Origin of the sequence: Rhodanobacter sp. FW104-R8, assembly GCF_001617365.1 — a bacterium.
In the GTDB taxonomy this organism is placed as follows: Bacteria; Pseudomonadota; Gammaproteobacteria; order Xanthomonadales; family Rhodanobacteraceae; genus Rhodanobacter.
In genome coordinates this window covers 1-54,692 of the sequence record NZ_LVJR01000007.1, presented here as the reverse complement: position 1 = coordinate 54,692, position 54,692 = coordinate 1, and the positions used below count along the sequence as shown (strand labels likewise).

Below are 54,692 nucleotides of genomic sequence, written 5' to 3'. Positions count from 1 at the left end.
GGCCACCCAGCACGAAGCTGGCGCGCAGCGCGCCGAGGCGCAGGCGGGTGGAAACGGAAGCGGCATGCAGGGACATGGGATGCTCCTCGGATCTCAAGTGGGGTCAGGGTTGCCAGCTGCGCCACAGGCGCTCGAACGCGGCGGCGGCATGGCGCTGGGCTTCGGGGTAGCCGAACAGCCCGCCATCGTGGTGCAGGCCGAGCAGCAAGGCGTAGATCTCGAAGGCGAGCTGGCCGGCATCGGTGTCGGCACGCAGGTGGCCCTCGCCCACCGCCTGCGTGACCGCCTTTTGCAATTCACGGCGCCAGCCGGCCTGCTGCGCCACCACGGCGTCGTGCAGCGCGCCGTCGCGGCCGTCGTACTCGCTGGTGGCGGAGAGCAGCACGCAGCCGCTCTGGAAGCGCTGCGCCCAGTCGAACCAGTTCGCCACGATCGCGCGCAGGCGCGGCAGGCCGCGCGGCTGCTTCAGCGCGGGCAACAGCACGCCGGCCATGAAACGGGCCGCACCCGCCTCGAGCACGGCCAGCTGCAGTTCCTCGCGCGAGCCGAAGTGGGCGAACACGCCGCTCTTGGACATGCCCACGTCGGCTGCCAGGGTGCCGATCGACAGGCCTTCCAGCCCGTCGTTGCAGGCCAGCGCGTAGGCGTGGTCGAGGATGGTGTCGCGGGTGGCCGCGCGCTTGCCGGGATGGGTGGCGATCGTCATGGTGGCGAAAATAGCACGATCGTTCGTTCTATATCAAGCGGAAGATCACGCGGCCTAGGCAAACCCTGCGGGTATGCTTTGCCGCTGCCAGCCAAGGAGGATCCCCCGCATGAAAATCCGCAACCTGACCATCCCGCTCGCCACCGCCCTGCTGGCCGCCTGCGTCACCTCGCCGACCGGCCGCTCGCAGTTGATGATGGTGTCGGACAGCCAGATGAGCCAGATGGGCCTGAGCGCGTTCAACGACATGCGCAAGCAGGGCAAGTTCGTCGACGCGCCGCGCGAGCGCGCCTATGCCACCTGCGTGTCCAACGCGCTGATCGCGGTGCTGCCGCCGCCGTGGAACACCCAGCAGTGGGAGGTGCAGATCATCGGCGACGACACGGCCAACGCGTTCGCCCTGCCCGGCGGCCGGATCGGCGTGAACCGGGGCATGTTCAAGGTCGCCACCGACCAGGACCAGCTGGCCGTGGTGCTGGGCCACGAGCTGTCGCACGTGGTGTCGCGCCATGGCGCCGAGCGCGTATCCGACAACATGGCGGCGCAGGCGGCGGTGGCTGCCGGCACGATCTACGCCGGTTCGCGCGGCACCGACGCCGGCAACGCCGCGGCCCTGCTCGGCGTGGGCGCGGAGGTGGGCATCCTGCTGCCGTTCTCGCGCACCCAGGAGAGCGAGGCCGACACGCTGGGCCAGCGCTACATGGCGCAGGCCGGTTTCAACCCGCGCGCAGCGGTGACGCTGTGGGACAAGATGGGCGCGCAGGGCGGCAGCAAGCCGCCGGCGTTCCTGTCCACCCACCCGTCTTCCGGCAACCGTGCGCAGGCGCTGGACAAGCAGGCGCAGCAGCTGATGCCGGTGTACCAGCAGGCGCGCGCCAGCGGCCACGCGCCGAACTGCCGCCTGTGAGCGTCCGCCCGGCCCGCGGCCCGTCGTTTCCGGTCCTGCCTGCCGCATGCCGCGGCGCAGACGGAGACCTCCATGAGAAATACCCTGCTCCCCAAGCTGGCCCTGTTCGCCGGGATCGGCCTGACCTTGGTCGGCATGGCCTATGCGCCACCTGCCGCGGCGCAGGTTTCCGTGGGCGTGGCCGTGCGCGTCGGGCCGCCGCCGCCGCGCTTCGAGCGCATGCCGCCGCCGCGACGCGGCTACGTCTGGGCACCCGGCTACTGGCGCTGGGACGGGCATCGCCACCTCTGGGCCGGCGGGCATTGGGTACGCGTCCATCGTGGTTATCGCTACGTGCCGGCGCGTTGGGTCCACGGCCGCGACGGCTGGCGCTTCCGTGACGGCTACTGGCGCCGCTGAGCGGATCGCGCCGCCGCCGGCCGTGCGCCATGCGCCTGCGGCTTGCTGCGCCGCGTCACGACCGCCCGGGGCGACGTACTAAACTTGACGCTTTGATTCATCGCCCCGGCTCCCGTCGGGGCGATGAGTTTCAGGCGTTTTCATCACCCTCCGGCGGATTCCCGCGGCCTTTTCCGCCACCCTCTGTAGATGCCCACCGGCACCGTAAATCATGGAGTCACCGTTCCAATGATCTTTGAAACCATCGCCAACACGGGTCACGAAGAAGTCGTCTTCTGCCACAACAAGGACGCCGGCCTGAAGGCCATCATCGCGATCCACAACACGGTGCTGGGCCCTGCGCTCGGCGGTCTGCGCATGTGGCCGTACAAGACCGAGCAGGAGGCGGTGAACGACGTGCTGCGCCTGTCGCGCGGCATGACGTTCAAGAACGCCGTGGCCGGCCTGAACCTGGGCGGCGGCAAGGCAGTGATCATCGGCGATCCGAGCAAGGACAAGTCCGAGGCGCTGTTCCGCGCGTTCGGCCGCTTCGTCAACTCGTTGAACGGCCGCTACATCACAGCCGAGGACGTCGGCATCGACGTCAACGACATGGAATACGTGTTCCGCGAGACCGAGTACGTCACCGGCGTGCACCAGGTGCACGGCGGCTCGGGCGACCCGTCGCCGTTCACCGCCTACGGCTCGCTGCAGGGCCTGATGGCCGCGCTGCAGTTCAAGCACGGCAACGAGGACGTGGGCAAGTACAGCTACGCCGTGCAGGGCTGCGGCCACGTCGGCGGCGAGTTCATCAAGCTGCTGCGCGAACAGGGCGCCAAGGTGTTCGTCACCGACATCAACAAGGAAGCGGTGCAGCGCTGCGTGGACGAGCTGGGCTGCGAGGCGGTGGGCCTGGACGAGATCTACGACGTCGACGCCGACGTGTACTCGCCGTGCGCACTGGGCGGCACGCTGAACGAGCAGACCATCGACCGCATCAAGGCGAAGATCATCTGCGGCCCGGCCAACAACCAGCTGGCCACCGACGCGATCGGCGACGAGCTGAACCGCCGCGGCGTGCTGTACGCGCCGGACTACGCGGTGAACGCCGGCGGCGTGATGAACGTGTCGCTGGAGATCGACGGCTACAACCGCGAGCGCGCGATGCGCATGATGCGCACGATCTACTACAACCTGGGCCGCATCTTCGAGATCTCCAAGACCGAGAACATCCCGACCTACAAGGCGGCCGACCGCCTGGCCGAGGAGCGCATCAGCGCGATCGGCAAGCTGAAGCTGTCGCACATGGGCAACGGCGGCACCCGCTTCCAGGGCCGCATGCGCGGCCAGTAAGCGACGCGCCAGCCCACGGAAAGCCGCCAGTCCATCGGCGGCTTTTCTTTTGCCAGGCGTTCGCCGCAGGCCGGCAGCCGTAGGCTAAAATCGTCACCCTGCACACCCAAGGAGTCCGCGATGCGCCCGTTCCCGCTCGGAGAAGACATCGACCTGCTGCGCGAGTCCGTGCATGCGTTCGCGGAAAAGGAGATCGCCCCGCGCGCCGACCGCATCGACCGCGACAACCTGTTCCCCGCCGACCTGTGGCGCAAGTTCGGCGAGATGGGCCTGCTCGGCGTGACCATTCCGGCCGAATACGGCGGCTCCGGGATGGGCTTCCTGGCGCACATGGTGGCGATGGAGGAGATCTCGCGCGCGTCCGGCTCGGTCGGCCTGTCCTACGGCGCGCACTCCAACCTGTGCCTCAACAACATCCACCACAACGGCAACGAGGCGCAGCGCCGGAAATACCTGCCGAAGCTGTGCAGCGGCGAGCACGTCGGCGCGCTAGCGATGAGCGAGCCGGGCGCCGGTTCCGACGTGGTCGGCTCGATGAGGTGCAAAGCCGAGCTGCGCGGCGACGTGTGGGTCGCCAACGGCAATAAGATGTGGATCACCAACGGCCCCGACGCCGACGTGCTGCTGGTCTACATGCGCACCGCGCCGCGCACCGCCGGCAGCCGCTGCATGACCGCGTTCATCGTCGAGAAGGGCATGAAGGGTTTCAGCACGGCGCAGAAGCTGGACAAGCTCGGCATGCGCGGCTCGAACACCTGCGAGCTGGTGTTCGACAACTGCGAAATCCCGGCCGAGAACATTGTCGGCGAGGTGAACGAGGGCGTGCGCGTGCTGATGAACGGGCTGGACACCGAACGGCTGGTGCTGTCCGGCGGGCCGATCGGCCTGATGCAGGCGGCGCTCGACATCACGCTGCCCTACGTGCGCGAGCGCAAGCAGTTCAACGCGCCGATCGGCACGTTCGAGATCATGCAGGCCAAGGTCGCCGACATGTACACCGCGCTGCAGAGTTCGCGCGGCTTCGCCTACATGGTGGCGCAGCAGTTCGATGCCGGGGTGAAGTCGCGCATCGACCCGGCCGCCTGCCTGCTCAACGCCTCGGTCAACGCGGTGCAGGTGGCGCTGGAGGCGATCCAGTCGCTGGGCGGCAACGGCTACATCAACGAATTCCCCGCCGGTCGGCTGCTGCGCGACGCCAAGCTGTACGAGATCGGCGCCGGCACCAACGAGATCCGCCGCATGCTGATCGGCCGCGAGCTGTTCCACGGCAAGGCCTGACTCCAAGCTACGCATGCAGCGTCGTCGCGCCATGAATCGGCGCGGCGACGGTCTGATGCAGATCGAAGATCGGCAACTCGTTGTCGCCGTGCCGGAACCATGAAGCAGGACAGTACAAGCGTTGCTGCGGACCAAGGTTCCAGTAGCGACCGAGCAGTTGACCATTGACCCACAGATAGCCCTTGGTCCACCCAGTCATGTCGATATAACTGTCGCCGAGCCGGTTGAGGCGGACAATGGCCTTGAAGAATATTCCCGCGCGCGACGGCGTGTTCACCACCGGCTTCAGCTGACGGATGAAGGCGCCATCCAGCGGCAAGCTGCAGACATCCCAGTTTTCCAGCACCTCTCCGTCGAGGCGAATACTGCCGACGATCCCCTTGCGGTCGGCCATCGCCTGGCCGTAGCCGACGTAGCCAAAACTGTCGACAAGGATGTCGATCAAGGCAGGATTGGCAGCAACACCCGATGGAAGAGCGACCCGATTGCCTTTACGCAGCCGCGGGTGCTCCACGCGCGACACCGCATCGATGTAGATGCCATCGCTGAACACCGTGGCGTAATCGCGCACGCCGTCGATCGTCAGGGCGCCACTGCCGCCATGGATCTCCCGGCGGTACAGCACCAGGCCGTGATCCTGTGCAAACAGCAACTCGTTGGCTTGCGGCGTCCGCACCGCCGTGGCTGGCGGCAGGTTGTCCCATAGTGAGGCGTGCGCCAGCGGCATCACCGGCGCAAAACGGATCGCCGGCTGTGATGCCGGCACGTCCGGCAATGGTCGCTGCGCGTGCGTGGCAAACAGCTTGCGGAAGACGTGATAGTCGGGTGTGGCCTCGCCGCGCTCGTTGATCGGCGCGCCGTAGTCGTAGCTGGTGATCACTGGCTCGAATTGCGAGTAGTCGCCCTTCGCATTGGCGCCAGCGGTGAACCCGAAGTTGGTACCGCCGTGCACGACATACAGATTGAACGAATGCCCCTGCTGCATCAGCCCGCGCAGCGTCGCGGCGTAATCGCCGCGCTGGAAATCCTTGTCACCCCAGTGCGTGAGCCAGCCCGGATAACCCTCGCCCACCCACACCGGCGCATCGCCGGCGATCGACTGCGCCGCGGCGAAATCCGTATCGCCATCCAGGCCCAGCGCCGCACCGGGCAGATAGGTTTGCTGTTGTTTGATCTGCGCGAGGCCATCCGAAATCGTGAACGGACCATGGATGCCATGCGCCTCCCACAGCGCCCGCAACTGCTTCAGATAACCCAGGTCGTGGCCAAACGAGGCGTATTCGTTCTCCACTTGCAGCATCAGCACCGGGCCGCCGTTGCATGCCATCAACGGGGCGATCTGCGACGCAATCGTGCCGATGTAGCGGCGCACGGCCGCCATGTAGTCGATGTCATCCTTGTCCCGCACGCGGATATCCGGCTTGCGCAGCAGGTACGGCGGTAGACCGCCGTAATCCCATTCGCCGCAGATATACGGGCCGGGCCGCAGATAGGCCCACATGCCCTCGCTCTGGCATAGGCGAATGAAGCGAACGAAATCCCGGTTGCCGGTGCGCAAGTCGAATTCACCCGGCTCGCGTTCCAGATGGTTCCACATCAGGTAGATGGAGATCGTGTTGAGGCCCATCGCCTTCGCCATGCGGATGCGATGCAGCCAGTACTCAGCCGGGATCCGCGCCGGATGCATCTCGCCGCTGCGGATCTGCAGTGGCTGGCCGTCGAGCATGAACATCGCGATGGAATTGTCGGGATTGCCGCAGATCCGCGTGATGATGCTGGGCGGCCTGCTGTGGCAGACGTCGTACTCGCTGGTCGGCCCAGATGCCGAACAGGCGCTGGCGAAGCTCTCCGCCGACCGGTTGTTCCTCGGCGTGGACGGACTCGATCCCGAGGTGGGCGTGACCACGCCCGACCCGCTGGAGGCGGCGCTGAATGCACTGATGATCCGCGTCTCGCGCCAGACCATTGCCGTGCTCGACGCCAGCAAGCTGGGCCAGCGCAGCCTGTCGGTGATCACGCCGGTGCAGAACCTCGACATCGTGATCAGCGACAGCAGCGCCCCGGCCGAGACCGTCGAGGCGCTGCGCGCTGCCGGCGTGCAGGTCGTGCTGGTCTGACGTTCTTCCCGCCCGGGCGAGGGTTCAGAACGCCCAGCTGAAGTTTGCCGTGGCCGTCTGCGCCTGGCCGCGTTGGCCGAGGTAGCGGTCGTAGCCGAACTGCATGCCGGCGCGCGGCGTGAGCTGCCAGTCCAGCGTGCCGCCGAGCACGCCACCGTAGCGCGACAGGCCGATGCCGCCCACCGGCGCATACTGGTCGAGACCGCTGAAGCTGGCATCCACCACCTCGCCACGCAGGCCGAACGAGCGCTGCCACAGCGCGTGCGCCTGCAGCGCAAGATGGCTGCCGCCGGCCAGCGTCCAGTCACGGCTGGCGCGCAGGCCCGCGCCGGCCTGCCAGCGGGCAGTGATCTGCGCGGCGGACTTCAGGCCGAAACCGTAGCCGCCCCGCTCGACGAAGCCGTCGCGGCGGATCTGCGCGTACTGCACGTTCACGTACGGCGTGAGTCGGGTGCTGCCGAGGTCGAGGCGATAGCCGCTCTCGCCGTAGGCCACGCCATAGCGGCCGTCGTCGCTGCTCCCCACGTTGCTGGCCTCGCTGCCCAGCAACAGCTGGCGGCGCATCAACTCGCGGTAGCGGCCGAGGCCGAAGCGGCCCATGCCGTACCACGCGCCGCGCACCACACCGCCGTACAGCATGCCTTCCAGCGCGTGGCTGCGGCCCTGGTCCGCGCTCTCGGCCAGCCGTCCCAGGCTTTGGCTCTGGCTCAGCGCGTAGCCGACGAAACCGCTGCCGCCGACGCGCCGGTCCGCGCCGACCAGGGTGCCGCCGAGGTCGTAGCCGATGTCGCCGTAGCCCTGGCGCGACATGTCGCCGTGGTAGCCGAGGTTCTGCGCCCAGCTGCCGGCCTGCGGCGCGTCGATCAGCTGGTCGAAGCGTCCGGACAGCGCGCGCGTGCCGGCGTCGATCGCCTCGAACGTCATCGCCGCGCTGGCCGCATGCAGCTGGCCGGACAGGCTTTCCAGCGAACGGCTCAAGGCAGCGACGCTGGCCGACTGCTGCAGGCTGGCCGCACTTTGGATGAAACCGGCACTGACCGGAGCGGTCGTGCCCGACGGCCCGCTTGGCGCGAGCTGGGTGTCGATCAGCCCGAACGCGCCCTGCACACGCTGCGCGGCGCCGAACGAGGCGGCGTTGTACGCCATCCCCTGCACCGCGGTGACCTGCACCTGCTGCACATTGAGCCAGGCGTTGTTCGCGTCATAGCCGAGCGATGCGGCGAGCAGGACATTGGGGGCCGTGTTCAAGGCGCTGAAGGTGCCGCTCAGGCCGCCGCCGGCGCTGAGCACGTTCGTGTGCGAACTGACCACGTAGCCCGGGTTCGTGCCCGTCACGAACAGGTCGCCGCCGCCCAGGTGGGCCGTGCCGGCGACATTCAGCGCCGAACCCAGCGACACCGCCAGCCGGCCGTTGCCCTGCTGCGTGTAGTTGCCGCCCACCGTGACATTGCTGCCGCCGACGCCGAGCACGCCGGCATTGGTCACGCTGCCGCCGATGGCCTGGGTGCCGCTCACCGTGGCGCCGGCGCTGATGCTGATGCTGGACGCCAGCGATTTCGCGGTCAGCGTGCCGCCCTGCACCTGGGTCAGGCCGGTGTAGCTCGACGGCTGCGTCAGGTTGAGCGTGCCGGCGCCCTGCTTGATCAGGCCGCCGGCACCGGAAATCGGGTTGTTCCAGCTGGAGCTGCCGCTGAAGCTGACCGTGACGTCGCCCCAGTTGAATTGCATGGGCCCGTTGACCGCCCTGCCGACATCCAGCTCGCCGTAACCGAAGGTCGGGTTCGGTTGCGGGCCGCCGAGCGGGTCGGCGGTGCCCAGCAGCGTCTGACGCACCAGGTCGTTGCTGAAATACGGATAGGCCTGCCACACCAGCGCCGCCGCACCCGATACCTGCGGCGCGGCAAACGAGGTGCCCTCCACGATGTAATAGCTTGGGCTGGTGGTGCTGGCGGTGGCGCTCTTGTCCAGCACGATCACGTCGCCCGGCGCGGCCAGGCAGTAGTTCATCGCGACACCGCACTGGTTGGAATAGCCTTCCAGCTGGGTCGGGCTGTTGCTGTTGACCGCAACCGCGACCAGCCAGCCTTTCTCCAGTTCCGGCGCCAGACTGGGCAGCGCCGCGATGTTGCTGGGAGCGGTCTTCGAATCGTTGCCGGCCGCGAACACGACCAGGCCGCCACGCTGCAGCACGAACGGATCGTAGGCGGCGGCGAACGCCTGGTTGATCGAGGCGTTGGTGGTATCCCAGTAGATGCCGCCCCAGGAATTGTTCATCACCTGCACGCCGGCGTTGATCAGGGCGGGATTGAGGGTCTGGGCGAAGAACGTCGCGTCGGCAGCCGTGACCGGATTGCCTTTGCCCGAGCCGTCGTCCTTCGGCGCGACGTCGCTGATGATGCGCGCCGACACCAGGCTGGCACTGGGCGCGATGCCGCCGGGGAACTTCGCGAACGGCTGGCCGGCGGCAATCCCCGCAACCCAGGTGCCGTGGCCGACCACGTCGTCGATCGCCGTGTTGTTGATCGTGGGATCGACGTAGATCAGTTCGTGGGTGACCCGCCCGGCCACCGTGGGATTGCTGCGCATGATGCCGCTGTCGACCACGCCGATGGTCACGCCGGCGCCGGTATAGCCCTGGGCATGCGCGGCGTAGGTGCTGGTGAGCGCGAGCTGGGCGTCCAGCGGCGGCTGGGGGGTCGTGGGCGGGGGCGGGGGCGCCGCGGGCGTGGCCGGGGGCGGCGTGGGCTTGCTGCCGCCGCCACCTCCGCAGGCACTCAGGCCCAGCGCCACGGCCACCAGCCACGCCAGCTCGCGGCGCCGCCAACCCCGATCGAACGTTTTCATCATGCTCCCCACCCCCTCTCCACACTTGTCTCGCCGGCGCGGCCAATGCGCGGCGACCGGTCCCCCTTGTCATCTTGGCACAACGAAATCCCAATGAAACAGCACGCAAGTTGCTACGTGGAAAGGATATTGCCGCGGTTTGCCGAGCCTCGCGGCGGGCTGCGATAATCCGAAGGTTTCCTGCCAGGCGTTCGCGCCCCTCAAGTCTTGCAAGCGGAGTTATCCATGTCGGATGTCAGTGTCGTCATCGTCGGTGCCAAGCGCACCGCCATCGGCTCCTTTCTCGGCCAGTTCACCGGCGTGCCCACCCCGAAGCTCGGTGCCGCCGCGATCCGCGCGGTGCTGGAACAGTCGGGCGTGGCTCCCGCCGACGTCGGCGAGGTGATCATGGGCTGCGTGTTGCCCGCCAACCTGGGCCAGGCGCCGGCGCGTCAGGCCTCGCTCGGCGCCGGGCTGCCGGCCAGCACCGGCTGCACCACGATCAACAAGGTGTGCGGCTCGGGCATGAAGGCGATCATGCTGGGCCATGACCTGATCAAGGCCGGCTCGGCGGCCGTGGTGGTCGCCGGCGGGATGGAGTCGATGACCAATGCGCCGCACATGGTGCAGGCGCGTACCGGTATCCGCTACGGCGACGGCCAGCTGGTCGACCACATGGCCTGGGACGGCCTGACCAACCCGTACGACGGCAAGGCGATGGGCGTGTTCGGCGAACTGTGCGCCGACAAGTACCACTTCACCCGCGAACAGCAGGACGCGTTCGCGATCGAGTCGGTCAAGCGCGCCCAGGCGGCGCAGCAGAACGGCGCCTTCGCCGGCGAGATCGTTCCGGTCACGGTGAGCGGCCGCAAGGGCGACGTGGTGGTCGACACCGACGAGCAGCCCGGCCGCTCCGACATCGCCAAGGTGCCCTCGTTGAAGCCGGCCTTCCGCAAGGAGAACGGCACGATCACCGCGGCCAGTTCGTCCAGCATCTCCGACGGTGCCGCTGCCGTGGTGCTGCTGTCGGCCGACGACGCGGCCAAGCGCGGCCTGAAGCCGCTGGCGCGCATCGTGGCGCACGCCACCCACTCGCAGGAGCCGGAGTGGTTCACCACCGCGCCGGTCAGCGCCATCCAGAAGGTGCTGGACAAGGCCGGCTGGAAGGTCGCCGACGTCGACCTGTTCGAGGTCAACGAGGCGTTCGCGGTAGTGGCGATGGCGCCGATGAAGGAACTCGGCATCCCGCACGACAAGCTCAACGTCAACGGCGGCGCCTGCGCGCTCGGCCACCCGATCGGCGCCAGCGGCGCGCGCCTGGTGGTGACCCTGCTCAACGCCCTGAAGACGCGCGGCCTCAAGCGCGGCGTGGCCTCCCTGTGCATCGGCGGCGGCGAGGCGACGGCGATCGCGGTGGAGCGCATCGACTGATGCGCACGGCGCCGGCATGACCGGCGCATGATATTCAGATGACGGCCGGATAAATCAGTTTTTAATGTGTCCTGAAACGTCGTCATAAAGATGTGGCGCAATTTCCGCGAAAGCGCTATTAATACACGGCCAAACGGCATTCCACGGCAAAGGAGATCCACCATGAAGTTTACGCGTACCCTACTCGCCGCCGCGCTCGTCGCGCTGTTGGCGGCATGCAGCAACGGCGCGCAGGATTCCGCGCAAGACGCACAGAAGTCGGCCGATACCGCCCAGCAGGCTGCCGATACGGCGCAGAAGGCTGCGGCGGCTCCGGCTCCGGCGGCAGCTCCGGCTTCCACCGCTGCCGCTCCGGCTGCGGCTCCGGCCTCCACCGCTCCGGCGGCGGCTCCGGCCTCCACCGCTGCCGCTCCGGCAGCCGCAGTCGACGCAGCCGCCAAGGCCGCCGACGCTGCCAAGGACGCTGCCGGTGCTGCCAAGGACGCCGCCGGTGCTGCCAAGGACGCGGCTGACAAAGCCAAGGACGCCATGAAGGGGCATTGATTCCCTGCTGGCTTCCAGAAAAAACGGCCGCCTCGCGCGGCCGTTTTTTTTCGCCCACATATCGCCGTTTCGTCCGCTGATTTTGGCCGCCGGCCGACGCCCGCTATCATCCGTGGCTCGGCCTTGATGGCAGCCTATCCGTGAGCCCGCATCCATGAGCGTCATTGCATCGCAGATCGATCCGCGTTCCGCCGAATTCCAGGCCGGCAGCCACCAGCTGCGCGCCGTGGTGGACGATCTGCAGCGCGAACTGGCGCGCAGCGCGGAGGGCGGCGGCGCGAAGGCCCGCGAGAAACATGTTGCCCGCGGCAAACTTCTGCCGCGCGAGCGCATCCGTGCCCTGCTCGATCCCGGCTCGCCGTTCCTGGAGCTGTCGCCGCTCGCCGCCCATGGCATGTACGACGGCGCCGCGCCCGCCGCCGGCCTGATCACCGGCATCGGCCGGGTCAACGGCGCCGAGGTGGTGGTGGTTGCCAACGACGCCACGGTCAAGGGCGGCACCTATTTCCCGATCACGGTGAAGAAGCACCTGCGCGCCCAGGAAGTGGCGCTGGAAAACCGCCTGCCCTGCATCTACCTGGTCGACTCCGGGGGTGCTTTCCTGCCGTTGCAGGACGAGGTGTTTCCGGACAAGGAGCATTTCGGCCGCATCTTCTACAACCAGGCACGGATGTCATCGCTCAACATCCCGCAGATCGCGGTGGTGATGGGCTCGTGCACCGCCGGCGGCGCCTACGTGCCCGCAATGAGCGACGAGACCATCATCGTGCGCGAACAGGGCACGATTTTCCTCGGCGGCCCGCCGCTGGTGAAGGCCGCCACCGGCGAGGTGGTGGACGCCGAGACGCTGGGCGGCGCGGACGTGCACACGTCGATCTCCGGCGTGGCCGACCACTACGCCGAGAACGACGCGCACGCGCTGTCGATCGCCCGCGACATCGTGGCCAGCCTCAATCGCCGCAAGGACATGCCGCTGGCGCTGCGCGCGCCGGTCGAGCCGAAGTACCCTGCCGAGGAGCTCTACGGCGTGATCCCGCCGGATACCCGCCGCCCGTTCGACATCCGCGAGGTGATCGCGCGCATCGTCGACGGCTCGGAATTTCACGAATTCAAGGCGCGCTACGGCAAGACCCTGGTCTGCGGCTTCGCGCACATCCACGGCTACCCGGTGGGCATCGTCGCCAACAACGGCATCCTGTTCGCCGAAAGCGCGCTCAAGGGCGCGCACTTCATCGAGCTGTGCAACCAGCGCAACGTGCCGCTGGTGTTCCTGCAGAACATCACCGGCTTCATGGTCGGCAAGAAGTACGAGCAGGCCGGCATCGCCAAAGACGGTGCCAAGATGGTCACCGCGGTGGCCTGCTCGCACGTGCCGAAGTTCACCGTGGTGATCGGCGGCAGTTTCGGCGCCGGCAACTACGCGATGTGCGGCCGTGCCTATGGCGCGCGCTTCCTGTGGATGTGGCCGAACGCGCGCATCAGCGTGATGGGCGGCGAGCAGGCCGCGTCAGTGCTGGCCACGGTGAAGCGCGACGGCATCGAGGCCGCCGGCAAATCATGGAGCGCGGAGGACGAGGAAGCCTTCAAGGCGCCGATCCGCGAGCAGTACGAGCGCCAGGGCCATCCGTACTACGCCAGCGCGCGGCTGTGGGACGACGGCATCATCGACCCGGTGGATACCCGCCGCGTGCTCGGCCTGGCGATCTCCGCCTCGCTCAACGCCCCGATCGAGCCGCAGCGCTACGGCGTGTTCCGCATGTAGTTCAGCGCGCCCTGCCGGTGCCCAGCCGCGCGCCGGCCCACAGCGCCAGCAGGGTCAGCGCGTAGAACACCATCTGCATGCCCGCCGGCTGCGCGTCGTAGCCGACCAGCACGTGCGCGGTCTGCCCCAGCAGCGAGCGGTTGCCGAGCAGCCACGAGCTGTCCCACAGCTGGTTGCCCCACGCCGGCAGCAGGTCGGCCTGGATCAGGTAGCGCGCGGCCGTCGAGGCCAGCCCCGCGGCAAGCAGCACCAGCATGGCGTTGGTGACGCCGAAGAAATGCCGCATCGGGATGCGCAGCAGGCCCGCGTACAGCGCGAAGCCCAACGCCGCGCCGGCCACCACGCCGATCGCCAGGCCCGCCACCAGGTGTTCCGCACCGCCGGCGCGCATGCCGTACAGGAACAGCACCACCTCCGAGCCCTCGCGCAGCACCGCCAGCGCCACCACCGCCAGCAGCAACCCCAGCGAGCTGGCGCCGCTGTGCACCGCACTGCCCAGCTCGCGCATCTGCCGGCTCAGTTCGCGGCCGTGGCTCGACATCCACAGCACGTGCCAGCCGATCATCAGCACCGCGGCCAGCAGCACGGCGGCATTGAACAGTTCCTGCCCGGCGCCGCTGAAGGCCGCAGCCAGCAGGTCGGCCGACAGCGCCACCAGCAGCGCGCCGCAAACCCCCAGCGTGATCCCGCCGCCCACGAACCAGCCGCGCCGCGACACGCCGCGGGTGGCCGCCGCCACCACGCTGACGATCAGCGCCGCCTCCAGCACTTCCCTGAACACCAGCAAGGCCACTGCCCACATACGCCTACTCCACGATCAACACGCCCTGCGCCGTGGGCTGATGGAAATCACCGTAGAAGCGGTAGCGCCCCGGCTTGAACGGACCGATGAACAGGCTGGTCGAACTGTTCGGCATCACGATCTTCTCGGCCGGGAAGTCGTCGCTCTCGAACTCCTCCGGCGAGGAATCCCGGTTGACCAGCTCCAGCTTGACCCGGGTTCCCGCAGGCACGCGCAGCTCGCTGGGCTGGTAGCGATGATCCTTCAGGGTCAAGGTGTAGCTGGGCGCGTCGGTCGCGCTCGCCAGCAACGGCAGCAGCATGGCGAGGGCAAGCAGCAGGTGTTTCATGGGCCGATCCGGTGACTCGTTACTGAATAATAGTCATTCTCATATATGGAAGGCAAGCCGCCCCACTGGCGGCGCATGCCGCCGATCGCCCGGCAACATGCCGCGGGGCCATTCTGGCAGCCGCCGGCCACCCGCCCCATGACCGGGATCAGCGCCGGCGGCCATTGCCGGCCGGCGCCGGGACAGCAGGCTAGTCCTGCGGTTCCTCGCCGCGCAGGCGCACATCGTTCGGCGGCATGCCGGTGCGCTCCGCGCTGGCCTGGCGCTGCGACTCGAAGAAGCGCTGCACCTGCTGGCACACGGCCATGGTGCCCTCGCGCGCGATCGCCGAAACCAGGAACCACGGCCGGGTCCAGCCCAGCTCGGCGACGATCTTTTCCGCCACGGCCTGGCGCTCGTCCCCGGCCAGCATGTCGGCCTTGTTCAGCACCAGCCAGCGCGGGCGCTCCAGCAGTTCCGGGTTGAACTTCTCCAGTTCCTGCTCGATCGCGCGCACCTGGCCGGCCACGTCGGAGCCGTCGATCGGCGCGATGTCGACGATATGCAGCAGCAGGCTGGTGCGCGCCACATGGCGCAGGAACTGGATGCCCAGCCCGGCGCCTTCGGAAGCGCCTTCGATCAAGCCGGGGATGTCGGCGATCACGAAGCTCTGGTCGGTGCCCAGGCTGACCACGCCCAGGTTCGGATGCAGCGTGGTGAACGGGTAGTCGGCCACCCGCGGCGTCGCCGCCGACACCGCGCGGATGAAAGTGGACTTGCCGGCATTGGGGAAACCGAGCAGGCCGACGTCGGCCAGCAGGCGCAGTTCGAGCTTCAGCTCGCGCACCTCGCCCGGCGTGCCCGGCGTGGCCTTGCGCGGCGCGCGGTTCACCGAACTCTTGAAGTGGATGTTGCCCAGTCCGCCCTTGCCGCCCTGCGCCACCAGCATGCGCTGGCCGTGGGCGGTGAGGTCGCCGATCACCTCGTCGGTGTCGACGTTGGTGACCATGGTCCCCACCGGCACCCGGATCGTGGTGTCCTCGCCGCCCTTGCCGTACATCTGGCTGCCCATGCCGTTCTCGCCGCGCTGCGCCTTGAAGCTGCGCTGGTGGCGGAAGTCGATCAAGGTGTTGAGGCCCTCGTCGGCCACCAGCCAGACCGAGCCGCCGAAGCCGCCGTCGCCGCCGTCGGGACCGCCGAACGGGATGAACTTCTCGCGGCGGAAGCTGATGCAGCCATTGCCGCCGTCACCGGCCTGGACACGGATTTGGGCTTCGTCGACGAATTTCATGAGAGGACCGGGAGTGGGGAATGGGGGATCGGGAACAGGAAGAGCGGGCAATCAGGATAGGGTACGGGACTTGCGGAAACCCCGCTTTTTACCATTCCCGGCTCCCCCATTCCCGATTCCCTGCCGCAAACGAAAAGCCCCGCCGAAGCGGGGCCTTCGCTGCCGCACCGCGGAAGGCTTATGCCTGCACGACGCTGACGAAACGGCGGTTCTTGGCACCGCCGACCTTGAACTCGACCTTGCCGTCGACCAGCGCGAACAGCGTGTGGTCACGGCCGAGGCCCACGCCGGTACCCGGATGGAACTGGGTGCCGCGCTGGCGCACGATGATGTTGCCGGCCTCGATGGCCTGGCCACCGTAGACCTTGACGCCGAGGTACTTCGGGTTCGAATCGCGACCGTTGCGGCTGGAACCTACGCCTTTTTTATGTGCCATGACTCAATGCTCCAGTTGCTCAGGCGTTGATGCCCGTGATCTCGATTTCGGTGAAATGCTGCCGATGGCCCTGCTGGCGCTTGTAGTGCTTGCGGCGGCGGAACTTGATGATGCGGATCTTGTCGGCGCGTCCGTGCTTGCGGACGGTGGCGCTGACGGTGGCGCCCGCGACGACCGGCGCACCGACGGTGACCGACTCGCCGGAACCGACCAGCAGCACCTGGTCGAAGCTCACGGTGGCGCCTTCATCGGCGGTCAACAGCTCCACGCGCAGCACGTCGCCCTGCTGCACACGGTACTGCTTGCCACCGGTCTTGATGACTGCATAACTCATGGAAATGCCCTTCTGTCGTTATTCTCTTGGGTGTTTCGCCCCGAACCGGCCGGAACGAACGCAGAAGTATAGCGAGGCCATGGACCGCTGGTCAATTCCTGACCAGCCGGTCAGGACTGGGCTGCAGCCGGCGCCGCGGACTTTGCCGGAACCGGTGCCGCCGACTTGGGCTCGGGCTTGGCTGCCGGCTTGTGATGGTGCACCGGCTTGTGCCGGACGTGCTTCTTCGCCGGCCGGGTCGCGGGTCTGGCCTCGCCCTCGTCAGCCGCCTCCGGCACCGCCGGGCAGCGGCCCTGCGCATCGAGGCTGCCCTTCTTCTGCAGCTCCTGCAACATCGTGCGGGCGCGCTCCTGCCCCCACTGCTGGCCGGCCTGGGTCGCCTCGGCCATGGCCGCCGGCATTTCGGTCAGCACCTTCTGGCCCAGCGGCGAGCGGTAGAACTTGAGCAGCCCGTCGATCTCCTCGCCGCTGAAATGGCGCTGGAACACCGGGACCATGCGCTGCACCACGGCGTTGGTGCCGTCGCCGTCGATGAACCCCTGCCAGTATTCCGCCGGCACGCAGGGAAGCTTCTGCCGCATCTGCGCGGCCATCTGCGTGTTCATCTGGCCGAGGGTCTGTTCCACCCGCATCACCTTGAACAGGTCGCGTACCTGCTGCTCGCTGGGCGCCACGACGGCCGCGGCCGACCCGCAGAAAGCGAGCAACCACAGCAGGGCGCCGATCCGGATCCGGCTACGCATGGGGGGTGATCTCCGACGAAGCGGCCTCGCGGCCGGGGAACCGTGCATTAGGCCATACGTTGCCGCCGATCGGAACTTTCCGGCTGAAGCGGCAATAACTGACCTGCCCAGGTTGGTATAGTGCACGTTCCCCCCCATATCCGGCGTCCATGGACACCATTCGCATCCGCGGCGCGCGCACGCACAACCTCAAGAACATCGACATCGACCTTCCCCGCGACCGGCTGATCGTGATCACCGGCCTGTCCGGCTCGGGCAAATCCTCGCTGGCGTTCGACACCATCTACGCCGAAGGCCAGCGGCGCTACGTGGAATCGCTGTCGTCCTACGCGCGACAGTTCCTGTCGATGATGGAGAAGCCCGACGTCGACCACATCGAGGGCCTGTCGCCGGCGATCTCGATCGAGCAGAAATCCACCTCGCACAACCCGCGCTCCACCGTCGGCACGATCACCGAGGTGTACGACTACCTGCGCCTGCTGTACGCCCGCGTCGGCACGCCGCGCTGCCCCGACCACGGCATTCCGCTGGAGGCGCAGACGGTGAGCCAGATGGTGGACGCCACCCTCGCGCTGGACCCGGAGCGGCGCTACATGCTGCTGGCGCCGGTGGTCCGCGAACGCAAGGGTGAGCACGTGCAGGTGTTCGAGCAGTTGCGTGCGCAGGGCTTCGTGCGCGCACGCGTCGACGGCACCGTGTTCGACCTGGACGCGGTGCCGCCGCTGTCCCTGCGCCAGAAGCACACCATCGAGGTGGTGATCGACCGCTTCCGCCCGCGCGAGGACATCAAGCAGCGCCTGGCCGAGTCGTTCGAGACCGCGCTGCGGCTCGGCGACGGGCTGGTGATCCTGGCCGACATGGATGCCGCGCACGGAAACGCGGGAGCGGCCGCGCCGGAGGCGCCCGAGCAGCTGCTGTCCTCGCGCTACTCCTGCCCGGTGTGCGACTACTCGCTGCCGGAACTGGAACCGCGGCTGTTCTCGTTCAACTCGCCGGTGGGCGCCTGCCCCACCTGCGACGGCCTGGGCGTGACCCAGGTGTTCGACCCGGCGCGCGTGGTCAGCCATCCGGAGCTGTCGCTGGCCAGCGGCGCGGTGCGCGGCTGGGACCGGCGCAACGCGCACTACTTCCAGCTGATCCTGTCGCTGGCGGCGCACTACGGCTTCGACGTGGACGCCCCGTGGAACAAGCTGCCCGCAGCCGTGCAGAAGGCCATCCTGTACGGCAGCGGCAAGGAGCAGATCGCGTTCCGCTACATCACCGAACGCGGCGGCAAGGTCACCCGCGAGCACCCGTTCGAGGGCATCCTGCCGAACCTGGAACGGCGCTACAAGGAAACCGAATCGGTCGCCGTGCGCGAGGAGCTGGCCAAGTACATCAGCGACCAGCCCTGCCCCGCCTGCGAAGGCCAGCGGCTGAACCGCTCGGCGCGCAACGTGTTCGTCGCCGACCACGCGCTGCCCGCGCTCACCCACCGCTCGATCGACGACGCGCTGGCGTTCTTCGACGGGCTGAAACTCACCGGCTGGCGCGGCGAGATCGCGGTGAAGATCGTCAAGGAGATCCGCGAGCGGCTGAGCTTCCTCAACGACGTGGGCCTGAACTATCTCACCCTGGACCGCCAGGCCGACTCGCTCTCCGGCGGCGAGGCGCAGCGCATCCGGCTCGCCTCGCAGATCGGCGCCGGCCTGGTCGGCGTGATGTACGTGCTGGACGAGCCATCGATCGGCCTGCACCAGCGCGACAACGAGCGCCTGCTCGGCACGCTGACCCGCCTGCGCGACCTCGGCAACACGGTGATCGTGGTCGAGCACGACGAGGACGCGATCCGCATGGCCGACCACGTGCTCGACATCGGCCCCGGCGCCGGCGTGCACGGCGGCGAGGTGGTGGCGCAGGGCACCGTGCAGGACATGCTCGACTCGCCGCGCTCGGTCACCGGCCAGTTCCTGTCCGGCGTGCGCGCGATCGAGGTGCCGAAGGAACGCCGCCAGCCGATCGACGACGATTCGTGGCTGCACCTGAAAGGCGCCAGCGGCAACAACCTCAAGCACGTCGACCTGGCGATCCCGGCCGGCCTGTTCACCTGCGTCACCGGCGTCTCCGGCTCGGGCAAGTCGACCCTGGTCAACGACACGCTGTTCCGCCTCGCCGCCGTCGAACTCAACGGCGCCAGCGCGCAGCCGGCGCCGTACGCCGCGGCGGAAGGCCTGCAGCTGTTCGACAAGGTGGTCGACATCGACCAGTCGCCGATCGGCCGCACGCCGCGCTCCAACCCCGCCACCTACACCGGCCTGTTCACCCCGCTGCGCGAGATGTTCGCGCAGGTGCCGGAAGCGCGTTCGCGCGGCTATACCGCGGGCCGCTTCAGCTTCAACGTGCGCGGCGGCCGCTGCGAGGCCTGCGAGGGCGACGGCATGCTGAAGGTGGAGATGCATTTCCTGCCCGACGTCTACGTGCCCTGCGACGTCTGCCACGGCAAGCGCTACAACCGCGAGACGCTGGAGATCCTGTACAAGGGCCACACCATCGCCGACGTGCTCGACATGACGGTGGAGGATGCGCTGAAGCTGTTCGAGAACGTGCCGACCATCGCGCGCAAGCTCGACACCTTGCGTGCAGTGGGTCTCGACTACATCAAGCTCGGCCAGAGCGCGACCACGCTGTCCGGCGGCGAGGCGCAGCGCGTGAAGCTGTCCAAGGAATTGTCCAAGCGCGACACCGGCAACACCCTGTACATCCTCGACGAGCCCACCACCGGCCTGCACTTCCACGACATCGAGCAGCTGCTCGACGTGCTGCACCAGCTGGTCGACCAGGGCAACACCGTGGTGGTGATCGAGCACAACCTCGACGTGATCAAGACCGCCGACTGGATCGTCGACCTCGGCCCCGAGGGCGGCGCCGGCGGCGGCCGCATCCTGGTTTCCGGCACGCCGGAGACGGTGGCGGCCACGCCCGGCTCGCATACCGGCCACTTCCTCGCGCCGCACCTGAAACCGGCCAGGCCCGCCCGGCCGGACGCCGCCAAGCGCGTCAAGGCCGCCACCAAGCACATCGCCTCGGCCGACAAGTACAAGCCGATGCGCGGGAAGAAGAAGAAAACTTCATGAGTCCACGCAAGTCCACCAGGGCGGCCGATGCCGCCAACGCGACCGCGCCGGAAACCGAAAACGGCAAGCCGCTGTACGTCGCCTCGATCGGCGTGCGCTGGCGCGACCTCGACGCGTTCAACCACGTCAACAACTCCAACTACCTCACCTACCTCGAAGAGGCACGGCTGCAGTGGCTGAGCCACGTGCCCGGGCCGTGGTTCGACGACCACGCGATGCCGGTGATGGCCGCCAGCCAGGTCAACTACCGCCGCCCCATCGCCTGGCCCGCGCAGTTGCAGGTGCAGCTGTACTGCGAGCGCGTGGGCAATAGCTCGATGACGATCGCGCACCGCGTGATCGATGCCGAACACCCCGACCGGCCGTACTGCGACGGCCACGTGGTGATGGTGTGGATGGACCCGGCCAGCGGCAAGCCGGTGCCGCTGCCCGAAGCGATCCGCAACGCCGTCGGGTAGCGGTCCATGCGCGCCGCGGCCGCACGCACGTCCTTCACGGTCAGCGCAACCGGCGCCGACCGGATCGAGACGATCGCCGGTGCGCGCCATGCCTGGCGCTTCCGGCCGCATTTCCATGCCGGCGACGAGATCGTGCGGGTGCTGGCTGGGCGGGCGCGGCTGCGCTTTCCCGATGCCTGCCGCGCGGTCGTCGCCGGCGATACCGTCGTGGTGCCGGCAGGCGTGCTCCATCGTTTCGAACCGGTGGACGGCAGCAGCTTGGCCTTCAGCTCGCGCTTCGTGCCGCCCGCCATGAACAACATCGCAACTCCCGGCCCACACGATACGCCGAGGCCGTCGATGTACTCCGCGAACAAGCCACGCACGGTCTCGATGTCGTCCGTCAGGCGGGCAGGTGCGATATCGATGGTCGAGGATGCAGACATGTCCGGTCACCGCGGGAAACGGCCGCATCACGATAGCGAACCCATGCCGCCGGCGCTTGGACAATCCTGACCGGCGGCGCGCGGAACCGGCACGGATGGCGGCATCGCCTGGCACGCGGTGATGCGGTCGGCGCACGGGGTGCACGTGCCGTCGCTATGATGGCGGTCCGGTCCCCACGATGGAATGCGCCTCATGACGACAGCACATCGCCCCGCCCTGGCCCTGGCCCTCGCCTGCATCGCCGCCCTGGCCGGCGCGTCGACGGCCCAGGCCGCCGACACCACGGCACTTAGCCTGTATCGCAGCGACAGCCCCGCGCTGTACGCCGGCAGCGGCGGCAGCGTGGGCGACGGCTACGCGGTGGTGCGCGAACAGCGCCTGCTGGATCTTGCGGCCGGCACGCACGACGTGGTGGTTGGCGACCTGCCGGATTCGCTCGACGCCGAGGCGCTGGCGCTGGGCTTCCCCGACGGCGGAGCGAAGGTGCTCTCGCAACGCCTGCTGCTGGCGCAAGGCGCGAACGCCGCGCTGACCGGCCTGGTCGGGCGCGACGTGGCCGTGCTCGGCGGCAATGGCGAGCCGCTGGCCAGCGGCAGCCTGCTGCGCGCGGGCGACGGCCTGCTGGTGCGCGACGCATCCGGCCGCAGCACCCTGGTCACGCACTATGCCGCGGTCCGCGCCACCGGCGCGGACTTTCCCAGCGGTTCCAGCCTGCGCCTGCGGGTGGACGCCGCCCGCGCCGGCCCGACCCGCGCCGTGCTCAGCTATCCCACCTCCGGCCTCGGCTGGCGCGCCGCCTACGTGGCCACGCTGCAGCCCGGCGCGGGTTGCCGCGTGCAGTTCGAATCGCGCGCCAGCATCGCCAACCGCAGCGGCCGCGACTGGCACGACGCGCAGGTCACCCTGGTCGCCGGCCAGCCGAACATGGCCAGGGCCACGGCGCCGCGGCCGATGGCGTCGATGGCACGCGGCTTCAGCGCCAAGGCCGAAAGCGCCGACCTGCCGCAGCAGGACAGCCTCGGCGACTACCGCAGCTACACCCTGCCCGGCGCGGTCGAACTGTCCGACGGCAGCGTCAGCCAGGTACCGCTGTACGCCAGCCGCACGCTGGACTGCGAACGCACCGCGCTGTACGAGAACGGCAGCATCTTCCAGCCGCCGCGACCGATCCTGGAGCGCGATTACAACCCGGGCGGCGGCAGCGCCATCATCAGCACGTTGAAGTTGAAGGCGTTCGACAGCCTGCCGGCCGGCTACCTGCGCGTGCTCGCCGCCGACCGCCACGGCACGCCGCAGTTCGTCGGCGAGGGCCGCATCGACGACACGCCGAAGGGTGGCGACGCCAGCATCACCCTGGGCACCGTTTTCGACCTGCGCGCAACGCGTGAGCGCACTGCCTTCCACGTCGACAAGGGCGGCCGCACGCTGGACGAGGCGTTCCGCATCAGCCTCGACAACGCCGGCGACAGCGCGCGCACCGTGACCGTGCGCGAGCACCCCGGCCGCTGGCGCCAGTGGACGCTGGTGTCGTCCGGCAGCAAGCCCAGCCGGCAGACGACGGATACGCTGGAGTTCCGCGTCGAGGTGCCGGCCAACGGCAAGGCCGTGCTGGACTATGCGGTGCGCTACAGCTGGACCGCCGACGAACAACCACAGTAATTCCGACCGGAGTTCCCCATGCTCGACCTCACCAACCACGACGACGGCATCCGCGAGATCCAGCTTGCCCGGCCGCCGGTCAACGCGCTGAACCTGGAGCTGCTGCGCGCGCTGCACGCCGCCATCGACGACGCCGTGCACGACGGCATGCGCGGCATCGTGCTGTCCGGCGCGCAGGGGCTGTTCTCGGCCGGCGTCGACGTGCCGGCCCTGATCGGCCGCGACCGCGCCGGCGTGCGCGAATACTGGCGCGAGTTCTTCGCGCTGTGCGCCACCCTGGCGCGGGCGCCGATCCCGCTGGCGGCGGCGATCACCGGCCACAGCCCGGCCGGCGGCGCGGTGCTGGCGCTGTTCTGCGACTACCGGGTGATGGCCGAAGGCCCGTACCGGATCGGCCTCAACGAAGTGCAGGTCGGGCTGATCGTGCCCGAGGCGATCCAGCTGGCGCTGCGCCGCGTGGTCGGCACCTATCGCGCCGAGCGGCTGCTGGTCGCCGGCGCGATGATCGAGTCGTCCGAGGCGCTGGCCTGCGGCTTCGTCGACGAGCTCACCGGCGTCGACCAGGTCGCCACGCGCGCCCTGCACTGGCTGGGCGGGTTGCTGGCCCTGCCGTCGCACGCGATGCTGGCCACCCGCACGCTGGCCCGCGCCGACCTCGCCGCCGCCTACGCCGACCCGGACGCGCTGCCGCTGGACGAGTTCGTCGACGCATTCTTCCATCCCGAGACGCAGGCGGTGCTGCAGCAGTTGGTCGCGCGGCTGAAAGGTAAGAAATGAGCGGACTGTAGGAGCGCACCCTGTACGCGATGGCTCTGATGTCGACTTGAACCAAGAGCATCGCGCACAGGGTGCGCTCCTACACAATCAATCTTTCGCCACGGGCCGCGCCGGGTCGCTGACCCAGCCGCTCCACGACGGCGCGTACAGCCGTGAACCGTGCAGACCGGCGTGTTCCATCGCCAGCAGGTTGTAGCAGGCGGTGACGCCGGAGCCGCACATGTGCACGACCTGGTCGGGCGTCGCGCCGCCCAGCACCGCGGCGAATTCCTCGCGCAGCTGCGCCGGCGGCTTGAAGCGACCATCGACGAGCAGGTTGTCGAGGTACGGCCGGTTGCGCGCACCGGGCACGTGGCCCGCGGCACGGTCCAGCGGCTCGACTTCGCCGCGGTAGCGCACGGCGGCGCGGGCGTCGACCAGCAGCGGCGCCGGCGTGGCGTGCAGCGCCGTGTGGTCGACGATCACCTGCCGCGCGTCGTAGGCCAGCGCCACCTCGGTGGGCACGCGCGGGCGGACCGCGTTTTCCACCGGCTGCCCGGCGGCCTGCCAGGCGGCGAAGCCGCCATCGAGCACGGCCGCTTCGCGTATGCCAGCCAGCCGCAGCAGCCACCACAGCCGCGCCGCCGCCAACGCGCCCGGCCCGGCGTCATAGCTCACCACCTGCCGGCCCGGCACCCAGCCCCAGCGGCCGAGCAAGGCGCCGAACGCCACCGCCGAGGGCAGCGGGTGCCGGCCCAGCCCTTCGGCTACGCGCGACATGTCGGAAAGGTCACGCTCGAGATCGGCGAACACGGCGCCGGGAACATGCCCGGCCAGATAGCTGCGCTCGCCCTGCGTGCGATCGGCCAGGTCGACGCGGCAGTCGACGATGAGCGCCTCGCCCGCCGGCAACGCGGCCAGCGCGGCGACATCGATCAGGGTGGTCTTCAGCGTCATGTCCGTCCCATCCTCTCAAGCAGGTTGTACAGCATGGCGGCGGTGGCGCCCCAGATGCGATGGCCGCCGTGGACGAATTCCACCATCGGCCGGCGATGGCCGCGGAACTCCATCACGTAACGGCGCAGGTTCGCCGGTTCGAGCAGGAACGCCAACGGCACCTCGAACACTTCGGCCACCTCGTCCGGCGCCGGATACAGCCGGGCCTCGGCGGCGATCTGCGCCACCACCGGCGTGATGCAGTAGCCGCTGATCGTCTCGAAGCGGTCGAGGTAGCCCAGCGGCGTCACCAGCTTGCGGTCAAGGCCGATCTCCTCCTCGCTCTCGCGCAGCGCGGTGGCAAGCGCGTCGTCGTCACCCGGTTCGCTGCGCCCGCCGGGAAACGCCACCTGGCCGGCATGCGCCTGCAGGTGGTCGGTGCGCACGGTCAGTACCAGCCGCGGCTGCACGCCTTCGCGAAAACCGACCAGTACCGCGGCGGGCTGGCGCCCGCTGCTGCCGAGCAATTCGGTCATGTCGGCATGGTTCCAGCCCGGGCCGGTCGGCGGCGTCGACAACGGCCGCAGCGCATTGACCACGTCGTCGATCATGGAACCCTGCGCAGCGGCAGGACCTCGCGCATCACCCGCAGCCGCTCGGCGTCGCTCATCGCGCGCCAGCGGCCGATCTCCTCGCCGGTGCGCAGGCAGCCGATGCAGCAGCCGCGCGCGTCCAGCCGGCAGATGCCGATGCAGGGAGTCAGGGGCGGGGTTTCGGTGGGGTTCGGAACGCTCGACATGCCACGCCATGCTACCACCGCGACGCTCAGGGCTTGCCTGCCTCCGGCTTGATCGCGAGCAGCTCGATCTCGAACACCAGCGCCTCGTTCGGACCGATCCGCGGCAGGGCGCCGGTCTCGCCGTAGGCCAGCTGCGGCGGGATCACCACTTTCCAGCGATCGCCCACGTGCATGCGCGGGATCACGTCCTGCCAGCCGCGGATCACCTTGTCGACGCTGAAGCTGACCGGCGCGCCATGCGCCCAGGTGCTGTCGAACTCGGTACCGTCGACCAGCATGCCGCGGTAGTTCACGGTGACGAGGCTGCTGACCGTGGGATTGACCTTGCCGTCGCCCTGGCTCAACACCGCGTACTGGATGCCCGACGGCAGCTGCACCACGCCGGGCTGCTTGCGGTTGCGCGCCATGTACTCGGCGCTCTTGCGCGCGTTGGTGACGGCGATCCGCTTGAACTCGGCCAGCGCCTCGGCGTGCATCTGCTGGTCGAGGCGCTGCAGCTGCAGGTGCATTTCCTGCATCGGGACGCTGGGATGGCGCTTGGCGTACGCATCCTGGATCGCCCGCACCAGCACGGGAATCTCCACGTCCGGCCGGCCATCGGCGAACTGGCTGCCGATCTGGTAGCCGATCGCGTACGACAGCTTGGCCTTGTCGGGCTTCAGCGGCGCAGCTGCCGCCCTGGCGCCGCTCTGCGCATGCGCCGCACCGCCCAGCACCAGCAGCATGCCGAACAGCCCGCCACGCAGATGTGTCATGCCTTTCTCCACCAATGCCTTCCCTATCGCGACCGTCTCGATCCCGCCGGGCCATCCTAAGCGGTTCGCCGGCTTCGTGCAGCGACGGCGTCTCGGCTTGAGAAACCCGGCGGCAACAAAGGTTCCCGCTGCTACCATCGCGGCTTCGCATCCATCGGGAGCCGCTCATGGCCTATCGCAACCTGGAAATCGGCAATCGCGGCGCGGTGCGCACGATCGTCGTCAACCGCCCCGACAAGCTCAACGCGCTCAACCGCGACACCCTCAACGAGCTGACCATCGCCTTCGCCCAGGCCGCGCAGGATGATGCCGTGCGCGTGGTGGTGCTGGCCGGCGCCGGCGAGAAGGCCTTCGTGGCCGGCGCCGACATCGCCGAGATGAACGGCTACACGCCGGCGCAGGCGCAGGGCTTCTCGCGCGCCGGCCAGCGCCTGATGACGTCGATCGAGCGGCTGGGCAAGCCGGTGATCGCGCGCATCCAGGGCTTCGCGCTGGGCGGCGGCATGGAGCTGGCGATGGCCTGCCACCTGCGCGTGGCCAGCGAGAAGGCGAGGTTCGGCCAGCCGGAAATCAACCTCGGCCTGATCCCCGGCTTCGGCGGCACCCAGCGCTTGCTGCGCCTGGCCGGCCGCGGCGCCGCGCTGGAGCTGTGCCTGACCGGCACGCCGATCGGCGCGGCGCGTGCGTACGAGCTGGGCATCGTCAACCGCGTGGTGGCGCCCGAAGCGCTCGACGAGGCGGTGAACGCGCTGGCCGACCAGCTCGCCGCCGCCGCGCCGCTGGCCGCCGCCGGCATCCTCGACGCGGTGCTGCAAGGCGGCGAGACCGGCCTCGACCAAGGCCTGGAATTCGAGACGCAGGGTTTCGCGCTGGCGTTCTCCACCGAGGACATGCGCGAAGGCACCACGGCATTCCTGGAGAAGCGCAAGGCGGTGTTCAAGGGCGCCTGACCGCGTAGGAGCCCGCTGGCGGGCGATGCTCTTCGGCATGTCGGAAGGCATCGCCCGCCAGCGGGCTCCTACGTGCTACTCGTTGTCGGGCCCGCGGAACTTCATTTCGCCCGCGGTCACCGGCAGTTTCAGGCGGTTTTCCGGCGGCGCCAGCGGACAGACCACGTGCGGGGTGATCGCGCACGGCGGGTTCTCGGCCAGGTTGAAGTCAAGCAGCACCTTGCCGTCCTTCGGCGCCGCGGCGTACAGGAAGCGCGCGCCGCCGTAGGTCAGCTTGCCGGCCGTGCGGTCGCTGAACACGAAGAACAGCCGGCCGTCCTCGTCGATCGGCAACAGTTCGTAGGTATGGCCGCCCCGCCGGAACACCGCCTTGCCGACGACCGGCGTATCGCTCTCGGTGCCGGTGACGTAGGCGATCTTCAGCGCGTGCGGTTGCGCGAACGGCACCCAGTCCGCCTCGATCCGCCACGAGGGATCGATCGGGAAATAGTCGAAGCCGGGGAAATGCGTGCGCAGCGGCGCAGCGTTGTCCTTCACCCGCAGGCCGCGTTGCGCGCCGTTCTCGATCACGTACAGGTAGCTGCTGCCGAAACCCACCCGGGTCGGCGGCCGACTGCCTTCGTGGCCCTGGGCGTGCAGCACGTTGACAGAGGCCGCCGGCCGGCCGTCGACGGTGATGCCGCGGGTGTCGGGCAGCCGCAGGCTGACCTGCCCGTCCGTCGCCAGCTCCAGGGTGCCCAGGTACGCGGGCGCATCGGGGACGGTGAAGCGGTTGTCGGCGGCGCTGCCCACGCTGTTCGCGCCGGGCAGCAGCCAGCCCGATGCGGTGAGCGCGAGATAGCCATCCGCCTGCCTCAGCTGCTCGACGCGCTCGATGCGCGCCTGTTCCACCGAGGTGGCGTAGTCCTCCGGCGCGGCGGCCGCGACAGAAAACGCGGCCAGCAGGCCCAGCGCGGCGAGCGCGCCCCACTCAGCGATGCGAGCCACGATAGTTCTTCTCGCCGGCGGTGACGCGCAAGTCCAGCCGGTTCTCCGGCGGCGCCAGCGGGCAGGTGGCGAACGGGGTGAATGCGCACGGCGGGTTGTAGGCCTTGTTGAAGTCCAGCACCACCTTGCCGTCCTGCGGCGGGTCGACGTACAGGAAGCGCGCGGCACCGTAGGTTTCCTTGCCGCTGGTGCGGTCGGCGAACACGACGAAGTACTGCGCATCGCCCGGCACCTCGATCACCGGCAGGACCTCGAAGCGCTTGCCGTCGCGGGTGAATTCCAGCTTGCCCGGCACCGGGTACTTGTCGATGGTGCCGATCACCGTGCCCATCTCCAGCGTCTCGCCCGGCTGCGCCGGCACCCAGCTCGCCTCGATCCGCCACGACGGGTCGACCGGGAACGCGTCGATGCCGAGGAAATGCTTGCGCGTCGGCGCTTCCGCATCCTTTACCCGCAGCCCCTTGCGGCCGTCGCGGTCGATCACGTAGAAGCTCGCGCTGCCGAAGGCCACCCTGGTCGGCGCGGCACCGGCGGCGGCGTGCGCGTCGTCCACCAGCGCCGCTTCGGCGATGGCCTTGCCGTCGATGGTGGCGCCGCTGTCCTTGTCCAACGTGATGTGCAGGCCGCCGTCGGCGGCAAGCGTCACCGTGCCCAGGTGCGCAGGACCGGCGCCCAGCACGATGTCGTTGTCGGCCGCGCTGCCGATGCGGTTCGCACCCGGCTGCAGCCACTCCAGGCCGATCAGGCTGAGCCAGCCGTCCGCCGCGGTGAGCCGCTCGAGCCGGCCGGCACGCCACTGCTCCACACTTTGCCTGTAGTTGTCGAGGTTGGCGGCTTGCACGGTAGCGACTCCCAAAATGGCGGCGACGACAAACAGGCTGGTACGTATCATCGATATCTCCAGCAGAACTTTCCGAAGGCGCGTCAACGGCCGCGCATGAACAACCTGTCCAGCTCGGCAAGGCCGAGCTGGACCCAGGTCGGACGCCCATGATTGCATTGCCCGGAGCGTTCGGTCGCCTCCATCTCGCGCAGCAGTGCATTCATCTCGGGAAGGGTCAGGCGGCGCCCCGCGCGCACGGAACCGTGGCAGGCCATGGTGGAGAGCAATTCGTTCTCCAGCTCCTGCAGGCGGCGCGAGCTGCCGTGCTGGGCCAGTTCGGACAACACGTCGCGGCTGAGCTGGCCCACGTCGGCGCCTTCCAGCAGCGCCGGGATGCGCCGCACCACGATCGTCGCCGGACCGCTGCGCGACAGTTCCAGGCCCCATTCGGCCAGCGCCTCGGCATGTTCCTCGGCGGCCGCCGCCTCCTTCGCGCTGACCGCGATGGAGAGCGGCACCAGCAGCATCTGCGAGCGCAGGTTGCTGCAGGCGCGGCCGGACTTCAGCTTCTCGTAGGTGATCCGCTCGTGCGCCGCGTGCATGTCCACCAGCACCAGGCCGTGCGCATTCTCGGCCAGCACGTAGATGCTCTTGAGCTGCGCGATCGCGTAGCCCAGCGGCGGCGCCTCGCCCTCCTCCGCGGCCGGCATCGGCGCGACAGCGACGGGCGGCGACGGCGCGCCGAGCAGCGCGGCGTATTCGGCCATCGGGCTCTCGCGCGTGCCCAGGCTGAGCCTGCTCTGGCTGAACTGGCCGGGCCAGCTCGCCGGAGCGGACGACGCGTACGCATGACCGGCAGCCGGCGAGGTTTCCGGCGCCGGCGGCGTGCCCAGCCCCGCGCGCGTCTGCGCCAGCGCCTCGTGCAGGGTGCGGAACAGGAAGTCGTGCACTAGCCGCTGCTCGCGAAAGCGCACCTCGTGCTTGGCCGGATGCACGTTCACGTCGACGCCGGCCGGGTCGAGCTCCAGGTACAGCACGAAGGCCGGATGGCGGCCATGGAACAGCACGTCGGCGTACGCCTGGCGCACGGCGTGCGCGACGATGCGATCGCGCACCAGCCGGCCGTTGACGTAGAAGTACTGCGCGTCGGCCTGTGCCCGCGACGCCGTCGGCAGGCCGACCCAGCCGGACAGGTGCAGCCCGGCCGCCGCGTGGTCGATGCGCAGGCTCTGCGCCGGGAAATCCTCGCCGAGCACCTCGGCCACCCGCTGCAACTGCGCCTGCTCGTCCCGCGCGGCCTTCCAGACGCGCACCGGCTTGCCGTTGTGGCCGAGCCGGAACTCCACCGAGCTGCGCGCCAGCGCCAGCGACTTCAGCAAGTCGTCGATGTGCGCGAACTCGGTGCGCTCGGCGCGCATGAACTTCTTGCGCGCCGGCACGTTGTAGAACAGGTCGCGCACCTCGACGCTGCTGCCCGGCGGATGCTGCGCCGGGCGCGCCGCGTGCAGCCGGCCGCCATCGACCTCGATGCGGAACGCGCCATCCTCGCCGCGCACGCGCGAGACGAGCGCGAAGCGCGACACCGACGACATCGAGGCCAGCGCCTCGCCGCGGAAACCCATGCTGGCGACATGCTCCAGGTCGTCGAAGCTGCCGATCTTGCTGGTGGCGTGCGCGGCCACCGCCAGCGGCAACTCGTCGGCATGGATGCCGCCGCCGTCGTCGCGCACGCGGATCAGCCGCGCCCCGCCGGCCTCGATGTCCACCTCGATGCGCGTGGCGCCGGCATCGAGGCTGTTCTCGACCAGTTCCTTGACCACCGAGGACGGCCGGTCGATGACTTCGCCGGCGGCGATCTGGTTGATGAGCTCGGGGGAAAGCGGACGGATGACTGCCATCCGCCAACTTTAGCAGCGAACGCGGGCCATGCCGCGGGCGGCGGTCAGCCGGCGGGGATGGTCAGCGTGGTGCCGGCGCGGACCGTGTTGCTGTTGATCTGGTTCGCGCTCTTCAGCGCGCTGACGCTGACGCCATACTGCCGCGCGATGCTGCCCAGGCTTTCGCCGCGGCCGACCTTGTGCACGTCGCGCGCGGGCGGCCCGACGCGCTGCGCGACATCCTCCGCAGCGCCCGCATCGTCGCGGGACGCCAGCCGGACGCCGCTGCGGCGGGCAGCCTCGGCGGCAAACCAGGTACCCGGCGGCGGGGTGGATTCGAAGTAGTTCTTCACGCCGTCCATCACCGCCTCGGCCAGCTTCTTCTGGTGCGTCGGATCGCGTAGCTTGCGCTCCTCGGCCGGATTACTGATGAACGCGGTCTCGACCAGGATCGACGGCACGTCGGGCGAGCGCAGCACCACGAAGTTCGCGCGCTCGACATAGCCGCGGTGGGTCGGCCCCAGCTGGCCCAGCGCCTTGAGCACGTTGCCGGCGACCACGTCGCTGGCCTGCATCGCCCAGCCCTGCTGCAGGTCCAGCAGCACCTTGGCCAAGCTGTCGTCCTTGTCGTCCAGCGTGGTGCCGCCGATCAGGTCGGCGCGGTTCTCGCGGTCGGCCAGCCAGCGCGCGGCCTCGCTGGTCTTGCCGCGCGGCGACAGCACCCAGACCGACGAGCCGCGGGCGTCGTCGTTGACGAAGGAGTCGGCGTGGATCGACACGAACAGGTCGGCGTTGTGCTCGCGGGCGATCTGGTAGCGCCGTTTCAGCGGAATGAAGTAGTCGCTGTCGCGGGTCAGCACCGCCTTCATGCCGGGCTGGCGATTGATCTCCGCCGCCAGGTTGCGGGCCACCGACAGCGTGACGTTCTTCTCGAGGGTGCCGCCGGGGCCGTGCGCGCCCTGGTCCTTGCCGCCGTGGCCGGCATCGATCGCCACCACCACCTGGCGCTGGCCGTTGAGCATCGCCGCCGCCTGCTCGGCCGCCACGCGACGGCTGTGCGTCGGGTTGCTGTACTGCGGAACCGGTGCCGTGGCGGCCGCGGGAACGGCCGCCACCGGCGGGGGCGCAGCCTTGTCGGCAGCCTTGGGCGCGACCTCCGCAACAGAAGCCATGGCGCCGTCGTTGCCGGGGTACAGATCCAGCACCAGCCGGTAGTCCGAACCGCTGGCCGGCTTCAGCACGAAACTTTTCAGCTTGCTGGCGGGGGCGACCTGCGCGGTCAGCTGCAGGCTGTCGCCGATGCGGGCATGGCTCATGCCGCGGAACAGGCCCCGCGCGGCCGGACTGGAGAAATCACGGGCAGCACGGCTGCCGGGCAGGTCGACCACCACCTGGCCATCCTTCCGGTCGACCGTGTAGCGGAGCGGGCCGGTGGCATCGAGTACCACGCGGGTGTATTCGGGGCCGGCCCAGACCCGGGCACCTTTCACGTCGGCGGCGCGCAACGCGCACAGTGGCAGCGCCGCCATGATCGCGACAGCGACAACCCCACCCCAGTTGTTCAGGCAGCCCCTCATGGGCCGCATTGAAACGCAGCCCTGCATGGAATGCAAGAGGGTTTTCCCTTGAATATCCATGACCTGCAAGCTATTTGTCAGGTCGTATCAAGTTACGGGTGGCCAGCCGCATCTTTCCGGCAGTTCCTCGCCGGCACCGCCGGATCGACAATTTCCAAAGAAAATCAGCACTTAGCCAGGCGCGCCAGCAAGCGCTCGCCACGGCCGGTGAACGCCTGCCAGGCGGCCTGCCGGCCCGCACCGACATAGTCGAGCCGCAGTTCGAGATCCGCCGCCGGCAGCGCGCCCGCACCGCGCTCGGGCCACTCCACCAGCACCAGCGCGGCCGGGTCGGCCAACGCATCCAGGCCCAGCCACTCCAGTTCGCCGGGATCGGCGATCCGGTACAGGTCCAGGTGCCAGGCCGGCCGGTCGCGCGTCGCATAGCCCTCGATCAGGCTGTAGGTCGGGCTCTTGACCCGCTCGCCCACCCCCATGGCCGTCAGCAGGGCGCGGGCGAAGCTGGTCTTGCCGGCACCCAGCGGGCCGTGCAGGTAGAGCACCAGGCCAGCGTCCAGCGCCTGTGCCAGACGCGCGGCCAGCGCGGCGGTGGCGGCCTCGTCGGGCAGCGGCCACGGTCCCTCGGCTTGCTCAGTCATGCCCGAACCCGCTTTCCGCCAAGCCATTGCCCAAGGCCCGCAGCGGGGCCAGCAGGTCGCCGGCCAGCATGCCGCGTTCGCCTTGCCGCGCGGCGCAATCGCCGGCGCGCGCGTGCAGGCCCACGCCGAGGCAGGCAGCCTGCCATGCGCTGCAACCCTGCGCCAGCAAGGCGGCCACGACGCCGGTGAGCAGGTCGCCCATGCCGCCCGAGGCCATGCCGGGGTTGCCCCACGGACAGACGTCCAGACGTCCATCCGGATCGGCGATCAGGCTGCCGGCGCCCTTCAGCACGACGACCGCGCCATGCCTGCGCGCCAGTTCGCGTGCCGCGGCGAAACGATCCTGCTCCACGACGGCGGTGGCCACCCCGAGCAGCCGCGCCGCCTCGCCCGGGTGCGGCGTCAGCACGGTCGGCGCGCCGAATCGGCGCGGCTCGCGGGCGAGCAGGTTCAGGCCGTCCGCGTCGAGCACCAACGGCTTGCCCGCATCCAGTGCGGTGAGCCACAGCGCATGGCCCCAGGCGGCCTGCCCCAGGCCCGGCCCTAGCGCCAGAACGCTGGCGCGTTCGAGCAGCGGGGCCAGCGACTGCGGCCCGTCCACCTCATGCGCCATCAGTTCCGGCCGCGCCGCATTCAGCGCAAACACATGCGCGGCGCGCGTCGCCACGCTGACCAGGCCGGCACCGGCGCGCAGCGCCGACTCGCCGGCCAGGCGCACCGCGCCGGCCATGCCGTGCTCGCCGCCGATCACCAGCACGTGGCCGTAGTTGCCCTTGTTCGCATAGCGGGCGCGCGGCGGCAACGCCTCGGCGGCCAGCAGTTGCGCGTCAGGCGACGCGCCGGCGTAGACGCTGTCGGGCACGCCCAGCGTGGCCAGCTCGACCGCGCCGGCCTGGTCGACCGCGCGGCCGGTGTACAGCCCGCGCTTGCCGGCGATGAAGGTGACGGTGGCATCCGCGCGGATCGCCGCGCCGGGGCAGCTGCCGCTGTCCGTATCCAGCCCGCTGGGCACGTCCAGCGCCAGCACCGGACGGCCGCTGCCGTTGATCGCCTCGATCAGCTGCGCCGCCGCCGGTTCGGGAGCACGGTTGAGGCCGATGCCGTATAGCGCGTCCACGTGCAGCTCGGCTTCGGGCAACACACTTTGCGCGTCCCACAAGCGTATCCGGCCGCCGCCCGCTTCCCACGCCGCGCGCGCCGCGGCGGCATCGCCGTGCGAGGCGCCGGTCAGCGCCACCAGCTCGACCTGCAGGCCCGCCTCGCGCGCCAGCACGCCAAGCAGGAAACCGTCGCCGCCGTTGTTGCCGGGGCCGCCGTGGATGCAGACCTGCCGCACTTGCGGCCAGCGCCGGCGCAGGCTGTTCAGGGCGGCAAGGGCGGCGCGGCGCATCAGCTCGGGGCCGGAAATGCCCAGCACCGCCAGCGCGGCGCGCTCCATCGCGCGCAACTGCCCGACGGTATGAAGATGGCGGCTGTACGGGTGGACTGGCATGCGCGGATTATAGGCATGCGCCACGCCTACAATAGGCCGATGTCCAGCACCGAGATCCACCCTCCCGATTACGCCACCCTCGCCCGTGACATCAAGCGCTGGGCGATCGAGCTGGGCTTCGCCGAGGCCGGCATCAGCGGCACCGGACTGGGCGAGGACGAACAGCACCTGCTGCGCTGGCTCGAGCACGGTCATCACGGCGAGATGGAATACATGGCCCGCCACGGCACCCGGCGCAGCCGCCCGGCCGAGCTGGAGCCGGGCACGCAGCGGGTGATCTCGGTGCGCATGGACTACATCCCGCCCGGTACCGCGAACGCCTGGGAGGTACTCGGCGACGCCGAGGCCGGCTACGTGTCGCGCTACGCGCTGGGGCGCGACTACCACAAGCTGATGCGCGGCCGCCTGCAGAAGCTGGCCGAGCGCATCCACGGCGTGGTCGGCGACTTCGGCTACCGCGCCTACGTGGACTCCGCGCCGGTGCTGGAGAAGGCGCTGGCGCGCAACGCCGGGCTGGGCTGGATCGGCAAGCACACCGTGCTGATCAACCGCCATGCCGGCTCGTACTTCTTCCTCGGCGAGCTGTACACCGACCTGCCGCTGCCGGTGGATGCGCCCGCCACGGCGCACTGCGGCAGCTGCACGCGCTGCATCGAGGTGTGCCCGACCCAGGCGATCCTAGGGCCGTACCGGCTCGACGCCAAGCGCTGCATTTCCTACCTCACGATCGAGCTGAAGGGCAGCATTCCCGAAGAGCTGCGCACGCCGATGGGCAACCGCATCTTCGGCTGCGACGATTGCCAGCTGGTATGCCCGTGGAACAAGTTCGCGCAGGTTACCGCCGAGCCGGATTTCGCACCGCGGCACAGCCTGGACGGGGCGAAGCTGGTCGAGCTGTTCGGCTGGAGCGAGGAAGAATTCCTCAGGCGCACCGAGGGCATGGCGATCCGCCGCACCGGCTACGCGGGCTGGCTGCGCAACATCGCGGTGGCGCTGGGCAATGCGCCGAGGTCGGCGGCGGCGATCGGGGCGCTCAACGCCCGCGCCGACCACCCTTCGGCGGTCGTGCGCGAGCACGTCGCGTGGGCGCTGGCGAAGCAGCGCGGCTGAGAGTCCGTTAGAAGGCCTCAGGCCGCGGCCATCTGCTTCGGGATGGAATGGTTGGTGTGGCTGATGCGGTTGCCCGGACCCGGTGCGATGTAGACACAGGTGGGCTGGTACTGCTCCAGCTCCGCCTCGCTCAGCTGCACGAACGCGGCAATGATGACAATGTCGCCCGCCTGCGCGCTGCGCGCGGCGCTGCCGTTGACCGAGATGATGCCGGAACCTTCCTCGGCGCGCAGCGCGTAGGTGACGAAGCGCTGGCCGCTGTTGACGTTCCAGGCGTGGATCTGCTCGTACTCGCGGATGCCCGAGGCATCCAGCAGCAGACCGTCGATCGCGATCGAGCCTTCGTAGTGCAGCTCGGCGTGGGTCACCGTGGCGCGGTGGATCTTGGCCTTGAGCATGTTCAGGTGCATGACGTTACTTTCCGGCAGGGACAGCCTGCAAAGTCGGCGATTATCGAACCGATGACATTGCACCGCAACATCGACGGTACCACGCCCCGATATGCGGGCGGCTCAGTCGAACAGCAAGTTGTCGATCAGGCGGGTGCCGCCAAGGCGCGCCGCGACCAGCGCCACCAGCCCCTCGCGCTCGCCGTCGGCCGGTTCGGCCAGGTCCTCGACGCGGCGGATCGCCACATAGTCGGGCACGAAACCCGCCCGCGCCAGACGCGCCGCGGCGGTCTGCTCGACCGCCTGCCACGGGTGGCCCTGCGCCAGCAGCCCGCGCATCTTCTGCAGGGTATCGTGGATCAGCGGAGCGCGCGCGCGCTCCTCGGCGCTCAGGTACTGGTTGCGCGAGCTCAGCGCCAGGCCGTCGGCGGCGCGCAGGATCGGCGCCGCCACCACCTTCACCGGCAACCCGAGGTCGCGCACCATCCGCTCGACCACCTTGAGCTGCTGGAAATCCTTCTGGCCGAACACCGCCACGTCCGGCTGCACCAGGTTGAACAGCTTGCACACCACCGTGGCCATGCCGTCGAAATGCCCGGGCCGATGCGCACCCTCCAGCGTGTCGGTGATCTGCGGCACGCGCACGCTGACGCTGTGTTCGGGGCCGAACGGATACATCGTGGCCACGTCCGGCGCGAACAGCAGGTCGCAATCCTGCTCCGCCAGCGCCGCCTGGTCCTGCGGCAGGGTGCGCGGATAGCGGTCGTAATCCTCGTTCGGGCCGAACTGGGTGGGGTTGACGAACACGCTGGCGACCACCCGCTCGGTGCGCGCCCGCGCCAGCCGGATCAGCGACTGGTGGCCGGCGTGCAGGTTGCCCATGGTCGGCACGAAGCCCACCGTCTGGCCCTTCTCGCGCCAGCCGCGGATCGCGGCGCGCAGGGAGGGGGCGTCTTGTACGGTCTGCATGCGGCGGGCTCGCTGGTCAGTTGAAGCAGTGCTCGGGGGCCGGAAACGCGCCGCTGCGCACGTCTGCGGCATACGCGGCGATCGCCGCGGCGACAGAATCGCGCCCGGCCAGGAAATCCTTGCTGAACTTCGGCCGCTTGCCCGGGGTGATGCCGAGCAGGTCGTGGATCACCAGCACCTGGCCGTCGCAATGCGGGCCGGCGCCGATGCCGATCACCGGGATCTGCAGCGCCGCGGTCACCCGCCGGCCCAGTTCCACCGGCACGCCCTCCATCACCAGCAGGTCGGCGCCGGCCGCCTGCACCGCCAGCGCCTCGGCCAGCACGCGGTCGGCAGCCTCCTGCTCGCGGCCCTGGATCTTGAAGCCGCCGAACTTGTGCACCGACTGCGGGGTGAGGCCCAGGTGCGCGCAGACCGGGATCGCGCGGGCGGTGAGCGCGGCGATCGCCTCCAGGATGTGCGGCGCGGCGCCCTCGATCTTCACCATCGCCGCGCCGGCCTCGCCGACCAGCCGCGCGCCCGCTTCCAGTGCGTGCGCCACGTCGCGGTCGGCCATGAACGGCAGGTCCGTCACCAGCAAGGTGGCCGACAGCCCGCGCGCCACCGCGGCGGTGTGGTAGACCATATGTTCCAGCGTCACCGGCAGCGTGCTGCCGTGCCCCTGCACCACCATGCCCAGCGAATCGCCGACCAGTGCGATGTCGACGCCGGCCGCCTCCAGCTGCCAGGCGAAGCTGGCGTCGTAGGCGGTGAGCATGACGATGCGCTGTCCCTGCGCCTTCATCGAGCGCAAAGCGGGTACGGTCACTGGCTTGCGCTCGGGAGCACTGGCGTTCTGCACGTACACGGCAATTCCTGAAAGTGGGGAGACCGCCGATTATCCGGCGCGGCAACGCAAGGGCTCAAGCCACTCGTTCGCAGCCTGTCTGGTCGAGCCGTGACAGCAGCTCGGCCACCATGCCCTGCCCGGGCAGGTGCAGCGTGGACGCAATATCGTGCAGCGGCAACAGCACGAACGCGCGTTCGGCCATGCGCGGGTGCGGCAGGCTCAGCCGCGCGTCATGCAGCTGCACGCCATCGACGTGCAGCAGGTCCAGGTCCAGCGTGCGCGGCCCGTTGCGCTCGGCGCGCACGCGGCCGGCGCGCTGCTCGATCGCCAGCAGGGCATCCAGCAGGGCGTGCGGCGACAACGCGGTATCCAGCTCCGCCGCCGCATTGATGAACGGCGGCTGCTCCGTCACGCCCCACGGCGGCGTGAGGTACAGGCGCGAGTGCTGCAGCAGGCGGGTTTGCGGCAGCCGCGCCAGCTCGTCCAGCGCATCGAGCAATTGCTGCCGCGGGTTGCCGAGGTTGCTGCCCAGGGCGACGTAGGCCAGGGTCACGCGGAGCCCGACTTGTTGCCCGACCGGCGTCGGCGCCGGCGCGGCGGCTTGGTAACTGCCGGTACCACGGCATGGTGCTCGACGGCCCCGCCGCCGGCCGGCAGCGCCGCCGCCAGCACGTCCGGCGGCAATTGCTGCGCATGCGCCCACCACCGCCCCAGTTCGCGCAGCGCCGGCGATTCATCCGCGCGCAGCAGCAGGAAGTCGAACGCGGCGCGGAAGCGCGGGTGCGCCATCAGGCGGAACACGCGCTTGCGCTGGACCTGCTCGAAGCGCGGCTGCAGCGACCAGATCTCTTCCATGGTGAAGGTGAACCGGCGCGGGATCGCCACTCGCTGGCACTGCTCGCCGACCACCTGCGCGGCGGCGCGCGACCACGCCTCGTTGCCTTCGACGCCGCGGCCGATCAGCTGTTGCGCCACGTCGCGCACCTCGCCCCACAGCAGCACCGCGAACAGGAATGCCGGGGTCACCGACTTGCCTTCGGCGATCCGCGCGTCGGTGTTCGCCAGGCCCTGCTCGATCAGCGAGCGCAGCGCCTCGTCGCCGCGCCGGAGCGCGCGCGCGGTGGCCGGGAACAGGAATTTCAGCAGGCCGCTCTGTTCCAGCATGCGGAAACTCTTCAGGCCGTTGCCGGCCAGGAACATCTTCAGCGACTCGTCGAACAGCCGCGCCGGCGCGGCGTCGGCCAGCAACGGCCCGAGCGTCTCGAACGGCGCCATCGCGGCGGCATCGATGCTCATGCCGAGCTTGGCCGCCAGCCGCGCGGCGCGCAGCATGCGCACCGGGTCCTCGTGGTAGCGGGTGTCGGGATCGCCGATCAGGCGCAGTACACGGTCCTCGAGGTCGCGCATGCCGCCGACGTAGTCGCGTACCGAGAAATCGCTGATGTCGTAGTACATCGCGTTGACGCGGAAGTCGCGGCGCACCGCGTCCTCCTCGATGCTGCCCCAGATGTTGTCGCGCACGATGCGGCCGTCGACGATGTGGCGGTCGCCCTCGCCGCCCTCCTCGCCGGTACCGCGGAAGGTGGCCACCTCGATGATCTCCGGGCCGAACACCACGTGCGCCAGCCGGAAGCGGCGGCCGATCAGGCGGCAGTTGCGGAACAGCTTCTTCACCTCGTCCGGGGTGGCGTCGGTGGCGACATCGAAGTCCTTCGGCCGCAGCCCCAGCAGCAGGTCGCGCACCGCGCCGCCGACCAGATAGGCCGCGTAGCCGGCTTCATTCAGGCGGTACAGCACACGCAGCGCCGCCTTGCTGATGTTCTTGCGCGAGATGACATGCTGGTCGCGCGGAATGATCCGCAGCGCCAGCGTGGGGTCGGTCCTTGATTCGGGATTCAAGCGGTCGGGATCCTGGCAGGGCGGCTGCCCCTTCGGTTGCAATATATCGCGGTGCGCAGCGCCGCGAATCGTCCCGGGGCGCGGGGCGCTGGCGCCGGCAGGGCGTGTTTCCGACCGGCGCAGGACGATGCATGCCAAGCATTGCCGGGTGAAACAATTCCGCTATACTAGCGCGCCTCGCGACATAACGCTCCCTTCGTCTAGTGGCCTAGGACACCGCCCTCTCAAGGCGGGAACACGAGTTCGAACCTCGTAGGGAGCGCCATTTGTTTGTGCAATCGTGCATGATTGCCGCTATCCGGAAGAGACTCTACAACCCACGGTGCTGGCCGTTGGCTAGACTAAAGGCGGCCATCCATGGCCGCACTCTTCACAAGAGCCCTCCGACCGCATCTCTTACAGCCGAATTGCCTCCATGACCTTTGTCGTCATCGACAACTGCATCAAGTGCAAGTACACCGATTGCGTCGAGGTCTGCCCGGTCGACGCGTTCCATGAGGGTCCGAACTTCCTGGCGATCGATCCGGACGAGTGCATCGACTGCACGCTGTGCGAACCGGAGTGCCCGATCAACGCGATCTATCCGGAAGACGACGTGCCGGCCGGCCAGGAGGAGTTTGTGGCGCTGAACGCCGAGCTGGCCAAGAGCTGGCCGGTGATCACCGAGCGCAAGGACGCCCTGCCCGATGCCAAGGAGTGGGAAGGCAAGCCGGACAAGCTCGGGCTGCTGCAGCGCTGAGCCCGCCCCGCAAGCAAAAACGCCGCCCTCCGGGGCGGCGTTTTTCGTCGTGCCGAGTGCGGGGATCAGCCGCCCAGGCGCGACTTCAACGTATCGATCACCTTGGCTACCGCCGCGGCGTTGCCTTCGGCGCGCACTTCGCTGGCCTTCTCGCCGCTGCTGCCGACACTGACCACCACCTGGTGCGAACCGGCACCCGGCGCCGGGGCGGCACCGCCCTTGTCGCGACCGAACATGCGGCCGAAGAATCCCTTCTTCTTCTGCTGTGCCACTGCATCGGAAACGTTCAGCGTGTAGCTGTGCGCGGCATCGTCGTGACCGACCAGCTGCCCCAGGTTGCCCCCTTCCAGCGCCTGGCCGACCCGGCGATAGGCGTTGTCGACGTTGTCGGCCAGCACGAAGCCGTCGGAGATCTGGCCACCGGCCGAGCCCACGCGCGCCGTGGCGCCGTTGGCGGTCGGCACGTTCGCACCCGGCGGCGGGATCGACAGCGCCTCGGTGGTCGACGGCCGGTCGAGGCCCGGCGGGATCTCCAGCGGCGATTCCTGCAGGGCGGTGTCCCAGGCCTTGTGCGAGCGGAACGCACCGCAGCCGGAAAGCAGCAGGCCGCTGAGGGCCAGGGCCGGCAGGGCCACGAGGAGCGAGCTTTTCTTCATGTAGTCAGATTCCGTGAGTAAGGCAGGCAACCGTCAACCGGCCGCAGTCGCCTAGGATGCCAGACTGGACAGCGCTTGGTGCAATCGGGCGCGTTCCGGGCCGTCGTTCAGTTCCACCAGCGGCAACCTCGGCAGGGCCAGCCCCAGCCCCAGCGCCGGCAGGCCCGCCTTCACCGCGATCGGGTTCGGAGCGCAGTTCAATGCCTGCAGCAGCGGCTCGAGCGCGCCATGGCAGCGTGCCGTCGCCGCCCGGTCGCCGGCGGCCGCCGCGTCGCACAGGGCGCGGAATGCCCGCGGCACCAGGTTCGCCGCCACCGAGATGGTGCCGGCCGCCCCGGCCAGCATCGCCTCGCCGGCGCTGCCGTCGTCGCCGGACAGATAGACGAAATCCTCGCGCACAAGTTCCGCCAGCGCCGAAATCCGCTCGCGATCGGCGCGCGCCTCCTTGATTCCCGCGATCGCCGGATGGTCGCGCAGGCCGGCCACGGTTTCCGGCAGCAGGTCGCAGCCGGTGCGGGTCGGCACGTTGTAGAGCAGCACCGGCAGGCCACCGTGCTCGGCCACCTCGAGGAAATGCCGGCGCAGGCCTTCCTGGGTGGGGCGCACGTAGTACGGCGTCACCACCAGCGCCGCGTCGGCGCCCAGCGCCTGCGCGCGGCGGGTCAGCGCGACCGTCTTGGCGGTGCCCGCCTCGCCGGTGCCGGCGATCACCGGCACCCGTCCGGCCACATGCTCGAGCGCGAACGCCAGCAGCCGGTCGAACTCGTCATGCTCCAGCATGTGCGCTTCGCCGGTGGAGCCGGCCACCACCAGCGCCTGCGTGCCGCCGGCCAGCTGATGGTCGAGCAGCCGGCCGAACGCGGCCAGGTCGAGCGCGCCGTCGGCCGCGAACGGGGTGGCCAGCGCGCAGATGCTTCCGCGAATGTTCAAGACTCGATTCCGCTACAAGGCAAGACTCGCATGTTACTTGCCGCCTCGCGAGGCGGGCAAGTAAGCTCGACCGGTGTAGTCTCACGCTTCCGCATCGTGCGGACGACCGTCGCCCACAGGCCTGCCCTCTTGAAATCCTCCACCGTCCCACCGCGCTCGGGCAACGACAACCAGTTGCTGATCCAGGCGCTTACCACGGCAGGCAAGTCGCCACTGCTGGCGCTGGCCAAGCGGATCGCCGACGCCGGCTGCAACCTTTCCGAATCGCGCGTATCCACGATCGGCACCGAGACCTCGCTGATGCTGCTGGCCAGCGGCGCCTGGGACGCGCTGGCCAAGCTGGAAACCGCGCTGACCAAGCTGGCCCGGGACGAGAGCCTGCGGCTGGTGCATTACCGCACCAGTCCGCGCGCGAACAGTTCGCACCTGCTGCCCTACCTGGTGGAAGTGGTGGCCGCCGACCGGCCCGGCATCGTGGCACGCATCGTGGAATTCTTCAGCCAGCACGGCATCAGCGTGGAACAGCTGAACTCGACCCGCTACCAGGCGATGCAGACCGGGGCGGACATGTTCCAGGCCCAGTTCACCATCGGCATTCCGGCGGAAATCCACATCGCCGCGCTGCGCGACGACTTCCTGGAACTGTGCGACGGGCTGAACCTCGACGCGATCATGGACCCGGTCAAGTTCTGAGCGCAGCAGTCTTTCGAGCATCGCGCGATCGCGCGTTCCTGACAAGGACTGTCCTGCGCCGCCTCGCCCGCGCTAGTCTGTAGCCGAGTACCGCCAGAGGGACGTTGCATTGCAACCAGCGCGTCGATTCACGCCGATCGCCACGGGCGCATCAAGGCGCTTCGCCGGCCTCGCCGTCGCTTCTCCGGCCCGGGACGCCCCGCTCAGCTCCCTTTCCATCTTCCATCGCGGCACGGCATCGCCGTGCAGGACTCTCCATGCCTGATATCGGCAAGAAACTGCCCCCGCTGACGGGCGCCACCGGCGACGACGGCGAACTCGGGCTCGCCAGCCTCAAGGGCCAGTGGATCGTGGTGTATTTCTACCCGAAGGACAGCACCCCCGGTTGCACCAGCGAGGCGAAGGATTTCCGCGATCTCTACCCCGCCTTCCGCAAGCGCCACGCGCAGATCGTCGGCGTGTCGCGCGATTCGCGGAAATCGCACGCCAACTTCGCCGCGAAGCAGGAACTGCCGTTCCCGCTGGTATCCGATCCCGACGAGACCTGGTGCCGCGCGTTCGACGTGATCCACGAGAAGGTGCTGTACGGCAAGCGCCACATGGGCATCGTGCGCAGCACCTTCCTGATCGACCCCGACGGCAAGCTGGCGCGCGAATGGCGCGGCGTGAAGGTGCCCGGACACGCCCAGGCCGTGCTCGACGCCATTCCCGCCCGTTGACCGTCACCCCATCCATGGCAACCGCCTGCATGCTCCCTCCACCCACCAGCGAGGACACTTCCGCATGACCGGAAGCAAGCGCATCTACGCTCTCGACACCAACGTCCTGCTGCATGACCCGACCTCGCTGTTCCGCTTCGAGGAACACGACGTCTTTATCCCGATGACCGTACTGGAGGAGCTGGACGAAAAGAAGAAAGGTGCCTCGGAGGTCTCGCGCAACGGCCGCCAGGCCAGCCGCTTCCTCAACGAACTGATCGAGCGCGGCAAGCAGCACGACCTCGCCGACGGCCTGGAACTGAGCAACCCGCAGGGCGTCAAGCTCAAGCGCGGCACCTCGGTCGGCCGGCTGTATTTCCAGCACCGCACCAGCAGCAACGGCCATGCCAAGGCGGACAACCAGATCCTGGCGGCGGTGATCGAGCTGCGCGACCAGAGTCCCGGCCGCGACGTCATCCTGGTCACCAAGGACATCAACCTCAGGATCAAGGCCAGCATCAACGGGCTGGTCGCCGAGGATTACGAGAACGACCGCGCGCTGGACGATTTCTCCCTGCTCTACACCGGCTCGACCGCCTTGCCGGAGGATTTCTGGGAGCTGCATCCGGAGGTGCGTTCGTGGACCGAGCGCGGCCGCACGTTCTACGAGGTGAAGCGGCGCGGCGAGGAAACCTGGTACCCGAACGAATGCCTGTACCTGCCCGGCGAGAACGCGATCGAGCTGCGCGTGCTGCACCTCGACGAAGTCAGCGCCACGCTGGTGCTGCTGGACGACCACTCGCACGCCAACCACCACGTGTGGGGCATCGGCGCGCGCAACCGCGAGCAGAACTTCGCGCTCAACGCGCTGATGGATCCGGACATCGACTTCGTCACCCTGCTCGGCAACGCCGGCACCGGCAAGACCCTGCTCGCGCTGGCCGCCGGCCTGGCCCAGGTGATGGACCAGCAGCGCTACCGCGAGATCATCATGACCCGCGCCACCGTCTCCGTCGGCGAGGACATCGGCTTCCTGCCCGGCACCGAGGAAGAGAAGATGACGCCCTGGATGGGCGCCCTCACCGACAACCTCGAGGTGCTCGCCAACCCCGAGGACGGCGGCAGCTGGGGCCGCCAGGCCACCAACGACCTGCTCGCCTCGCGCATCAAGATCCGCTCGCTCAACTTCATGCGCGGGCGCACCTTCCTGAACCGCTACCTGATCATCGATGAGGCGCAGAACCTCACCCCGAAGCAGATGAAGACGCTGATCACCCGCGCCGGCCCCGGCACCAAGATCGTCTGCCTCGGCAACGTCGAGCAGATCGACACGCCCTACCTCACCGAGACCACTTCGGGCCTCACCTACGCGGTCGACCGCTTCAAGAACTGGGAGCATTCGGCGCACGTCACCCTGCGTCGCGGCGAACGTTCGCGACTGGCGGATTTCGCGGCGGAGGCGCTTTGACCGGAACGCGGAAAGGCGCCGAACCGGCGCCCGTGCCCTGCGCCCTCACCATCGCCGGCTCCGACTCCGGCGGTGGCGCGGGCATCCAGGCGGATCTGAAAACCTTCCATGCCCATGGCGTGCACGGGCTTTCCGTGATCACCGCGATCACCTCGCAGAACACCCGCGGCGTCGACGCCGTACATGCGGTGCCGCTGGCCCACGTGCGCAGCCAGCTCGCCGCCGTGTTCGACGATTTTCCGGTTGCCGCCGTGAAGACCGGCATGCTGGGCAGCGCTGCGGTCGCCCGGCTGGTGGCGCGCGAGATGGCCGCACGCAAGCCGGCGTGGCTGGTGGTCGACCCGGTAATGATCGCCACCAGCGGCGTCCGCCTGCTGGACGAGCAGGCCGTCGACATCCTGGCCGGCGAACTGATCCCGCTGGCCGACGTGCTCACCCCAAACCTGCCCGAGGCCGAGGCGCTGCTCGGCCGCCCGATCCGGACCCCGGCCGAGTGCGATGCCGCCGGCGCGGCCCTGCTCGGGCTCGGTGCCGCCAGCGTGCTGCTCAAGGGCGGCCATGCAGGCGGCGACGAGGTGGTGGACCGCTACTACGACGTGCGCGGCGTGCTGGAACTGCGTCACCCGCGGCTGCCGCTGGAGGGCCACGGCACCGGCTGCACGCTGGCCGCGGCGATCGCTGCCGAACTCGCGCAGGGCCGTCCGCCACGCTCGGCCGTGCGTCGTGCGGTAGCCTACGTGGATCGTGCCTTGCGGCGCAGCTACCAGCCCGGGGGCGGCGGCGTCCACGTGCTGCGGCACTGAACCCTCCGCCTGCTCCGCCACCCGAGCTACCCCCGACGATGCTATCCCGTCAGCTGAAAGACTTTGCCTACCGCCACCGGCTGCCGGCCAAGCGCACCATCGCCCTGCTGGCGCGCTCGCTACCGGCGCCGGCCCGCCGCCGGTTGCTCGCCCTGGCCGAACGCATCGCGTTCAGCGCCACCCCGCAATACCAGGGCGAAACGCTGCCGCCGATCTTCGACTACTGGTCGAGGCGCTTCCTGGCGCCTGATGCGCAGCGGCTCGGCATCGGTTCGCCGGAGGGCTTCTTCCTCGACCACGTGCGCCGCCGCGCGGCCGGCGAGCGCCGGCCCGTGCGCGTGCTCAGCGTGGGCACCGGCGCCTGCGGCATGGAGATCGAGCTGGCCGCCCGGCTGCAGGCCGACGGCATCGCGGCGCGGATCATCTGCCTCGACTTCAACCGCGCCCTGTTGCGCCGGGCCGAGGCCATGGCGCAGGAACGCGGCGTCGCCGCGGCGATGGCGTTCGAGGTGCGCGACTGCAACTTGCCGTTCGACCTGCCCGGGCAGGACGCGATCATCGTCAACCAGTTCTTCCACCACGTCACCGAGCTGGAGACGTTCTGCCGCTCGCTGCGCCGCTCGCTGGCGGCGCAGGGCGTGCTGCTCAGCTCCGACATCGTCGGACGCAACGGCCACCAGCTGTGGCCGGACGTGGAACGCGTGGTGCAGGAAGCGTGGGCGACCCTGCCGCCCGGCCGGCGCCACGACCGCCATTTCAATACGGCATCGGAGCGTTACCGCCCGATCAACCACGCCGCCTATTCGAACGAGGGCGTGCGTGCGCAGGACATCGTGGGCTGCCTGCTGGCGGAGTTCGATTTCGAGCTGTTCTTCAGTTTCGGCGGCGCCATCATGCCGTTCGTCGAGCGGCGGATCGGCTTCAACTTCGACCCGCAGCAGGCCGGCGACCGCGACTGGATCGACCGCCTGCAGGCGCTGGATTCGGCCGCCCTCGCCACCGGCCGCTACCCCGCCGCCAACATGATCGCCGTGCTGCGCCACAAGGGCACGGTGACCATGCCCGTGTTCGAACCGGTCAGCCCGCAGCGGCACGTCGAGCTGACCCGGCAACAGCAGGTGAAGGCCGCGGCCGCGGCGCGATAGCGGCGGCGGCCAAGCGAGTAGAATGCCTGACCGACAGTCATTCCACGGTTGCCCGCACCGATCATGATCCTCACCCCGCGCCTCGTCCTGCTGGCCCTGTTCGCCTTCTTCGCGCTGTGCGTGCTGCTGGTGCACCTGCGCGGCCGCGTGCGGCTGCGCTTCGACCGCCAGCTGGTCGACCACTCGGCGGTGTTCGCGCCGTACAACCTGCTGATGTACGCGTTCTCGGCGGTACCGGCCCGGCCCATCCTCGACCGCCGCGGCTTCCCGCAGCTGGACCTGCTGCAGGCGAACTGGCAGGCGATCCGCGACGAGGCGACGCACCTGTTCGACGAGGGCTACATCCGCGCCGCCGCGAAGAACAACGACGCCAGCTTCAACAGCTTCTTCAAGCAGGGCTGGAAGCGCTTCTACCTGAAGTGGTACGGCGAGCCGCTGGCCTCGGCGGAGGCGCTGTGCCCGCAGACGGTAGCCCTGCTGAATTCGATTCCCAGCGTGAAGGCGGCGATGTTCGCGCTGCTGCCGCCGGGCAGCAAGCTCAACCCGCACCGCGACCCGTTCGCCGGCTCGCTGCGCTACCACCTGGGCCTGATCACGCCGAACTCGCGGGGCTGCCGCATCTTCGTCGACGGCGAGGAGCATGCCTGGGGCGACGGCAAGGACGTGGTGTTCGACGAGACCTACGTGCACTGGGCCGAGAACACCACCGAACAGACCCGGGTGATCCTGTTCGCCGACGTCGAGCGCCCGCTGCGCACGCGCTGGATGAGCGCGATCAACCACCGGGTCGGCGCGTTCATGGGGCGCATCACCGCCTCGCCGAACACCGAAGGCGAAACGGAGAAGACCGGTTTCGTGAACCGCCTGTACGCGCTCAGCCAGCGCCGCAAGGGCGCCGCGCATGCGTGGAAGGCCGCGTTCAAGAGCCGGCACAAGAAGCTGTACAAGGCCGGAAAGTACGCCGGCATCCTGCTGCTGATCTGGCTGGTCTTCCTGGCGCCCTGGCCGATCTTCCGCTGAGCGGTCACGTTTCGCGGCAGCAACGCGTCCTGGCTGGGCCATCCCCCCGGAGCGTTCCATGGACCCGCAAACCGCCCTGTTCCAGCAACACCGCCAGCGCCTGTTCGGTCTGGCCTACCGCATGCTCGGCACGCCCGGCGACGCCGAGGACGTGCTGCACGATGCCTGGCTGCGCTGGCACGCACAGGACACCGACGCGCTGGACGATCCGGAGGCGTGGCTGGTCACGGTGACCACGCGCATCGCCCTGGACCGCTTGCGCCGCGCCAGGACCGAACGCGCGCACTACCCCGGTCCATGGCTGCCCGAGCCGCTGGCCGGGGACGCGGACCAACCCGGGACGCAACTGGAACGCGCCGAAAGCCTTACCCTCTCCTTCCTGCTGTTGCTGGAGCGGCTGAGTGCGGAGGAACGCGCCGCCTTCCTGCTGCACGAGGTATTCGACTACAGCCACGCCGAGGCCGCCGCGATCCTGGGCATTGCCGAGAATGCTTGCCGCCAGCGCGTGCACCGGGCCAAGGCGCGCCTGCGCGAAGGACGCCCGCGCTTCAGCGTGGATGCCATGGCACAACGGCGCATGCTCGAGCGCTTCGTGGCCGCCATGGCGCAGCCCAGCATGGAGGCGCTGCGTGCGCTGTTCGCCGAGGATGCGATCCAGATCAGCGACGGCGGCGGCGTGGTCCGCGCCACCCTGCGACCGCTATACGGCGCGGAACGGCTGGCCCGCCTGTACCTGCAGATCGCCAACAATATCCACCTCTATGAACCGCGCTACGAATTGGTCACCCTCAACGGCGCACCGGCGTTGTTGATGTGGGCCGGCGGCACGCTGAGCTCGGTCATCTGGGTCGAATGCGATGGCGAACGCATCACGGCGATGCACGGGTTGCGCCACCCCGGCAAGCTGGCGCGCCTGCTGGCCGTCACGAAATCGGCGGGACCGGCGTCCTTGCATTGAACGGCCACTTCCGGCCGTCTTCGCAAAGGAGCCCCTATGTCCCGTTTTGCCTTTGAACGCCACTATCAGACCATGCAGCCGCTGGTCGCCCTCGGCAAGAACATCCGCGCCGCCAACCGGCTGGAACCGGCCCTGATCGAACTGGTGCTGATGCGCGTCTCGCAGATCAACGGCTGTGCCTACTGCATGGACATGCACAGCAAGGACGCCCGCGCCGCCGGCGAGACCGAGCAGCGCCTGTTCGTGCTGCCGGCCTGGCGCGAAACCGCCCTGTACAGCGAGCGCGAGCGCATCGCCCTGGCCTGGGCCGAGGAACTGACCGAGCTGACCTCGCACGAGGCGGTCTCCGACGCGCTTTACGCGCAGGCCCGTCAGCACTTCGACGAAGATGCACTGGTCGACCTGACCTTGCTGACCGGCGTGATCAACAGCTTCAACCGGCTCAACATCGCCGCGCGCACCATCGGCGGCAGCTACAAGGTCGGCCAGCACGGCTGACTGCTGCCGTACCGACCAGCCGCCTCTATCACCATTCCACCGGGCCGATGCGCCCGCTTCGCCCGCCTGCACCGCCGGCTGGACCGGCTTCGGCAGCTTCGAGGATTCCACCGGCATCTCGCCGGTGGATCTCGCTGATCCGCCAAGCCACGGAGCGTAGTGAGGCGGCATCGGCGGGCACGGCCGCTCCACAGGGACCGCGGCGACGGCGCAGCAGAAACACGAAAGCCGCGGGGCAACGCCACCGCGGCTCTGGCGCAACCCCGGGATGAGGTATCAGGCGCTGACGCGCTTGACGATGGCGTCGGCAAAACTCGCGGTGCTGCCCTTGCCGCCGAGGTCCGGCGTCACGCTGTCGCGGTCGTTGGTCATGGTGTCGCGGATCGCCTGGCGCAACCGGTCACCCTTGGCCACCATGTCCAGGTGGTCGAGCATATCGGCCGCGGCCAGCAGCAACGCGCACGGGTTGGCGATGCCCTTGCCCGCGATGTCCGGCGCCGAGCCGTGCACCGCCTCGAAGATCGCCGCGCCCTCGCCGATGTTGTCGCCCGGCGCCAGGCCGAGGCCGCCGACCAGGCCGGCGCACAGGTCCGACAGGATGTCGCCGAACAGGTTGGTGGTGACGATCACGTCGAACTGGTACGGATTCATCACCAGCTGCATGCAGGTGTTGTCCACGATCATCTCGTTGAACTCGATCTGCGGGTATTCCCTGGCGATCTCGCGCGCCACGTTGAGGAACAGGCCCGAGCTGGTCTTCAGGATGTTCGCCTTGTGCACCGCGGTGACCTTCTTGCGGCCCTTCTTCACCGCCAGATCGAACGCATAGCGCACGATGCGGCTGCTGCCCTTGCGCGTGTTGCGGGCAACCGACTCGGCGACCTCGCCGTCGGCGGACAGGGTCTGTCCCTCGGAGCGGTAGGCGCCCTCGGTGTTCTCGCGCACGGTGATGATGTCGATGTTCTCGTAACGCGACTTGGTGCCGGGGAAACTCACCGCCGGGCGCACGTTCGCGTACAGGTCGAAGTGGCGGCGCAAGGTCACGTTGACCGAGGTGAAGCCGCCGCCGATCGGCGTGGTCAGCGGGCCCTTCAGCGCGACCTTGTGCTCGGCGATCTTGTCCAGCGTGGCCTTGGGCAGCAGGTCGCCGTGCTTGTCCAGCGCGACCATGCCGGCATCGACGAAATCGTAGGTGAGGCCGCAGTCCAGCGCGTCGAGCACGCGCAGCGTGGCAGTCATGATCTCCGGGCCGATGCCATCGCCGGGGATCACGGCAATCGTCTTGCTCATGGGGGGGAACTCCTTGGAACGGAATGCTGCGGGCAGCGCGTGCGCATGGGGATGTGCACGCGCCGAAACCGGACGATTATCGCCGATCGGCCCCGGTGCGAACAGGGCGCGCATGCCGCAAGGCGTTGAAAATACTCGCACGCAGCATTGCAAAAAAACGCAGGCCGTCGCGCCGGGCGCTGGCGCGACGACTATGCGGGAGCGTGGTCGGCGCAGGCCGCCGCATCGCCCGCGGCGCCCGCCTCCAGTTGGTCGAGCAGGTCCACCGCGCGGCGCAGGTGCGGGATCACGATCGAGCCGCCCACCACCAGCCCCACGCTGAACACCTCGAAGAATTCGTCGCGCTGCACGCCGGCGTCCTTGCACTGGGCCACGTGGTAGCTGATGCAGTCGTCGCAGCGCAGCACCAGCGAGGCGACCAGGCCCAGCATCTCCTTGGTCTTCACGTCCAGCGCGCCGGCCTTGTAGGTCTGCGTGTCCAGCGCGAAGAAGCGCCGCACGACCTGGTTGTCCTCGGCCAGGATGCGCTCGTTCATGCGCTGGCGGAACGCGGTGAATTCGGCGAGACGGTCGCTCATGCGGCCTGCCCCAGCAGTTCGCCCAGCTTGCCGCTGCGGTCGGCCGCCACCAGGTCGTCGTAGCCGCCCACGTGCCGGTCGTTGATGAAGATCTGCGGCACCGTGCGGCGGCCGCCGCTGCGTGCCAGCATCGCGTCGCGCTGCGCCGGGTCGGTATCCACGCGCACTTCGGTCCACTCCAGCCCCTTGGACTTGAGCAGGTTCTTGGCCGCCACGCAGTACGGGCATACCGCGGTGGAATAGACCTCGATCTTGGACATCACGACACTCCGCTGAATGGGAAAAGACCACCAGGATATGGGGCCGCGCCGCTGCCGGCTCAAGCAGCCGGACCCTGGCTGAACCGATACGGCGAACCGCGGTCACAGTGCTATTGTCGCCCAACCTATGACCATGGCACCACGACGCCCCATCCCGCGCCTGTTGACGGCGCTGATCACCGCCGCGCTGGCCTGCGCCGCCGGCGCCCAGGACAACGTGCGCCTGCCCGACCTGGGCAGCTCGGCCAATGCGCTGATCTCGCCGCAGGAGGCGCAGGACTACGGCGCCTCGATGCTGCGCCAGATGCGTGCCCTGGACATGGTGGTGGACGACCCGCTGCTGGACGACTACATCAACGACCTCGGCTACCGGCTGGCCGCCAGCAGCGACAAGCCGAAGGAGCACTTCACGTTCTTCGTCGTCAAGGACCAGGAGATCAACGCGTTCGCCGCGCCCGGCGGCTACATCGCGGTGAACGCCGGGCTGATGACGATCACCCGCGACGAGAGCGAGCTGGCCGGCGTGATCGCCCACGAGATCGGCCACATCACCCAGAACCACCTGCAGCGCGCGTTCGAGGATTCCAAGAAGGACGCCCCGCTGATGGCGCTGGTGCTGCTGGGCGCGATCGCCGCCGGCGCCGGCGGCCATGGTGGCGACGCGCCGATGGCGGTGCTGGCCGGCGGCCAGGGGCTGATCGCGCAGAAGTCGATCAACTTCACCCGCAAGGACGAGATCGAAGCCGACCGCGTCGGCATCCAGACGCTGGCCAGGGCCGGCTTCGACCCGAACGCCATGGCCGGCTTCTTCCAGCGCATGCAGGACGTGATGAGCGCCGGCGCCGGCGGCGAGGACGTGCCGGCCCTGCTGCAGACGCACCCGGTGACGACGATGCGCATCAGCGACGCCAAGGCGCGCGCCGGCGCGCTGGTCGCGGCGCAGAAGCTGCGTCCGCCCGGCACCGTCATGGACAAGCTGCAGTGGGAGAAAAGCACCGCGCCGATCGCGTTCGTGAAGGATCCCGCCACCCTGCTGCGGCCGTCGGTGCGCGGCGGCCTCGACACCTACGCCCTGATGCGCGAGCGCGTGCGCGTGCTGGCCGGCGACGCGACCAAGCTGGCCACCTACTACGGCGCCAGCCTGCAGTCCCGCCCCGACTTCGACACGCCGGCGAACCGCTACGGCTACGCCCTGGCACTCACCCGCGGCGGACGCGGCGGCGCCGCGACCGAGCAATTGCAGCCGCTGCTGCAATCCCACCCGGACAACCTGATCCTGAAGCTGGCGCTGGCCGATGCCCGCCTGCAAGCCGGGCAGCACGCCGCGGCGCTGGCGATGTATACCGAGCTCAATACCCAGTCGCCGCGCAACCGCGCCGTCGCGCTCGCCTACGCCAAGGCGCTTACCGCCGGCGGCGACCAGGCGCAGGCCAGCCTCGCCGCAAACCTGCTGCGTCCGCTGCTGGACGATGCCAGCGAGCCCGAGGTCTACAGTGCCTATGCCCGCGCCAGCGACAAGGCCGGCGACAGCGTGCGCGCGGGCGAGGCGTTCGCCGATGCCAGCTACTACTCCGGCCGCCCGTTCGACGCGATGGAACAGCTCAAGCGGCTGCTCAAGCGCGACGACCTGGACTACTACGCGCGGGCGCGCATCCAGGCGCGCATCAGCGAGCTGACCCCGCTGGTGCTGGAGCTGCACAAGCGCAAGATCAAGACCGAAGACAACCCGGACGGGCGGCAGCAGCAGTTGCGGCCCGACGGCGGCTGCGACAGCCGGCTGTGCTTCAGCCTCGGCGCCCACCCGGACGGCGCCGTGCGGCCGCCGGGGTGACCCGGATCCCTGCACGCCGGACCCATGTCATCGACGCGTAACATTCATCCATTGCAATATCATGGTCACAAGACATATGCGGACCCCGGCGTGCACAAACGCATCCTGATCGTCGAAGACGAGACCTCGATCCGCGAAATGATCGCCTTTGCCCTGCGCAAGGCCGGCATGGACGCGATGCAGGCGGCTGACGCGCGCGCCGCCCAGATGGCGATCGCCGAACAGGTGCCCGACCTGATCCTGCTCGACTGGATGCTGCCCGGCACCAGCGGCCTGGAACTGGCCCGGCGCCTGCGCAAGGAGGAGCTGAGCCGCGAGGTTCCGATCATCATGCTCACCGCGCGCGGCGAGGAGATGGATCGCGTCAACGGGCTGGAGGCCGGTGTCGACGATTACGTGGTCAAGCCGTTCTCGACCCGCGAACTGGTCGCGCGGATCAAGGCCGTGCTGCGGCGCAGCCAGGGCGACGACGGCTCCGGCGTGGTCGAACTCGGCGGCCTGCGCATCGACGGCCCGGCGCACCGGGTCTTCGCCGGCGACGAGCCGGTGCCGATCGGCCCCACCGAATACCGCCTGCTGTACTTCTTCATGACCCATCCCGAGCGCGTCTACTCGCGCACGCAGCTGCTCGACCACGTCTGGGGCGGCAGCGTGTACGTGGAGGAACGCACCGTCGACGTGCACATCCGCCGCCTGCGCAAGACGTTGGAGCCGTGGAAGCTGGACGAACTGGTGCAGACCGTGCGCGGCACCGGCTACCGTTTCTCGACCAGCATCTGAGCCGGCGCGGGCCAGCTTGCGGCGGCGGCGGCTTTTGCCGATGCTGGGCCTCCGCCGCCCCGAGTCCTTGCGCCGCATGAGCCCGTCCGCCACGCCTGCCGCCTGGAAACTGCCCGCTGCGCTCGCCGCCGGCCTGGGCGGCGGTGCGCTGCTGGGCTGGCTGGCCGGGGGTCACCTGGCGGCCGGAATCGCCCTGGCCGCCGTCGCCGAAGTCGTCTTGCTGCTGACGCGGATCCGTCATCAAGATCAGACCATGATGGACGCATCCGCGACCGCCACATCCCTCCAGCATGACCGTTTCATGACGCGATCCCGCCGCCTCGCCTCGAATCTGCGCGATCTGCGCAACGCCGTCAGCAAGTTGCCCGATGCGGTGGTGCTGCTCGACGAACAGCAGCAGGTCCGCTGGTTCAACCACGCCGCCGAGAACCTGCTCGGGCTGCGCCGCCCGCAGGACCGCGGGGTATCGCTCCCCCAGCGGCTGGCCGGCTCGGAGCTCGCCGACTGGCTGCGCGACGGCGCGCGCGCGCCACTCAACGACGCCAGCGCGCCAGGACAGGCGGACAGCCAGATCAACCTCAGCCTGCTGCCGCTCGGCGACCACGAGCAATTGTTGCTGGCGCACGACGTCAGCCACCTGAACCGGCTCGAACAGACCCGCCGCGATTTCGTCTCCAATGTCTCGCACGAAT

General features: G+C 69.2%; 55 protein-coding genes, 1 tRNA gene and 1 pseudogene (1 of these 57 running past the window's edge). 28 read left to right on the top strand and 29 right to left on the bottom strand.

Features of this window, described 5'->3' with window-relative positions; all coding sequences use genetic code 11:
• On the bottom strand, positions 1-76 hold the beginning of the coding sequence (locus RHOFW104R8_RS01500) for an alpha/beta hydrolase (protein WP_068095655.1). Its footprint begins 842 nt before the window's first position; only the first 76 of its 918 coding nucleotides appear in the window; it begins with the start codon at positions 74-76; its stop codon lies beyond the left edge, outside the window.
• 27 nt (positions 77-103) lie between these two features.
• Positions 104-706 (bottom strand): TetR/AcrR family transcriptional regulator, encoded by a 603-nt coding sequence (locus tag RHOFW104R8_RS01495; RefSeq protein ID WP_068095657.1) that lies wholly within the window; start codon positions 704-706, stop codon positions 104-106.
• Between the two features lie 109 nt (positions 707-815).
• On the opposite strand from RHOFW104R8_RS01495, the gene RHOFW104R8_RS01490 reads away from it, so the two are divergent.
• From RHOFW104R8_RS01490 to RHOFW104R8_RS01475, 4 genes are all read left to right on the top strand, one after another.
• Positions 816-1,613: a M48 family metallopeptidase gene (locus RHOFW104R8_RS01490; protein WP_068095659.1), complete on the top strand. Its 798-nt coding sequence runs from the start codon at positions 816-818 to the stop codon at positions 1,611-1,613.
• A 72-nt stretch (positions 1,614-1,685) separates the two neighbouring features.
• A complete protein-coding gene (locus tag RHOFW104R8_RS01485; RefSeq protein ID WP_068095660.1) occupies positions 1,686-2,012 on the top strand; it encodes a YXWGXW repeat-containing protein in 327 nt (108 codons plus the stop codon).
• 228 nt (positions 2,013-2,240) lie between these two features.
• Positions 2,241-3,344, top strand: coding sequence for a Glu/Leu/Phe/Val dehydrogenase dimerization domain-containing protein (locus RHOFW104R8_RS01480; protein ID WP_068095661.1), 1,104 nt, complete (start codon positions 2,241-2,243; stop codon positions 3,342-3,344).
• A 120-nt stretch (positions 3,345-3,464) separates the two neighbouring features.
• Complete coding sequence (locus tag RHOFW104R8_RS01475; protein ID WP_068095662.1) at positions 3,465-4,622, top strand: isovaleryl-CoA dehydrogenase; 1,158 nt, start codon at positions 3,465-3,467, stop codon at positions 4,620-4,622.
• Between the two features lie 7 nt (positions 4,623-4,629).
• Here RHOFW104R8_RS01475 and RHOFW104R8_RS01470 read toward each other — a convergent pair whose 3' ends face one another.
• Entirely contained in the window at positions 4,630-6,354 is a 1,725-nt protein-coding gene (locus RHOFW104R8_RS01470) for a beta-galactosidase (RefSeq protein WP_068095663.1), read from the bottom strand.
• Here RHOFW104R8_RS01470 and RHOFW104R8_RS01465 point away from each other — a divergent pair.
• Positions 6,347-6,739 (top strand): DeoR/GlpR family DNA-binding transcription regulator, encoded by a 393-nt coding sequence (locus RHOFW104R8_RS01465; protein ID WP_235604217.1) that lies wholly within the window; start codon positions 6,347-6,349, stop codon positions 6,737-6,739. The two genes, RHOFW104R8_RS01470 and RHOFW104R8_RS01465, sit on opposite strands and share 8 nt — an antisense overlap.
• Before the next feature lie 24 nt (positions 6,740-6,763).
• Here RHOFW104R8_RS01465 and RHOFW104R8_RS01460 read toward each other — a convergent pair whose 3' ends face one another.
• Positions 6,764-9,583 carry a S8 family serine peptidase gene (locus RHOFW104R8_RS01460; protein WP_068095681.1) on the bottom strand — a complete coding sequence of 940 codons (2,820 nt, stop codon included), beginning with the start codon at positions 9,581-9,583 and terminating at the stop codon, positions 6,764-6,766.
• 225 nt (positions 9,584-9,808) lie between these two features.
• Here RHOFW104R8_RS01460 and RHOFW104R8_RS01455 point away from each other — a divergent pair, with 225 nt between their 5' ends.
• From RHOFW104R8_RS01455 to RHOFW104R8_RS01445, 3 genes are all read left to right on the top strand, one after another.
• A complete protein-coding gene (locus RHOFW104R8_RS01455) occupies positions 9,809-10,993 on the top strand; it encodes an acetyl-CoA C-acyltransferase (RefSeq protein WP_068095667.1) in 1,185 nt (394 codons plus the stop codon).
• Positions 10,994-11,155: 162 nt separating this feature from the next.
• The gene (locus tag RHOFW104R8_RS01450) at positions 11,156-11,536 is read left to right on the top strand and encodes a hypothetical protein (RefSeq protein ID WP_068095668.1); all 381 of its coding nucleotides are present in this window, start codon (positions 11,156-11,158) and stop codon (positions 11,534-11,536) included.
• 154 nt (positions 11,537-11,690) lie between these two features.
• Positions 11,691-13,298: a carboxyl transferase domain-containing protein gene (locus RHOFW104R8_RS01445; protein ID WP_068095669.1), complete on the top strand. Its 1,608-nt coding sequence runs from the start codon at positions 11,691-11,693 to the stop codon at positions 13,296-13,298.
• Between the two features lies 1 nt (position 13,299).
• Here the strand turns inward: RHOFW104R8_RS01445 and RHOFW104R8_RS01440 are convergent, their stop codons facing one another.
• The 6 genes from RHOFW104R8_RS01440 to RHOFW104R8_RS01415 all read right to left on the bottom strand — a co-directional run bounded on the left by RHOFW104R8_RS01440 (position 13,300) and on the right by RHOFW104R8_RS01415 (position 17,211).
• Entirely contained in the window at positions 13,300-14,100 is an 801-nt protein-coding gene (locus RHOFW104R8_RS01440; protein ID WP_068095671.1) for an FTR1 family protein, read from the bottom strand.
• Between the two features lie 4 nt (positions 14,101-14,104).
• Positions 14,105-14,428 carry a cupredoxin domain-containing protein gene (locus RHOFW104R8_RS01435; protein ID WP_068095672.1) on the bottom strand — a complete coding sequence of 108 codons (324 nt, stop codon included), beginning with the start codon at positions 14,426-14,428 and terminating at the stop codon, positions 14,105-14,107.
• 190 nt (positions 14,429-14,618) lie between these two features.
• Entirely contained in the window at positions 14,619-15,698 is a 1,080-nt protein-coding gene (gene cgtA / locus RHOFW104R8_RS01430) for an Obg family GTPase CgtA (RefSeq protein WP_068095673.1), read from the bottom strand.
• A gap of 178 nt (positions 15,699-15,876) precedes the next feature.
• Positions 15,877-16,134, bottom strand: a complete 258-nt coding sequence (rpmA, locus tag RHOFW104R8_RS01425; RefSeq protein ID WP_068095676.1) for a 50S ribosomal protein L27 — start codon at positions 16,132-16,134, stop codon at positions 15,877-15,879.
• A gap of 19 nt (positions 16,135-16,153) precedes the next feature.
• Positions 16,154-16,468, bottom strand: coding sequence for a 50S ribosomal protein L21 (rplU, locus tag RHOFW104R8_RS01420; RefSeq protein ID WP_068095677.1), 315 nt, complete (start codon positions 16,466-16,468; stop codon positions 16,154-16,156).
• 110 nt (positions 16,469-16,578) lie between these two features.
• On the bottom strand, positions 16,579-17,211 hold the full coding sequence (locus RHOFW104R8_RS01415; protein ID WP_068095678.1) for a DUF2059 domain-containing protein: 633 nt from the start codon (positions 17,209-17,211) through the stop codon (positions 16,579-16,581).
• Positions 17,212-17,360: 149 nt separating this feature from the next.
• Between RHOFW104R8_RS01415 and uvrA the strand changes: the two genes are divergently transcribed.
• The 5 genes from uvrA to RHOFW104R8_RS01390 all read left to right on the top strand — a co-directional run bounded on the left by uvrA (position 17,361) and on the right by RHOFW104R8_RS01390 (position 23,644).
• A complete protein-coding gene (gene uvrA / locus RHOFW104R8_RS01410; protein ID WP_068098589.1) occupies positions 17,361-20,324 on the top strand; it encodes an excinuclease ABC subunit UvrA in 2,964 nt (987 codons plus the stop codon).
• A complete protein-coding gene (locus RHOFW104R8_RS01405; protein ID WP_082823478.1) occupies positions 20,321-20,782 on the top strand; it encodes a thioesterase family protein in 462 nt (153 codons plus the stop codon). The genes uvrA and RHOFW104R8_RS01405 overlap by 4 nt, the downstream gene beginning before the upstream one ends.
• Positions 20,783-20,788: 6 nt before the next feature.
• Positions 20,789-21,277, top strand: coding sequence for a cupin domain-containing protein (locus RHOFW104R8_RS01400; protein ID WP_068096673.1), 489 nt, complete (start codon positions 20,789-20,791; stop codon positions 21,275-21,277).
• Positions 21,278-21,400: 123 nt separating this feature from the next.
• Positions 21,401-22,867 (top strand): DUF4139 domain-containing protein, encoded by a 1,467-nt coding sequence (locus tag RHOFW104R8_RS01395; RefSeq protein WP_068096818.1) that lies wholly within the window; start codon positions 21,401-21,403, stop codon positions 22,865-22,867.
• A gap of 18 nt (positions 22,868-22,885) precedes the next feature.
• Positions 22,886-23,644, top strand: a complete 759-nt coding sequence (locus RHOFW104R8_RS01390) for an enoyl-CoA hydratase/isomerase family protein (RefSeq protein ID WP_068096675.1) — start codon at positions 22,886-22,888, stop codon at positions 23,642-23,644.
• Between the two features lie 87 nt (positions 23,645-23,731).
• On the opposite strand, the gene RHOFW104R8_RS01385 is transcribed toward RHOFW104R8_RS01390, so the two are convergent.
• The 3 genes and pseudogenes from RHOFW104R8_RS01385 to RHOFW104R8_RS01370 form a co-directional block, all read right to left on the bottom strand.
• Positions 23,732-24,580, bottom strand: a complete 849-nt coding sequence (locus RHOFW104R8_RS01385) for a sulfurtransferase (protein ID WP_068096677.1) — start codon at positions 24,578-24,580, stop codon at positions 23,732-23,734.
• Positions 24,577-25,358 (bottom strand): annotated as a pseudogene (locus RHOFW104R8_RS01380) (DUF1289 domain-containing protein). The gene RHOFW104R8_RS01385 and the pseudogene RHOFW104R8_RS01380 overlap by 4 nt, the downstream one beginning before the upstream one ends.
• Before the next feature lie 26 nt (positions 25,359-25,384).
• The gene (locus RHOFW104R8_RS01370) at positions 25,385-26,113 is read right to left on the bottom strand and encodes an FKBP-type peptidyl-prolyl cis-trans isomerase (RefSeq protein WP_068096821.1); all 729 of its coding nucleotides are present in this window, start codon (positions 26,111-26,113) and stop codon (positions 25,385-25,387) included.
• A gap of 167 nt (positions 26,114-26,280) precedes the next feature.
• Between RHOFW104R8_RS01370 and RHOFW104R8_RS01365 the strand changes: the two genes are divergently transcribed.
• Positions 26,281-27,063, top strand: a complete 783-nt coding sequence (locus RHOFW104R8_RS01365) for an enoyl-CoA hydratase/isomerase family protein (protein WP_068096684.1) — start codon at positions 26,281-26,283, stop codon at positions 27,061-27,063.
• A gap of 75 nt (positions 27,064-27,138) precedes the next feature.
• Here RHOFW104R8_RS01365 and RHOFW104R8_RS01360 read toward each other — a convergent pair whose 3' ends face one another.
• From RHOFW104R8_RS01360 to RHOFW104R8_RS01335, 6 genes are all read right to left on the bottom strand, one after another.
• Complete coding sequence (locus RHOFW104R8_RS01360; RefSeq protein WP_068096687.1) at positions 27,139-28,050, bottom strand: DUF1684 domain-containing protein; 912 nt, start codon at positions 28,048-28,050, stop codon at positions 27,139-27,141.
• The gene (locus tag RHOFW104R8_RS01355) at positions 28,034-28,942 is read right to left on the bottom strand and encodes a DUF1684 domain-containing protein (RefSeq protein WP_068096689.1); all 909 of its coding nucleotides are present in this window, start codon (positions 28,940-28,942) and stop codon (positions 28,034-28,036) included. Before RHOFW104R8_RS01355 ends, RHOFW104R8_RS01360 begins: the two co-directional genes overlap by 17 nt.
• Before the next feature lie 32 nt (positions 28,943-28,974).
• On the bottom strand, positions 28,975-30,771 hold the full coding sequence (mutL, locus tag RHOFW104R8_RS01350; RefSeq protein WP_068096691.1) for a DNA mismatch repair endonuclease MutL: 1,797 nt from the start codon (positions 30,769-30,771) through the stop codon (positions 28,975-28,977).
• Between the two features lie 44 nt (positions 30,772-30,815).
• A complete protein-coding gene (locus tag RHOFW104R8_RS01345) occupies positions 30,816-32,327 on the bottom strand; it encodes an N-acetylmuramoyl-L-alanine amidase (RefSeq protein WP_068096693.1) in 1,512 nt (503 codons plus the stop codon).
• Positions 32,328-32,491: 164 nt separating this feature from the next.
• Positions 32,492-32,965, bottom strand: a complete 474-nt coding sequence (gene tsaE / locus RHOFW104R8_RS01340; protein ID WP_068096694.1) for a tRNA (adenosine(37)-N6)-threonylcarbamoyltransferase complex ATPase subunit type 1 TsaE — start codon at positions 32,963-32,965, stop codon at positions 32,492-32,494.
• Entirely contained in the window at positions 32,958-34,457 is a 1,500-nt protein-coding gene (locus tag RHOFW104R8_RS01335; RefSeq protein WP_068096695.1) for a bifunctional ADP-dependent NAD(P)H-hydrate dehydratase/NAD(P)H-hydrate epimerase, read from the bottom strand. Before RHOFW104R8_RS01335 ends, tsaE begins: the two co-directional genes overlap by 8 nt.
• Positions 34,458-34,472: 15 nt before the next feature.
• Between RHOFW104R8_RS01335 and queG the strand changes: the two genes are divergently transcribed.
• Positions 34,473-35,567 (top strand): tRNA epoxyqueuosine(34) reductase QueG, encoded by a 1,095-nt coding sequence (gene queG / locus RHOFW104R8_RS01330; RefSeq protein WP_068096697.1) that lies wholly within the window; start codon positions 34,473-34,475, stop codon positions 35,565-35,567.
• 17 nt (positions 35,568-35,584) lie between these two features.
• On the opposite strand, the gene panD is transcribed toward queG, so the two are convergent.
• From panD to pcnB, 5 genes are all read right to left on the bottom strand, one after another.
• The gene (gene panD / locus RHOFW104R8_RS01325; protein ID WP_068096699.1) at positions 35,585-35,977 is read right to left on the bottom strand and encodes an aspartate 1-decarboxylase; all 393 of its coding nucleotides are present in this window, start codon (positions 35,975-35,977) and stop codon (positions 35,585-35,587) included.
• A gap of 102 nt (positions 35,978-36,079) precedes the next feature.
• A complete protein-coding gene (panC, locus tag RHOFW104R8_RS01320; protein ID WP_068096703.1) occupies positions 36,080-36,925 on the bottom strand; it encodes a pantoate--beta-alanine ligase in 846 nt (281 codons plus the stop codon).
• Between the two features lie 16 nt (positions 36,926-36,941).
• A complete protein-coding gene (gene panB / locus RHOFW104R8_RS01315; RefSeq protein ID WP_068096705.1) occupies positions 36,942-37,772 on the bottom strand; it encodes a 3-methyl-2-oxobutanoate hydroxymethyltransferase in 831 nt (276 codons plus the stop codon).
• Between the two features lie 55 nt (positions 37,773-37,827).
• Complete coding sequence (folK, locus tag RHOFW104R8_RS01310) at positions 37,828-38,307, bottom strand: 2-amino-4-hydroxy-6-hydroxymethyldihydropteridine diphosphokinase (protein WP_068096707.1); 480 nt, start codon at positions 38,305-38,307, stop codon at positions 37,828-37,830.
• Complete coding sequence (gene pcnB / locus RHOFW104R8_RS01305; protein WP_068096711.1) at positions 38,304-39,653, bottom strand: polynucleotide adenylyltransferase PcnB; 1,350 nt, start codon at positions 39,651-39,653, stop codon at positions 38,304-38,306. The genes folK and pcnB overlap by 4 nt, the downstream gene beginning before the upstream one ends.
• A gap of 189 nt (positions 39,654-39,842) precedes the next feature.
• Between pcnB and RHOFW104R8_RS01300 the strand changes: the two genes are divergently transcribed.
• Positions 39,843-39,918: transfer RNA gene (locus RHOFW104R8_RS01300), tRNA-Glu, on the top strand.
• Positions 39,919-40,068: 150 nt separating this feature from the next.
• Positions 40,069-40,392 carry a ferredoxin FdxA gene (gene fdxA / locus RHOFW104R8_RS01295; RefSeq protein ID WP_068096713.1) on the top strand — a complete coding sequence of 108 codons (324 nt, stop codon included), beginning with the start codon at positions 40,069-40,071 and terminating at the stop codon, positions 40,390-40,392.
• A 65-nt stretch (positions 40,393-40,457) separates the two neighbouring features.
• Here the strand turns inward: fdxA and RHOFW104R8_RS01290 are convergent, their stop codons facing one another.
• On the bottom strand, positions 40,458-41,048 hold the full coding sequence (locus RHOFW104R8_RS01290) for a hypothetical protein (RefSeq protein WP_068096715.1): 591 nt from the start codon (positions 41,046-41,048) through the stop codon (positions 40,458-40,460).
• Positions 41,049-41,099: 51 nt separating this feature from the next.
• Positions 41,100-41,978: a 4-hydroxy-tetrahydrodipicolinate synthase gene (gene dapA, locus RHOFW104R8_RS01285; protein ID WP_068096717.1), complete on the bottom strand. Its 879-nt coding sequence runs from the start codon at positions 41,976-41,978 to the stop codon at positions 41,100-41,102.
• 174 nt (positions 41,979-42,152) lie between these two features.
• On the opposite strand from dapA, the gene RHOFW104R8_RS01280 reads away from it, so the two are divergent.
• The 8 genes from RHOFW104R8_RS01280 (at position 42,153) to RHOFW104R8_RS01245 (ending at position 49,261) form a co-directional block, all read left to right on the top strand.
• Positions 42,153-42,671 carry a glycine cleavage system protein R gene (locus RHOFW104R8_RS01280; RefSeq protein ID WP_068096824.1) on the top strand — a complete coding sequence of 173 codons (519 nt, stop codon included), beginning with the start codon at positions 42,153-42,155 and terminating at the stop codon, positions 42,669-42,671.
• 257 nt (positions 42,672-42,928) lie between these two features.
• Positions 42,929-43,390: a peroxiredoxin gene (locus RHOFW104R8_RS01275; RefSeq protein ID WP_068096719.1), complete on the top strand. Its 462-nt coding sequence runs from the start codon at positions 42,929-42,931 to the stop codon at positions 43,388-43,390.
• A 64-nt stretch (positions 43,391-43,454) separates the two neighbouring features.
• Positions 43,455-44,837 (top strand): PhoH family protein, encoded by a 1,383-nt coding sequence (locus RHOFW104R8_RS01270; protein WP_068096721.1) that lies wholly within the window; start codon positions 43,455-43,457, stop codon positions 44,835-44,837.
• Between the two features lie 32 nt (positions 44,838-44,869).
• On the top strand, positions 44,870-45,640 hold the full coding sequence (thiD, locus tag RHOFW104R8_RS01265) for a bifunctional hydroxymethylpyrimidine kinase/phosphomethylpyrimidine kinase (RefSeq protein WP_153021756.1): 771 nt from the start codon (positions 44,870-44,872) through the stop codon (positions 45,638-45,640).
• A 38-nt stretch (positions 45,641-45,678) separates the two neighbouring features.
• Positions 45,679-46,785, top strand: coding sequence for a class I SAM-dependent methyltransferase (locus RHOFW104R8_RS01260; protein ID WP_068096724.1), 1,107 nt, complete (start codon positions 45,679-45,681; stop codon positions 46,783-46,785).
• Positions 46,786-46,848: 63 nt separating this feature from the next.
• Positions 46,849-47,805 (top strand): aspartyl/asparaginyl beta-hydroxylase domain-containing protein, encoded by a 957-nt coding sequence (locus RHOFW104R8_RS01255; protein WP_068096728.1) that lies wholly within the window; start codon positions 46,849-46,851, stop codon positions 47,803-47,805.
• Between the two features lie 58 nt (positions 47,806-47,863).
• Complete coding sequence (gene sigJ / locus RHOFW104R8_RS01250) at positions 47,864-48,763, top strand: RNA polymerase sigma factor SigJ (protein WP_068096730.1); 900 nt, start codon at positions 47,864-47,866, stop codon at positions 48,761-48,763.
• 36 nt (positions 48,764-48,799) lie between these two features.
• Complete coding sequence (locus RHOFW104R8_RS01245) at positions 48,800-49,261, top strand: carboxymuconolactone decarboxylase family protein (protein WP_068096732.1); 462 nt, start codon at positions 48,800-48,802, stop codon at positions 49,259-49,261.
• Between the two features lie 276 nt (positions 49,262-49,537).
• Here RHOFW104R8_RS01245 and RHOFW104R8_RS01240 read toward each other — a convergent pair whose 3' ends face one another.
• The 3 genes from RHOFW104R8_RS01240 to grxC all read right to left on the bottom strand — a co-directional run bounded on the left by RHOFW104R8_RS01240 (position 49,538) and on the right by grxC (position 51,389).
• On the bottom strand, positions 49,538-50,551 hold the full coding sequence (locus RHOFW104R8_RS01240; protein WP_068096734.1) for an isocitrate dehydrogenase: 1,014 nt from the start codon (positions 50,549-50,551) through the stop codon (positions 49,538-49,540).
• A gap of 191 nt (positions 50,552-50,742) precedes the next feature.
• Entirely contained in the window at positions 50,743-51,129 is a 387-nt protein-coding gene (locus tag RHOFW104R8_RS01235; protein WP_068096736.1) for a carboxymuconolactone decarboxylase family protein, read from the bottom strand.
• Complete coding sequence (gene grxC / locus RHOFW104R8_RS01230; RefSeq protein ID WP_015448214.1) at positions 51,126-51,389, bottom strand: glutaredoxin 3; 264 nt, start codon at positions 51,387-51,389, stop codon at positions 51,126-51,128. Before grxC ends, RHOFW104R8_RS01235 begins: the two co-directional genes overlap by 4 nt.
• 127 nt (positions 51,390-51,516) lie before the next feature.
• Here grxC and RHOFW104R8_RS01225 point away from each other — a divergent pair, with 127 nt between their 5' ends.
• The 3 genes from RHOFW104R8_RS01225 to RHOFW104R8_RS01215 all read left to right on the top strand — a co-directional run.
• On the top strand, positions 51,517-53,220 hold the full coding sequence (locus RHOFW104R8_RS01225) for a M48 family metalloprotease (protein ID WP_068096738.1): 1,704 nt from the start codon (positions 51,517-51,519) through the stop codon (positions 53,218-53,220).
• 90 nt (positions 53,221-53,310) lie between these two features.
• A complete protein-coding gene (phoB, locus tag RHOFW104R8_RS01220) occupies positions 53,311-54,000 on the top strand; it encodes a phosphate regulon transcriptional regulator PhoB (protein WP_068096741.1) in 690 nt (229 codons plus the stop codon).
• 76 nt (positions 54,001-54,076) lie between these two features.
• Positions 54,077-54,692, top strand: a 616-nt coding sequence (locus RHOFW104R8_RS01215; RefSeq protein ID WP_153023045.1) for a PAS domain-containing protein, incomplete at its 3' end; no start/stop codon positions are given.

What these genes read in the sequence shown, in the direction of transcription:
- RHOFW104R8_RS01400 (WP_068096673.1), top strand. Translation starts at nt 20,789, where the DNA reads ATGCGCGCCGCGGCCGCACGCACGTCCTTCACGGTCAGCGCAACCGGC.
- RHOFW104R8_RS01465 (WP_235604217.1), top strand. Translation starts at nt 6,347, where the DNA reads ATGAACATCGCGATGGAATTGTCGGGATTGCCGCAGATCCGCGTGATG.
- RHOFW104R8_RS01245 (WP_068096732.1), top strand. Translation starts at nt 48,800, where the DNA reads ATGTCCCGTTTTGCCTTTGAACGCCACTATCAGACCATGCAGCCGCTG.
- RHOFW104R8_RS01415 (WP_068095678.1), bottom strand. Translation starts at nt 17,211, where the DNA reads ATGCGTAGCCGGATCCGGATCGGCGCCCTGCTGTGGTTGCTCGCTTTC.
- RHOFW104R8_RS01450 (WP_068095668.1), top strand. Translation starts at nt 11,156, where the DNA reads ATGAAGTTTACGCGTACCCTACTCGCCGCCGCGCTCGTCGCGCTGTTG.
- RHOFW104R8_RS01455 (WP_068095667.1), top strand. Translation starts at nt 9,809, where the DNA reads ATGTCGGATGTCAGTGTCGTCATCGTCGGTGCCAAGCGCACCGCCATC.
- RHOFW104R8_RS01480 (WP_068095661.1), top strand. Translation starts at nt 2,241, where the DNA reads ATGATCTTTGAAACCATCGCCAACACGGGTCACGAAGAAGTCGTCTTC.
- RHOFW104R8_RS01440 (WP_068095671.1), bottom strand. Translation starts at nt 14,100, where the DNA reads ATGTGGGCAGTGGCCTTGCTGGTGTTCAGGGAAGTGCTGGAGGCGGCG.
- uvrA (WP_068098589.1), top strand. Translation starts at nt 17,361, where the DNA reads ATGGACACCATTCGCATCCGCGGCGCGCGCACGCACAACCTCAAGAAC.
- rpmA (WP_068095676.1), bottom strand. Translation starts at nt 16,134, where the DNA reads ATGGCACATAAAAAAGGCGTAGGTTCCAGCCGCAACGGTCGCGATTCG.
- RHOFW104R8_RS01335 (WP_068096695.1), bottom strand. Translation starts at nt 34,457, where the DNA reads ATGCCAGTCCACCCGTACAGCCGCCATCTTCATACCGTCGGGCAGTTG.
- RHOFW104R8_RS01460 (WP_068095681.1), bottom strand. Translation starts at nt 9,583, where the DNA reads ATGAAAACGTTCGATCGGGGTTGGCGGCGCCGCGAGCTGGCGTGGCTG.
- RHOFW104R8_RS01385 (WP_068096677.1), bottom strand. Translation starts at nt 24,580, where the DNA reads ATGACGCTGAAGACCACCCTGATCGATGTCGCCGCGCTGGCCGCGTTG.
- RHOFW104R8_RS01395 (WP_068096818.1), top strand. Translation starts at nt 21,401, where the DNA reads ATGACGACAGCACATCGCCCCGCCCTGGCCCTGGCCCTCGCCTGCATC.
- RHOFW104R8_RS01255 (WP_068096728.1), top strand. Translation starts at nt 46,849, where the DNA reads ATGATCCTCACCCCGCGCCTCGTCCTGCTGGCCCTGTTCGCCTTCTTC.
- grxC (WP_015448214.1), bottom strand. Translation starts at nt 51,389, where the DNA reads ATGTCCAAGATCGAGGTCTATTCCACCGCGGTATGCCCGTACTGCGTG.
- RHOFW104R8_RS01270 (WP_068096721.1), top strand. Translation starts at nt 43,455, where the DNA reads ATGACCGGAAGCAAGCGCATCTACGCTCTCGACACCAACGTCCTGCTG.
- fdxA (WP_068096713.1), top strand. Translation starts at nt 40,069, where the DNA reads ATGACCTTTGTCGTCATCGACAACTGCATCAAGTGCAAGTACACCGAT.
- RHOFW104R8_RS01355 (WP_068096689.1), bottom strand. Translation starts at nt 28,942, where the DNA reads ATGATACGTACCAGCCTGTTTGTCGTCGCCGCCATTTTGGGAGTCGCT.
- RHOFW104R8_RS01260 (WP_068096724.1), top strand. Translation starts at nt 45,679, where the DNA reads ATGCTATCCCGTCAGCTGAAAGACTTTGCCTACCGCCACCGGCTGCCG.
- panC (WP_068096703.1), bottom strand. Translation starts at nt 36,925, where the DNA reads ATGCAGACCGTACAAGACGCCCCCTCCCTGCGCGCCGCGATCCGCGGC.
- RHOFW104R8_RS01485 (WP_068095660.1), top strand. Translation starts at nt 1,686, where the DNA reads ATGAGAAATACCCTGCTCCCCAAGCTGGCCCTGTTCGCCGGGATCGGC.
- RHOFW104R8_RS01445 (WP_068095669.1), top strand. Translation starts at nt 11,691, where the DNA reads ATGAGCGTCATTGCATCGCAGATCGATCCGCGTTCCGCCGAATTCCAG.
- sigJ (WP_068096730.1), top strand. Translation starts at nt 47,864, where the DNA reads ATGGACCCGCAAACCGCCCTGTTCCAGCAACACCGCCAGCGCCTGTTC.
- panD (WP_068096699.1), bottom strand. Translation starts at nt 35,977, where the DNA reads ATGCACCTGAACATGCTCAAGGCCAAGATCCACCGCGCCACGGTGACC.
- RHOFW104R8_RS01225 (WP_068096738.1), top strand. Translation starts at nt 51,517, where the DNA reads ATGACCATGGCACCACGACGCCCCATCCCGCGCCTGTTGACGGCGCTG.
- mutL (WP_068096691.1), bottom strand. Translation starts at nt 30,771, where the DNA reads ATGGCAGTCATCCGTCCGCTTTCCCCCGAGCTCATCAACCAGATCGCC.
- RHOFW104R8_RS01390 (WP_068096675.1), top strand. Translation starts at nt 22,886, where the DNA reads ATGCTCGACCTCACCAACCACGACGACGGCATCCGCGAGATCCAGCTT.
- RHOFW104R8_RS01405 (WP_082823478.1), top strand. Translation starts at nt 20,321, where the DNA reads ATGAGTCCACGCAAGTCCACCAGGGCGGCCGATGCCGCCAACGCGACC.
- RHOFW104R8_RS01470 (WP_068095663.1), bottom strand. Translation starts at nt 6,354, where the DNA reads ATGTTCATGCTCGACGGCCAGCCACTGCAGATCCGCAGCGGCGAGATG.
- RHOFW104R8_RS01290 (WP_068096715.1), bottom strand. Translation starts at nt 41,048, where the DNA reads ATGAAGAAAAGCTCGCTCCTCGTGGCCCTGCCGGCCCTGGCCCTCAGC.
- RHOFW104R8_RS01370 (WP_068096821.1), bottom strand. Translation starts at nt 26,113, where the DNA reads ATGACACATCTGCGTGGCGGGCTGTTCGGCATGCTGCTGGTGCTGGGC.
- RHOFW104R8_RS01490 (WP_068095659.1), top strand. Translation starts at nt 816, where the DNA reads ATGAAAATCCGCAACCTGACCATCCCGCTCGCCACCGCCCTGCTGGCC.
- tsaE (WP_068096694.1), bottom strand. Translation starts at nt 32,965, where the DNA reads ATGACTGAGCAAGCCGAGGGACCGTGGCCGCTGCCCGACGAGGCCGCC.
- RHOFW104R8_RS01240 (WP_068096734.1), bottom strand. Translation starts at nt 50,551, where the DNA reads ATGAGCAAGACGATTGCCGTGATCCCCGGCGATGGCATCGGCCCGGAG.
- RHOFW104R8_RS01345 (WP_068096693.1), bottom strand. Translation starts at nt 32,327, where the DNA reads ATGAGGGGCTGCCTGAACAACTGGGGTGGGGTTGTCGCTGTCGCGATC.
- RHOFW104R8_RS01275 (WP_068096719.1), top strand. Translation starts at nt 42,929, where the DNA reads ATGCCTGATATCGGCAAGAAACTGCCCCCGCTGACGGGCGCCACCGGC.
- RHOFW104R8_RS01435 (WP_068095672.1), bottom strand. Translation starts at nt 14,428, where the DNA reads ATGAAACACCTGCTGCTTGCCCTCGCCATGCTGCTGCCGTTGCTGGCG.
- RHOFW104R8_RS01495 (WP_068095657.1), bottom strand. Translation starts at nt 706, where the DNA reads ATGACGATCGCCACCCATCCCGGCAAGCGCGCGGCCACCCGCGACACC.
- RHOFW104R8_RS01235 (WP_068096736.1), bottom strand. Translation starts at nt 51,129, where the DNA reads ATGAGCGACCGTCTCGCCGAATTCACCGCGTTCCGCCAGCGCATGAAC.
- RHOFW104R8_RS01365 (WP_068096684.1), top strand. Translation starts at nt 26,281, where the DNA reads ATGGCCTATCGCAACCTGGAAATCGGCAATCGCGGCGCGGTGCGCACG.
- cgtA (WP_068095673.1), bottom strand. Translation starts at nt 15,698, where the DNA reads ATGAAATTCGTCGACGAAGCCCAAATCCGTGTCCAGGCCGGTGACGGC.
- RHOFW104R8_RS01475 (WP_068095662.1), top strand. Translation starts at nt 3,465, where the DNA reads ATGCGCCCGTTCCCGCTCGGAGAAGACATCGACCTGCTGCGCGAGTCC.
- queG (WP_068096697.1), top strand. Translation starts at nt 34,473, where the DNA reads ATGCGCCACGCCTACAATAGGCCGATGTCCAGCACCGAGATCCACCCT.
- rplU (WP_068095677.1), bottom strand. Translation starts at nt 16,468, where the DNA reads ATGAGTTATGCAGTCATCAAGACCGGTGGCAAGCAGTACCGTGTGCAG.